At 52.7% G+C, this 44,276-nt stretch carries 34 protein-coding genes and 1 pseudogene; 14 read left to right on the top strand and 21 right to left on the bottom strand.

Annotated elements, in window-relative coordinates; genetic code table 11:
- Positions 1-126: 126 nt before the first annotated feature.
- Positions 127-336, top strand: a pseudogene (locus ACUHMQ_RS13135) (IS3 family transposase); the annotation flags it as partial.
- A 35-nt stretch (positions 337-371) separates the two neighbouring features.
- On the opposite strand, the gene ACUHMQ_RS13130 reads toward ACUHMQ_RS13135, so the two are convergent.
- The 11 genes from ACUHMQ_RS13130 to macA form a co-directional block, all read right to left on the bottom strand.
- The gene (locus ACUHMQ_RS13130; RefSeq protein ID WP_445295918.1) at positions 372-2,153 is read right to left on the bottom strand and encodes a S8 family serine peptidase; all 1,782 of its coding nucleotides are present in this window, start codon (positions 2,151-2,153) and stop codon (positions 372-374) included.
- A gap of 133 nt (positions 2,154-2,286) precedes the next feature.
- Positions 2,287-3,639 carry a dihydroorotase gene (locus ACUHMQ_RS13125; RefSeq protein ID WP_445295917.1) on the bottom strand — a complete coding sequence of 451 codons (1,353 nt, stop codon included), beginning with the start codon at positions 3,637-3,639 and terminating at the stop codon, positions 2,287-2,289.
- Positions 3,636-4,196 carry a gamma carbonic anhydrase family protein gene (locus ACUHMQ_RS13120; RefSeq protein WP_445295916.1) on the bottom strand — a complete coding sequence of 187 codons (561 nt, stop codon included), beginning with the start codon at positions 4,194-4,196 and terminating at the stop codon, positions 3,636-3,638. The genes ACUHMQ_RS13125 and ACUHMQ_RS13120 overlap by 4 nt, the downstream gene beginning before the upstream one ends.
- Positions 4,197-4,291: 95 nt before the next feature.
- Complete coding sequence (folE, locus tag ACUHMQ_RS13115) at positions 4,292-4,867, bottom strand: GTP cyclohydrolase I FolE (protein WP_445295915.1); 576 nt, start codon at positions 4,865-4,867, stop codon at positions 4,292-4,294.
- A 580-nt stretch (positions 4,868-5,447) separates the two neighbouring features.
- Positions 5,448-5,717 (bottom strand): helix-turn-helix domain-containing protein, encoded by a 270-nt coding sequence (locus tag ACUHMQ_RS13110; protein WP_445295914.1) that lies wholly within the window; start codon positions 5,715-5,717, stop codon positions 5,448-5,450.
- An 11-nt stretch (positions 5,718-5,728) separates the two neighbouring features.
- Positions 5,729-7,129, bottom strand: a complete 1,401-nt coding sequence (locus ACUHMQ_RS13105; RefSeq protein WP_445295913.1) for a type II toxin-antitoxin system HipA family toxin — start codon at positions 7,127-7,129, stop codon at positions 5,729-5,731.
- Between the two features lie 412 nt (positions 7,130-7,541).
- Positions 7,542-8,600: a M20/M25/M40 family metallo-hydrolase gene (locus ACUHMQ_RS13100; RefSeq protein WP_445295912.1), complete on the bottom strand. Its 1,059-nt coding sequence runs from the start codon at positions 8,598-8,600 to the stop codon at positions 7,542-7,544.
- A gap of 327 nt (positions 8,601-8,927) precedes the next feature.
- Entirely contained in the window at positions 8,928-9,116 is a 189-nt protein-coding gene (locus ACUHMQ_RS13095; protein ID WP_445295911.1) for a hypothetical protein, read from the bottom strand.
- The gene (locus ACUHMQ_RS13090) at positions 9,116-10,474 is read right to left on the bottom strand and encodes an efflux transporter outer membrane subunit (protein WP_445295910.1); all 1,359 of its coding nucleotides are present in this window, start codon (positions 10,472-10,474) and stop codon (positions 9,116-9,118) included. Before ACUHMQ_RS13090 ends, ACUHMQ_RS13095 begins: the two co-directional genes overlap by 1 nt.
- Complete coding sequence (locus tag ACUHMQ_RS13085) at positions 10,471-12,414, bottom strand: MacB family efflux pump subunit (RefSeq protein WP_445295909.1); 1,944 nt, start codon at positions 12,412-12,414, stop codon at positions 10,471-10,473. The genes ACUHMQ_RS13090 and ACUHMQ_RS13085 overlap by 4 nt, the downstream gene beginning before the upstream one ends.
- Entirely contained in the window at positions 12,414-13,553 is a 1,140-nt protein-coding gene (gene macA, locus ACUHMQ_RS13080) for a macrolide transporter subunit MacA (RefSeq protein ID WP_445295908.1), read from the bottom strand. The genes ACUHMQ_RS13085 and macA overlap by 1 nt, the downstream gene beginning before the upstream one ends.
- 583 nt (positions 13,554-14,136) lie before the next feature.
- On the opposite strand from macA, the gene ACUHMQ_RS13075 reads away from it, so the two are divergent.
- The 3 genes from ACUHMQ_RS13075 (at position 14,137) to ACUHMQ_RS13065 (ending at position 17,748) form a co-directional block, all read left to right on the top strand.
- Entirely contained in the window at positions 14,137-15,795 is a 1,659-nt protein-coding gene (locus ACUHMQ_RS13075; protein ID WP_445295907.1) for a M12 family metallopeptidase, read from the top strand.
- Positions 15,796-16,193: 398 nt separating this feature from the next.
- Complete coding sequence (locus tag ACUHMQ_RS13070) at positions 16,194-17,198, top strand: glycerophosphodiester phosphodiesterase family protein (protein WP_445295906.1); 1,005 nt, start codon at positions 16,194-16,196, stop codon at positions 17,196-17,198.
- A gap of 142 nt (positions 17,199-17,340) precedes the next feature.
- Complete coding sequence (locus tag ACUHMQ_RS13065; RefSeq protein WP_445295905.1) at positions 17,341-17,748, top strand: VirK family protein; 408 nt, start codon at positions 17,341-17,343, stop codon at positions 17,746-17,748.
- A 32-nt stretch (positions 17,749-17,780) separates the two neighbouring features.
- Here ACUHMQ_RS13065 and ACUHMQ_RS13060 read toward each other — a convergent pair whose 3' ends face one another.
- Positions 17,781-19,175 carry a cytochrome P450 gene (locus ACUHMQ_RS13060; RefSeq protein ID WP_445295904.1) on the bottom strand — a complete coding sequence of 465 codons (1,395 nt, stop codon included), beginning with the start codon at positions 19,173-19,175 and terminating at the stop codon, positions 17,781-17,783.
- A 244-nt stretch (positions 19,176-19,419) separates the two neighbouring features.
- A complete protein-coding gene (locus ACUHMQ_RS13055) occupies positions 19,420-21,162 on the bottom strand; it encodes a GMC oxidoreductase (RefSeq protein WP_445295903.1) in 1,743 nt (580 codons plus the stop codon).
- Between the two features lie 477 nt (positions 21,163-21,639).
- On the opposite strand from ACUHMQ_RS13055, the gene ACUHMQ_RS13050 reads away from it, so the two are divergent.
- Positions 21,640-22,230: a hypothetical protein gene (locus ACUHMQ_RS13050; RefSeq protein ID WP_445295902.1), complete on the top strand. Its 591-nt coding sequence runs from the start codon at positions 21,640-21,642 to the stop codon at positions 22,228-22,230.
- Between the two features lie 122 nt (positions 22,231-22,352).
- On the opposite strand, the gene ACUHMQ_RS13045 is transcribed toward ACUHMQ_RS13050, so the two are convergent.
- Both ACUHMQ_RS13045 and ACUHMQ_RS13040 read right to left on the bottom strand, forming a co-directional pair.
- Positions 22,353-22,580 (bottom strand): hypothetical protein, encoded by a 228-nt coding sequence (locus ACUHMQ_RS13045; protein ID WP_445295901.1) that lies wholly within the window; start codon positions 22,578-22,580, stop codon positions 22,353-22,355.
- Positions 22,581-22,601: 21 nt separating this feature from the next.
- Positions 22,602-23,564 (bottom strand): anthrax toxin-like adenylyl cyclase domain-containing protein, encoded by a 963-nt coding sequence (locus ACUHMQ_RS13040; RefSeq protein ID WP_445295900.1) that lies wholly within the window; start codon positions 23,562-23,564, stop codon positions 22,602-22,604.
- Positions 23,565-24,185: 621 nt separating this feature from the next.
- On the opposite strand from ACUHMQ_RS13040, the gene ACUHMQ_RS13035 reads away from it, so the two are divergent.
- From ACUHMQ_RS13035 to ACUHMQ_RS13010, 6 genes are all read left to right on the top strand, one after another.
- Entirely contained in the window at positions 24,186-25,415 is a 1,230-nt protein-coding gene (locus ACUHMQ_RS13035; protein ID WP_445295899.1) for a hypothetical protein, read from the top strand.
- Positions 25,412-26,122 (top strand): hypothetical protein, encoded by a 711-nt coding sequence (locus ACUHMQ_RS13030; RefSeq protein WP_445295898.1) that lies wholly within the window; start codon positions 25,412-25,414, stop codon positions 26,120-26,122. The genes ACUHMQ_RS13035 and ACUHMQ_RS13030 overlap by 4 nt, the downstream gene beginning before the upstream one ends.
- Before the next feature lie 304 nt (positions 26,123-26,426).
- Positions 26,427-27,269, top strand: a complete 843-nt coding sequence (gene bla, locus ACUHMQ_RS13025) for a subclass B1 metallo-beta-lactamase (RefSeq protein WP_445295897.1) — start codon at positions 26,427-26,429, stop codon at positions 27,267-27,269.
- A gap of 935 nt (positions 27,270-28,204) precedes the next feature.
- The gene (locus tag ACUHMQ_RS13020) at positions 28,205-30,310 is read left to right on the top strand and encodes a putative bifunctional diguanylate cyclase/phosphodiesterase (protein ID WP_445295896.1); all 2,106 of its coding nucleotides are present in this window, start codon (positions 28,205-28,207) and stop codon (positions 30,308-30,310) included.
- A gap of 549 nt (positions 30,311-30,859) precedes the next feature.
- Positions 30,860-31,318: an RICIN domain-containing protein gene (locus ACUHMQ_RS13015; RefSeq protein ID WP_445295895.1), complete on the top strand. Its 459-nt coding sequence runs from the start codon at positions 30,860-30,862 to the stop codon at positions 31,316-31,318.
- Between the two features lie 247 nt (positions 31,319-31,565).
- On the top strand, positions 31,566-32,582 hold the full coding sequence (locus ACUHMQ_RS13010; RefSeq protein ID WP_445295894.1) for a hypothetical protein: 1,017 nt from the start codon (positions 31,566-31,568) through the stop codon (positions 32,580-32,582).
- Positions 32,583-32,738: 156 nt separating this feature from the next.
- On the opposite strand, the gene ACUHMQ_RS13005 is transcribed toward ACUHMQ_RS13010, so the two are convergent.
- The 3 genes from ACUHMQ_RS13005 to ACUHMQ_RS12995 form a co-directional block, all read right to left on the bottom strand.
- Entirely contained in the window at positions 32,739-34,367 is a 1,629-nt protein-coding gene (locus tag ACUHMQ_RS13005) for a M12 family metallopeptidase (RefSeq protein ID WP_445295893.1), read from the bottom strand.
- Positions 34,368-34,518: 151 nt separating this feature from the next.
- On the bottom strand, positions 34,519-35,340 hold the full coding sequence (locus ACUHMQ_RS13000) for a CheR family methyltransferase (protein WP_445295892.1): 822 nt from the start codon (positions 35,338-35,340) through the stop codon (positions 34,519-34,521).
- A gap of 11 nt (positions 35,341-35,351) precedes the next feature.
- Complete coding sequence (locus ACUHMQ_RS12995) at positions 35,352-38,840, bottom strand: response regulator (RefSeq protein WP_445295891.1); 3,489 nt, start codon at positions 38,838-38,840, stop codon at positions 35,352-35,354.
- Between the two features lie 373 nt (positions 38,841-39,213).
- Between ACUHMQ_RS12995 and ACUHMQ_RS12990 the strand changes: the two genes are divergently transcribed.
- Positions 39,214-40,458 (top strand): nucleoside deaminase, encoded by a 1,245-nt coding sequence (locus ACUHMQ_RS12990; protein WP_445295890.1) that lies wholly within the window; start codon positions 39,214-39,216, stop codon positions 40,456-40,458.
- A gap of 134 nt (positions 40,459-40,592) precedes the next feature.
- Here the strand turns inward: ACUHMQ_RS12990 and ubiA are convergent, their stop codons facing one another.
- Together ubiA and ACUHMQ_RS12980 are read right to left on the bottom strand one after the other, a co-directional pair.
- Positions 40,593-41,474 carry a 4-hydroxybenzoate octaprenyltransferase gene (gene ubiA, locus ACUHMQ_RS12985; protein ID WP_445295889.1) on the bottom strand — a complete coding sequence of 294 codons (882 nt, stop codon included), beginning with the start codon at positions 41,472-41,474 and terminating at the stop codon, positions 40,593-40,595.
- 159 nt (positions 41,475-41,633) lie between these two features.
- Positions 41,634-42,290 (bottom strand): chorismate--pyruvate lyase family protein, encoded by a 657-nt coding sequence (locus ACUHMQ_RS12980; protein ID WP_445295888.1) that lies wholly within the window; start codon positions 42,288-42,290, stop codon positions 41,634-41,636.
- 170 nt (positions 42,291-42,460) lie between these two features.
- On the opposite strand from ACUHMQ_RS12980, the gene ACUHMQ_RS12975 reads away from it, so the two are divergent.
- Positions 42,461-43,174: an AzlC family ABC transporter permease gene (locus ACUHMQ_RS12975; RefSeq protein WP_445295887.1), complete on the top strand. Its 714-nt coding sequence runs from the start codon at positions 42,461-42,463 to the stop codon at positions 43,172-43,174.
- Positions 43,171-43,497 (top strand): branched-chain amino acid transport AzlD family protein, encoded by a 327-nt coding sequence (locus ACUHMQ_RS12970; protein ID WP_445295886.1) that lies wholly within the window; start codon positions 43,171-43,173, stop codon positions 43,495-43,497. Before ACUHMQ_RS12975 ends, ACUHMQ_RS12970 begins: the two co-directional genes overlap by 4 nt.
- A gap of 123 nt (positions 43,498-43,620) precedes the next feature.
- Here the strand turns inward: ACUHMQ_RS12970 and ACUHMQ_RS12965 are convergent, their stop codons facing one another.
- Positions 43,621-44,070 (bottom strand): acyl-CoA thioesterase, encoded by a 450-nt coding sequence (locus ACUHMQ_RS12965; RefSeq protein ID WP_445295885.1) that lies wholly within the window; start codon positions 44,068-44,070, stop codon positions 43,621-43,623.
- Between the last annotated feature and the right edge of the window lie 206 nt (positions 44,071-44,276).

Genomic DNA, 44,276 nt, shown 5'->3' with positions numbered 1-44,276 from the left:
GATTGGATCTGGTTCTACAATCACGAACGCCCTAACATGGCCTTGGGCGGTATTACCCCAATACAGCGGCTGGCCATGGTCGCATAGCGCTACTTCTGACTCCCCTTAAAAATGGGGGGATTACCCTATGACAATGCACCGATGGAGAGTTTCTGGGGCAGTTTGAAAAATGAACTGGTGCACCATCAGCGTTATAGGACCCGGACCGAAGCAGAAGCTTCGATCCGGGAGTACATCGAGATCTTTTACAACCGCCAACGACGCCACTCTCGTCTAGGCAATGTGGCGCCGGCGGTGTTTGCAGAGAAATTCAGCAGGCAATCGGCCTGCATTTGAAGAGGGTGTGTCTAGGTTGCCAGGACAGGTCACTATCAATGACCTAAAACACGAAGCTTCCAGGAAGTGATCGCTTGGGTCGATTCTGACGAGGGATCAACCATATCGACGATCTGAAGCTTCCACACACCCTTTGAACGTTCGTCCAGAAATGCATTGCTTGCGGTTAAGTCGATCGAGAATCCATCCGGCGTGGGGAGCAGCAAGGTAAGTGCAGGAAGGATAATGCTACGAGTACCTGACGGAGACACGAGCATGACACGCAGGTTGCCTGGATTCTTGCTTGTGGTATTAAGCTGCAATTGAACGGTTTCAATCGTGGCTTGTTCTTCGATTGTTATGTCTGATGTTCCTGCATCGTCACGTCGATATGCAATCGGCACTGGTGAACCCGTAGAGGACTGCCAGCCACCTTGATAAAGGGTGGGGAGTGTCACAAAGTTACGCGCCCGGTCAACTGCCTTTGTTGCATCTACCAAGCCAAAACCATACCAGTTACTGAACGTATGACCAGCCGCATTGGTCACCCATCCGCTGTCCAGCAACATGCCATTCCAACGAATACCGGATTGCTCTGCATCGACCTGCCTGGCCGTCGTCGCCAGAATGTACTTGATATCACGCCAGCTTAGCCTTGGATTGACTTGCAGCATCAACGCAATCACCCCTGTCACTGTCGGGGCGGCCGATGAGGTGCCATTTGCCATCGCGGTATAGCTGCATGTGGGGTCATACGAGTTGCTGCTGCCTGAATCAAGTTCGTTAAATGGCTTACCGCCTTTGTTTACGCCTTTGTCACATCCAGGCGTATTGGCGGTGACAAGTGCAGGTGCAAAGTAACGTTCCGGCTGTCTATCCGCTTTTTCGGCATCTGCATGAACAGGGTATTGTTTCAGAAGTTCCCTACGTTGCCATCCTTGTTCTCCCCCTAAGCCGGATACCCATAAAACCGAGCCTGTTTGGGAATAAGACGACTTTTTACCAGCAGCATTTACGGCACCGACGGCGATGGTATTTGGCCAATTACTCATCAAATCAGTGTTAGCAACGATGCAGCCTACCCCACTTCTCTGGGTAGCCTGTTCACATAGTGCTTCTGGGTTTGTGTCCATCCTTAAGAATGAATTCCCCGCCGCATGCACAATCAAGGTAGTCAAGGGATTGTACAAGTCTGCAATATTGTCGACGCCATAAGTCATGAATAGCGGTGGTTGGCCGCCCATACTGTTATTAGTGACTCTTGGCGTCGGTAGATCCCTGCTACCTGGAATGTTCATATCGAGAATCTTCGCATCTGGCGCTACGCCTCGTCCGCCCTGACTATTTCCTGCCACCCCAACCATGATGGCCGCTACAGCCGTTGCATGAAAATTGTCTTGCGAAGGATCATTTGCACCCTGAAGTACCATATTTGGCTTTAAATCAGGATGATCTGAATAGGCTTGCTTACTATCCATCAAGCCAATCACAACCCCCTTGCCGGTAATGCCTTCTGCATGCAGGGTTCCGATATTCAAATCAATGCCGGGTGTAGGACGGATATCGGCAAAGACGGCTTGCCCGGTATTCTTGAGATGCCATTGATACTGATAGAGTGGGTCCTGGCCAGTTGTATTGGCTACCGCACTTCCTGCCATGAAGGAAAAACCCCCTATAGCAATCACGAGATTCCTAGTGAGGATAAAAGACTGGCGGCAAGGTATTTTCGGAGTCATAGAAGGGGCAGTTGATAAGAGGTATGTTTGGGCTAGGTGGGAAACATTACGCCGAGCAGAATCACTGACTGGGTGACCGACTCTATGTAGCGCCAGTTCCATGGATTGGGGTAAGTCGCAACGGGGGGCGTAAGTCAGTACGTCATTCCGCACGTGGTTCAGATAAAGATCCACCGTAGTGAAGCTGAATAGGTAATGGACTAGTAATCTGCTTTGTAAGAACCTGTCTAAAGGCTTATCGCCGAAACGCTAGTTGTCTACCCAAGCAACCGGGTAGTAGCGCCCCTTCATGCCAGGCAAGTTGGCCTGAAACGACGGTGCTGCGTACGCGATAGTTGAAGGACTCAGCAGCAAATGGGGTCCAACCACATTTGTACAGTATCGGGTCCTGGGTGACTGGGCGCGCAATTGGCAAATATTCCAGCAGACATAGGTCGGCCCAGTAGCCCTCGCGCAGATAGCCGCGTTCCTCAATCTGGAACAGATCGGCAACCCGGTGGCTGGTTTTGGCTACAACTGTACCGATATCGAATACCGCGTCATTTACCAGCTGCATCAATGCGGGCATGGCATGTTGAACCAAGGGCAAACCGGCTGGTGCATCGAGGTAGGGCTTGTTCTTTTCTTCGAGCGTGTGGGGAGCATGATCGGTACCAATTACATCCAGCCTGCCGTCGCGCACGGCTTGTTGTAGCGCAAAGCGATCTGCCCGGGTTTTGATGGCGGGGTTGCACTTGAGCCGATTGCCCAGGTCTGCATAACGCGACTGGTCGAAATAGAGGTGATGGATGCAAGCCTCCGCCGTGATCTGCTTTCCATTGAGCGGCCCTGGTTCGAACAGCGACAACTCGCGCTGGGTACTGATATGCAGCACGTGTAGGCGGGTGCCGTGCTTGCGGGCCAACGAGACCGCGAGCTTGCTCGATAGATAGCATGCGTCGGCATGACGAATGGACGGGTGATCATCGGCATTCAGTGGATGGTGTCGTCGTTCAGCCCGTTCCCGGTATTCTGCTGTGCGTGCAAGAATGGTTGGTGTGTGTTCGCAGTGTGCGAACAGTATCACTGGAACGTTGGCAAACAGCTTGTCGAGCACCGCTGGGTCATCAACCAGCATATTGCCGGTGGAGGCGCCCATGAACACCTTCACCCCGGATACCGTGCGTGGGTCTAGCCGCGCTACTTCTTCCAGGTTGTCGCGGCTTACTCCAAAGTGGAAGGCGTAGTTGGCCACAGAGTCTTGCGCGGCAATGGCCAGCTTCTGCTGTAAGGCGGCTTGATTCAGTGTACCCGGCCTGCTGTTTGGCATGTCCATGAAGCTGGTGATGCCACCAGCAACGGCCGCTCGTGACTCGCTGGCAATGCTGCCCTTATGGGTCAGGCCTGGTTCCCGGAAGTGGACCTGGTCGTCAATCATGCCGGGTAGCAACCATTGCCCCTGGGCGTCGATTTCGTATTGAGCACGGATACCTGTGATACTGGCTGCGATCTTAGCGATCCGACCACTTTCTACCAGCAGGTCTGCTTCTTGGATTTGTCCTTCGTTGACTAAGCGTGCGTTACGAATCAACAGGGTTTCGGGATTCATAACTCGTTTTGGATAGCTTTGTAGCCGCGGACGAGTTCCACATTGGTACGTGCGACATCTTCGGAAAACTCGCTTGACTGGGCGCTGACGCGGATGATGCTGGCAAGGTCGGTCTGCGGTCCGATCCGCGCTGTGGAGGGAACGTAGAATCCTTCAGGCAGATAAGCGCCATCGACCACTGCGTTATGGCGCACTACACATCCGGTGGCGAGCACGCAGTTGAACAGTACACTGTTGAAGCCGATGAAAGCGTGATCACCAACTTCACAAGGGCCATGCACGATGGCGCGGTGCGCAATTGAAGTATGGCGGCCAATGTTTACTGCTGCGCCCGATTTGGAGTGAATAACCACCCCATCCTGGATATTGGAGTTGGCCCCGATCCGTATGGGTTGTATTCCGCCTTCCGCATCGACTTCATCGGCCCGAATCACGGCATAGGGTCCGACAAATACGTTTTCTTCGATGATTACTTTGCCGCAAATGATTGCCGTCGGATCAATGAAGGCATCGGGGTGGATCTGAGGTAGGTCGCCACTGGGGTTCTTGCGAATCATACCGGCAGCACCTGATGGGATTTGGTGCTTGGCTTTGTCAAAGTAGCCTGTTGGCTGGAGCAGGTGATAGCCAGGGGAGTTGTATGGTTCATCGTTCAGCTCCTGGTTTGCAACAGGGCTAATACTTCGCGACGGGAATCCGGATCATCCCGGAACTTGCCGCGCATGCAGCTGGTAACTGTCTGGGCTTCTGTCTTGCGTACGCCGCGTGTGGTCATGCACATGTGTGCTGCCTCGATTACTACAGCGACGCCACGCGTCTTCAAGTTTCGCTCGATGGCATCGGCAATCTGCAGAGTCAGCACTTCCTGGGTTTGCAAACGTTTGGCGAATAGATCAACCACCCGTGCCAGCTTGCTGATGCCAACCATCCGCTTACTAGGCAGATAGGCCACATGTGCTAAGCCGATGATGGGCACCATATGGTGCTCGCAGTGTGATTCGAGCCGGATATTCTTGACCAGAACAATCTCGTCATAGCCCTGCACTTCATCAAAAGTGGTATTCAGCAGGTGTTCTGGGTTCTGGTCATAGCCGCTGAAGAATGATGAATAGGCGCGGATGACGCGTGCAGGTGTGTCACGCAATCCTTCGCGGTCAGGGTCGTCACCAGCCCAGGCGATCAGGGTACGTACTGCCTGTTCGGCAGTGTGTCGGTCAGGTCGGTTCATACAGTGTTGTCTTAGTAAGAAGAGATGGATACTGGGACTCAGGTAAACCCACTTGGATTCGATGGGGAGGCAAACTGCCGGCTTCCGACGAAAATTCGCTGCCACATTGATGGCTAAGACGGCATGGTGACCTGATGACTGAGTAAGTGGGTTGTGACTGAGTAGCTGTACGGTGACAATGCATCACACACATTTAAAATGTTATAACATTACATTTTATTCGGCAACTGCTTCAAACTGAGCCACTACGAGGAACCTTCGATCAGGAATTCGTTGATTTTGTGCAGAAGGGCTACGATGGGGATGCAGAAATGTGGCGGCGAGTGGCGCCAGCGGTGGTCAGGAGGGAAGCACTTGTCCCGAGTTTATCCCTCCTGGATGGCGTGGTTCGTAATCATCAAGTGGCGTGAATGCTGCCAAATCTAAAGTGAAGCCAGCCTTAGAACCTGCTCAAAGTCTTGCTAGCTAGAGCAAAACAAGGCGAAAACAGCCGAGGAAGCGGAGTTTACGATTGGTAAGTGAGCATGCCGAGGATGTTTTCAACGCCGTATGGCTGACGCGTAGAAGACTTTGAACAGGTTCACTTTCTGGGTGCCACGACAAAACCAGATTTCAATCTGAACGGCTTACCCAGCGTATCCATCATCTCGGCGGTTGGATTCATCCTACTCTGTTCAATACGGCGGATGGCTTCTTCTGATACACCCACCATCTTGGCATACTGTTTCTGGGTTACACCTAGCATGCCGCGCATGCTCCTGATCGTGTCGGGGATAGTGAGCCGTCCCGCTGCAACGGCTTCGTAAAATGCATCGCGGGATTCGAATTTGGGTAGTTTGGTTCTCGCCATGGCTGCACCCCTTACTTCAACTTGGCAATTTCATCGACTACCGTTCGATATTGGTTACAGGCTCGGCTGAGAACTAACTCTTCTACACCAGCGCTCTTTGCTTCTTCCGGTAAGTGCTCAAGGCGTGCTCCCAGATCCAGAATCCGTGCCTTTACCAGATTCAGAATACCGGCATCCCCATCTGTTACTTCGGCAACTTGTTCCAGCACATCAGTTAAGTCAGGGATCAGCCGTCCGGCAGAGCCTTCAAGTCCTTTCCATGTACTGGAACGGGTAATGACAGCTGGATCCAGCGACATAGGGGCAAAGTCGTACAACGGCGTCAGTTCCAGCCGACCATTGAGTCTCCTTACCGCGGTGTTCCTTCCGTGGTTGTCCCTGTTCCCAGTAGCTAGGTTCAGCAAATCTCGAACAATGTACTCGGCAACTTCCTCGGCCGGGTCCACTGCATGTTCAGCCAGTAGTTTCACCATCTGATGGTGATGGATATGTACGCCGACTTCAGCAATGCCAGCCAGGCTTAGCAGGGATTCCTGAGCGAAGCGGTGGACGACGGCACTGCCTTGTGTTGAGTCTGCTGTGGTGAATGGTTTTACCCGATTACCCCCCAGCCAGAATAATGGTGCTGCCTGTTTGGCGTTGAGCCCAAATGCGACTGCACGATCAAAGCGCGGAATGATCAGTGTATTGTTTTCCCAGATCAGGTCGTCGTTGGCGCGGATGCCCATGGCTTTGGCCAGCCGCATGTAGGCGGCTTCGTTACGGAGGATGGTGTAATCCATCTCTGCTTTGTTTCCGCGTGCGTATTTCACCAGTACATGCGCTCTCGCTCGATGATCTGGTAATAGGCTGTCTGCGTGCCACCGTCCCAGCTCGTCCTGGGCCAACAGAATTTTGGGCGCTTCGCCTTGTGCGCCACTGGTTGCTTGCGCGGACAGACCATTCTCGTCGGCGTAAGTCATGAAGGCATCGCCGCGTTGAATTACCTCGTCCAGGTCAAAGCCTTCAGGAAAAACCCTAGGTTTTTCCTGCATGAGTTCCCAGGCTTCCTTTACCCGGACATTACCAATTGAATTGGCACCCCCAAGCACCAGCAGATCGAGGTGACTTGCATCACGGCCGGTGTCTTCCTTATACGCTCTGGCAATACGGTTTCCGGCAAAACCAAGTGGGAGGATGTCGAGCAGGAAAGCCGGCCAGCGCGAAAGCTTGATCGGCTGCATGTCGACTTCATAACGTGCTGACAAAGCATGTTCATCTGTGGCACCAAAAAAGGCGACGACGAAGTCCCTTTCATACTCAACGATGCAAGGTTCAGTAAATGCCCCCATATCACCCAAGTGGGTGAACTTGGCTGCATCATGCCATTCGCCATTGATGTAGAGTTGCAAGGTGAGTGTTGTGGTTGCCATTGGTATAGCTTTGCCAACTAATTATTTATTATAATACGTCATTATCTAGCTGTACTACATCAGTATTGCTTATCTTAATACATCTTTAAAATGGCTGTGTCTTGTTATACCCATGCAGCATTTCAAAGCGAGTCATATAGTTGAGGGCTGGTTGGTAGCCAATGGTTGTCATAGCTTTGGGGGGCCACCAGTCGAACCAACGACAGCTGGCGGATGTACGAACTTGTCCAAGATCTGTCACGGATGACTGTCAGCAGGGGGCAGAACAGCGTAGGGGTTGTGATGAGTTTGAATACATGAGGCCGGAACTGCTTGGGGCGAAGCCCCCTAACAGTTTGGCAACCCCCTTGCGGGGGTTTTCGAGCAGCGCTTGAGTTTTGATCGGCTGCACAGTTAGATGGTGAACAGTGCCTTACTGCCCGGCGGAATTTTGGGTCGGTCCGTCGCTACCCAATTCCACCGCAAACGCAAGCCCTAGCCGGCTGAACTTGAGCGCATGCAGTGCTTGGTTGCCGGTGTTGGCATAAGTGTCGTTGGCGCTGTGTATGTGAGGATTGATCTTGTCCGCTGAAGCCTCGGAAGGCATGGAAGCCCAGTATCCCCGGTCATACCAGGCAACATGGTCTGAGCAGCGACCGCAACGGCCATAACCGACGGTCAATGTCGGCAGGTAGGTGTTGATCAGATTGGCGATGAAGGTGTTTTGCTGGCTATCGGTGTAGCCTTCAAAAATATATATATCTTTGGTCGCGCCTTTGTGATTGGTCATGTCAAGCTGCAACACGCCTACCACTTTGACATTGTCGGCTTTGAACTTGTCAGCAATATCCTGCGAACCAAGTAGACCGGCCTCTTCCGCAGCGTAAGCGATGAATTTGATGGTACGGCGTGGCCTGTAATTGGCGTTCAGCATGACACGCATCGCCTCAATCAGGCTGGCAATACCAGACGCATTGTCATCAGCCCCTGGTGCACGGTGATTTTCATCGGTGGCGCTAATTTCCGTGACTGTATCGATATGTCCACCCAACACCACAACCTCGTCAGCATTGTCGGTACCGTTTATGGTGAGAATCACCGACTTTTGTGGAAAGGCACGATGATTGAACTGTTCCACTGTGACGTCAGAGCGTCCCGCAGCCATCCATTGCCAGCGTCGCATCAACCAATTGGAAGCCCGCACGCCATGGGGACTGGTGTAGTAGCGATTGGGATGTGAACTCAAGTCAGCGATCATGCTGGCAATATTGCTGTCTTGCATCTGCGCCAACAGCGGATTCACGATGGCTTGGTTGTCGATCGTGTAGCTTGGGTGACGGATCCCAACCAGGGTAGGAGGGCCTTGCAATACAGCCACTGCGGCTTCTCGACTGCTGTGCAGCGTATAACCGTGACTGCTATTCGATTCATCGTTGTAGATCGATTTGCTTAGTCGGGGCAGTATGGATTTCTCGACTTCAACTATGTGCATAGGCTCTGGAGTGAGCTTCGGCGTCGATCTGGTGTCTTCAGGGATCGCCGATGCCGATGAGCTGCTCCCAGCATTGCCAACAGAGATTTGGCTTTGAGCGGCGACAAGCTCCGGAACCAGCTTTTGTAGCTGGGTATAGGCTGCACTGTCTAAGGTAACCCATACTTTCTCTGAACTCGCTTTCGCCGGAGTGAGAATGCATGCGCCAGCTACCAGCGGAATTAAAAGCTTAGGCCGTAGACTGCTCATTCTGGCCATCGCCAGTGCTTGGCGTTTTATTTCGACCTGGACTTTACTGCCGGCTTGCTGGTATAGCTGGATGGCAGCTTAGACGTTACTGGCGATAAGCATGGGTAAGCGATAAACCTTCACCGCATTGCTGAAAAACGGATACATGTACTGCCCTTTAATGCAAAAGAAGCTTTCGATGTTGATCTGGTTATAAAGCTTGAAACGACTCCCTGGCGGGTCGGACAGCGCGTCTTTCAGCAGGTTCTTCCCCATTGCGTTAGCCATCACCCTTGTGGTGCTCCTCCCACAGCCTTGAATAGTTCCGCCAGATTCTTCAGTTGGTCCCGGCGTTGCGTCAGTAGCATCTGCTCGGCTTGTCTACGCTTGGCTTGCGCTTCCAATACGGTTTTCAATTCTACCTCCCCGGTTCGGTAGCGGCTGAACGTCAATGTTTCGTCAAGGCGGGCTAGTTTCAAAGTCTGCTCTTCTGTATCGGCATCTTTCTGCAGCTGTTGTCTGCTTTGCAGGTTGTCGTCTACTTCGACCAAAGCCTGATAAAGCTGACTGCGGAAATTCACTTCAGCTAAACGATAGGCGGCACGTTGTCTGGCCACTTCAAGCTTTCGTTTATGAAATTCCAGGAATGGCAGGCTTAGCGATGCACCCAGTGCCGCAGTGGGGTTTTGAAATAGGCTGGAGAGCGATCTACTTCTCGTTCCCAGCTCCCCAGTGAGTGACAAGGTCGGGTAGAAACTGGAACGCGCCACATCGATGCCTGCAAGCTCCACCTGTAAACGTACTTCTGCGGCCATAACGTCGGGACGGCGTGACAATAGTTCCGCTGGTAGACCTGCGCTGATAGCGGGAAGCACAGACTGCAGTGAAAGGGGAGGGACCCTCAGTTCGGGCGAACCGAATGGCCTGTCCAACAGTATCGCCAGCTTATTACGCTGGGAAGCGATCTTCGTGGCTGTTTGCCTTAACGCTTTTTCTGCACTTAATAGTGCCCGCTCAGCCTGAATCACATCACTACGGCTGGCCGCGCCATGTTGCAGGCGGCTTTCGGCCAGCTTCAGCAGCTGGCGTTGCTCGTCCAGCGCCTGCTCATTCATTGAATGCTCTGTAAGCAGCGTTGCCAGCGTCCAGTAATGCGAAGCCGCATCAGCCTCCAGCTTCAGTCGGGCGGCCTGCTCGTCGTAACGGGTTGCTTGCCAGCTGAGGCGGGATTTGCGCAGGGTGGCATCCACCTTGCCCCACAAGTCGACCTCATAGCTTAGCTCAAGCTTACTGGTGGCCGATTTTGACCCGACGCCCTGGTTGTTCAAGGCATAGGTTCTATTGCCAGACAGGCTGGCGGAAACAGCGGGGCCTGCTTTGTTTTCCTCCATTCCCGCATCTAGTTCTGCCTGCCGTAGTTTGATTGCAGCCTTGATCACATCTGGGTTACGCAAGCGGGCCTGGGTGATCAGATCAAACAAAACAGGGTCATCAAAGCTTTTCCACCAATCATCCGCACTTTTGGGTAACGACGCATTTGATGTCACCGACCATTGTTCTGGCAGCACAAGTGGCGGACGTTGATAAGGGGTGTTCATGCAACCGGTAAGCAGGCCGGCACATAGCAATACATAAAACGGTTTCATTCTCTTGCCAATGCCTCGATAGGGTTGAGCCTTGCGGCATTGCGCGCTGGTAGATAGCCAAACAGCACACCAATCAAAGTCGAACAGCCAAATGCAAGCAGTACGGCTTCCGGCGACAGGCTCAACTTCAAGCTGCTGAAGAACAGTGAAAACAGGGCGCAGACAGCCCCTGCCAGCAATACCCCTACTGCACCGCCTACCAGACAAACCAATACGGCTTCAGTCAGGAACTGTTGCATCACATCGCTTTGCCGTGCGCCTACCGCCATGCGGATACCAATCTCGCGCGTGCGCTCCGTCACCGAAACAAGCATGATGTTCATCACGCCGATCCCTCCCACGAGTAGCGAGATGACCGCTATCAGTGTCAGCAGCATGGCCAACATGCGGCTTGTGCGCTCCATCGATTTCAACATCTTGTCCATATTGAATGTGAAGAAATCCTTGGTGCCATGGCGTTGTGTCAGCAGCTCGATAATGGCCTGTTCCGCCAACTTTGATGGCTGCCCTTCCTTGATCCGGATGGTCATGCCGTCAAAATGGGTACGGCCCAGCAAACGACTGCCGACTGCCGTATAGGGTGCATACGCCGCCAAATTGTTGCTTGGGCCCATATTGTTGCCCACCTCAGTCACACCAATGACATAGGCCGGCATGGTATCGACCAATACGATACGGCCTAGTGGGTCGGTATCCCCAAACAGTTTGCGCCGCGTATTGTCGTCGATTACCAGTACCGGCCGCCGCTCGCGAATATCCTCGGCATCGAACCCCCTACCTCGTTCCAACTTGATGCCACGCACCTGGAAAAATTGTTCACCTACCGCAAGCAAATTAGCTCGCACGTCTGCGTTACTAGCCCGTAAACGCAAATTGAGCGCAGAAACTGGCGTAACGCTATCTACGTAGGGTTCTGCTACCAACGCAGCCAAATCCCCCTGGCTCAGGCTGCGGACGCCCTCAGCCTTGTCATCACCAAAGTCACGGCCGGGGTAGATATCGATGGTGCTGGTACCGATAGCGCGGAAATTATCCAGCACATAGTTGCGCGCCCCTTCCCCAATCGCAACGATAGACACCACTGAGGCAATGCCAATAACAATACCCAGCATGGTCAATGCACTTCGCAGGCGGTTAGCCAGCATGGCACGCAATGCCATCACGAATGCTTCGCTGAAGCGCCCCCACCAGGCAGAGGCCGGACGTGTTACTGGCGCGAGGCGTTGCTCAGTAATTTTGGGTGCGTTTGTTTCTGCTTGCCGCACATCACGGAGAATCCGCCCGTCCTGAATTTCCACCGTGCGCGGTACCTGGGCAGCAACACCTGGATCGTGCGTGACGATGATGATGGTGTGCCCGGCAGCGTTCAATTCCTTGAGAATCGACATCACCTCACGGCCGCTATGACTATCCAGCGCACCGGTGGGCTCATCTGCCAGGATCACTTCTCCGCCGTTCATCAATGCCCGCGCTATCGATACGCGCTGTTGCTGCCCACCGGAAAGCTGACTTGGCCGGTATGCATGCTTGTTGCCCAGCCCCAATCGTTCGAGCAAAGCGTCGGCACGCCGCGTACGCTCTTCCTTTTTGTCCCCGGCATAGACTGCGGGCATGACCACGTTGCCTTGCGCAGTCAGATGCGGCAACAGGTGATAGCGTTGGAAGATAAAACCAAAATGTTCGCGCCGGAGCTTGGCCAACGCATCGCTGTCCAGCGTACCGATATCCTGGCCCGCAACCTGGTATTGCCCTGATGTTGGTGTATCCAGGCATCCCAGGATATTCATCAGGGTGGACTTACCCGAACCGGAAACCCCCATGATGGCGAGCATCTCGCCATGCTCTATGGTCAGATTGATGTCATCCAGCACCGTCACTTCACTGTCGCCTGAGGGGAAACGGCGGTAGACATGGGATAACTGTAAAAGTGGTGTAGTCATCAGAAACCTATCGAGACGGAACTATCCTCGCTCGGCTTATGGCTGACGCGCGTCACCACCAGCTCTCCAAGCTTCAGCCCCTCCAGCACCTCGGCACGTGTTGCTGTCTTTAAACCAATACGTACCTGCCGAGGGTCAAGCTTCCCATCTGCTTTCTTGACGTCTACCGGATACCGCCCATCCTTTGCCGCAGGGCCAAGTGCGGATAGCGGAACTACCAATGCCTGCCGAACCTCCCGTTCCAGGATACCGACCTGCGCGGTCATGTCCACCCGCAAATGTCGGTCTGGATTGGGTACATCGAACAGCGTGTTATAAAACATGGCGTTGTTGATTTTTTCTGGCTTGGGCTCAATGCTACGTACCTGTCCCTTGATACGCTTCTCGGAGTCCCCCAGCAGCGTGAAATAGGCGTCCATACCCGACTTCACGCGAATGATATCGGCTTCGGACACCTGGGCACGCACCCTGATGGTGGAAAGATCCGCCAGCTTGAGGATGACCGGCACCTGTTGCGCGGCAATGATGGTCTGCCCTTCCTGGGTTTCGATGCTGATTACCTCGCCATCCATGGGCGCCAAGATACGGGTAAAGCTCAAATCAATTTTTGCTTTATCTCGTTCGGATTGTGCCTTGCGGATCTGCGCTTCCTGGCCAAGCAGCGTCGCTTGCTGTTTCTTGACCTCTGCCAAGGCAGCCTCAAGCGATTTTTGCGTTGTGGATTCATCGCGCATCATGGCCTGCTGACGAGTCAGCTCCTGCTTGGCCTGCTGCAGGCTTGCCAGTGTAGCGTCACGCTGCGCCAATTGATGATCCAGATTCGCCTGCGTGCCTTTGAGCCCGTTCTGTGCCTGCTCCGGGTCGATCTCCGCAAGCAGTTGGCCCTTCTTAACGGTGCTGCCGGCTTCGACATACAGTTTTTTCAGTTGGCCGCTTACCTGTGCACCGACGTCTACCTGCTTGACGGCTTTCAGGATGCCGCTGGCCAATACTTCTTGCTTCAGGTCTTCCCTTGCAACGGGTGTTGTCAGATGTTGCGGGGGGTCAGGCGCATCAAAAAAGGCTTTCCAGCCCCCAATTCCCAGTAACACCACGGTAAGTAGATAAACAAGTACACGCTTTCGACGGAAAAGTTTCATTAAGAAGAAAGTTCTAATCAAATTATCTTTTGTCGTACGTAAAGCCAAATAGTTGCAATGCAAGCTTATTGTTCGCTATCTGTAGGATCGATCGCTATCAGTGGGATATCTGCCGGGGCTTGTAACGAAGAACTTGTTCAAAGCCATGCAGCATTTCAAGTGATTGCTGGTTCTAATTATCTTTGCCTACCTAAACATCCACAGTCCTTCTGCGGTGATATTCCTCGACTAGGTACGGCTACCAGAATCGCGTGGTATTCGCCCAAGTCCCAAGATTTGATCAGGGAGTTCATACAAGCGCCGAAAAGAACCTGTTCATGACCTTACTGCGCAGCAGTGATCAGAGCCCTATACGCCCTGCTGGCAGCTGCTCGTGATAGGTTTTGAACAGGTTCTGAGAGCGTTATCTAATCTGTCTTAGAAGCTGTTCAAAGTCTCGCGAGTTAAAGCGAGGCAAGGTGGAAACAGCCGAGGAAGCGGCGTTTACGCATGGTAAATGAGCATGCCGAAAGTGTTTTCAACACCGTATTGCCGATGCGGAGCAGACCTTGAACAGGTTCTTTGAGCGTAAAGGATGTGCAATATGCCCTTGTTTAACGGCGAAGTGACGATGTTTTCCAAGCCGATTTTCCTGTCTCTTCTTACGGCCGTAACGGTTCAGTCTGCTGAGTTATCCCCCTCGGCAATAGCCCCCTCGGTGAACCGTGATGTACCGGAAGCCTCATTAAAACGAGAGAAGCGGGCGATGACTGCCAATGTGGATCGTCGATGGCCCACGCGTACGATTCCCTATGTATTGACGAATGCATCGCCAAAAGCACGGCAGGTGTTTCTTGCAGCCGCCAGACACATTGCCGAGAACAGTGCGGTACGCTTTGTGGAGCGGACAGATGAAAAGGACTATGTCTACCTGGCCGATGTCGCTGCCGATCCTTCGGGTGAGTACTCCCCTGGTACCAACGGACTAATCCGTGATTGCCATACCACCTTGGGCATGCGTGGTGGGCCACAGGAACTCATATTGAGTCCAGGCTGCCAGGAAGTGGGTATTGCCTTGCATGAGTTGATGCATACGGTCGGGTTTGGGCATGAGCATCAACGCTTGGATCGCGACGAGCATGTGAAGGTGAAGGCGCCACCTCGCATCGCCAATCCCTTGGGTTACAGCAAGGGTGGTGATATTTGTGCGCCCGACATTCCTTCGATGAATTTCAAGAACCTGCAACCTGCTGGGTATGCCTTACATATAGGCCCGTATGACGTCGATTCCGTCATGCAGTATGGACCTGAGCAGGGGGTTACCCTTCGTGATCGTACTGCCAAGGTACGGTCCTGGCCCCGTCCTACCCTCTCTAGTGGTGACATTGCCGCGCTCGCTGTGCTGTATGGGAGCAGCTCAGATACGCCCTCTGTACCAACGGACAATGGATTAAGTGCGGCGCTCAGCAAGTATGAATTGATACTGGCGGATGGTATGACAGGGGAAGTCGAGCTGCAGATTTCACCTGATGCCAAGCTTGTTGGGAAACCCAGGGTTGAGAGCCTGAATCCACACATTGTGGTGACAGCCCTGCAACGGGTAAGGAATCAATTTACGCTAAAGGTCCATGTACAACCGGATGCATCAGCTGATTTGAACCCGGTGATCTGGGACGACAACAGGGTGTTTGTCCACTTTGGTACTGCTGAGGGTAAAACCGGCGTGGCTGTATTCACTGTTACGCCTGTGCATCCAGTCTGTCTGTCACGGTCGTTCCGGCAATTGGTCTCACGCTATAAGCCTGCAGGTAGTACACAGCAATATTGCTTGGAAGCAAAGCGGCTTGCTTCAAACATCCAGCGCGCATCGGCTGATACCGATAGGGTTGCCTCGGTTGCATCGAAAGATGAGGAGATGGGGGTAAGAGTCGCGCCGTGTGATAGTAGGAATCCGCTGCAGTTGTGGGCAAAGGAGGGCGAAAACGAGCAAGCCAATGGCCGCCTGTTCAATATGGCGGCGTCTCATTGTCTCGCTGTATCAGGCCCCTTTGCCAATCGGCAGGACTACGCCAACCTCAATACAGCCACAGCATGTACTACGCAAGAACCAATTCGGGCCATCGCTGAATGGCGTTTTGAAAACAGTAGGTTGATCAATGCGGCATACCCGCGGTCTGCTTTGACCTATACGGCTGATGGGGCGCCGGCATTGTTCCCGGCGGAAAGCTGGGTGGTGCCGTGGCAGCAATGGGAGTGGTATTGAATAATCTGTAGATCCTGGGCTAAACCTACAGTCTGGATGGGATGGCCAATCAATTGTTACTTGCCCTCTAAACACCTGTTCACAATCTGACGCGAGCGGTTGTCAGCAGGGCGCAGCGCAGCACATAAGTCCTGATCACGGCTGCGCAGCAAGGTTGTGGATTGGTACTCAGTGGAATTCTCCAATTAAGGCCGCAGCTTCATCGCGGCCTGCTTTTTTTGGAGGGGAATACTAGATCGTCGAACCATTACAAGCCTGGGGAGAAGCAAGGCAACGTGATTAGGGGTAAATGCGCATTCTGACGGTACTTCCACCCCTGTATCGTTGTTAAGAGCTGCTAAGTCGTGCCCGTTCTCTGTGAACAGGTTCTTATTCCTCCTTATTTACTGCGCTTATCTATGCCTATTCTGTGCCCACCGGATATTTATCGAATCTTGAAGTCGTCGCTTGGTCTGGCTGCTGTGGTGGTAGGGGTAAGTGCTTGTAGTACGCCCCCGATGAATCAGGCCGGCAGGTCGTTGGCTCATAACAATAAGTCATTACCGCTAGTTATCGCGCATCGGGCTGGTGCAGACGATTGCCCGGAAAATACGCTGACAGCTATCGATGGTGCGCTGCGTAATGGTGCCGACGCAATATGGTTGACCGTACAACTCAGCAGCGATGGTGTGCCGGTGCTTTACCGGCCTGCCGATTTGGCGGCCAATACAGAAGGTGCTGGGCCTGTCACCAAAAAAACTTTCAACGAGCTGCAACAGCTAAATGCTGGGTGGCACTTTGCCCGCATTGATCCTGATGGATCGAAGAATTATCCATACCGCGCGCAACCCCTGCCCATTCCTTCTTTGGAGCAGGCATTAAAGGCGGTGCCGGCATCGGTACCGCTTGTTCTCGACATGAAGGCGTTGCCAGCTGGTCCGCAAGCAGAAGCTGTCGCACAGGTACTGGATACAGCCCAGGCTTGGCGCCGTGTGTTGATCTATTCCACCGATGCTTCGTATCAGGCAGCGTTCGCGAAGTTCCCACAGGCAACGCTTTTTGAATCGCGCGACCAGACCCGTGGCCGACTCGCTGGCTTTGCGCTTGCGCAAGAATGCGTGGCGCCGCCCAAAACCGGCAGCTGGGTGGCGTTTGAATACCGTCGCAAGGTTCAGCTTGTGGAGTCCTTTACATTGGGTGAAGGGCGCTCGCCTGTAAATGCACGGTTATGGACGCCAGCCGCTGTAGATTGCTTTAACACTACTGGGAAGGTGAATATCCTGGCAATTGGCATTAACAGTGCAGAAGACTATCAAGCAGCTGCCTGCCTTGGGATAGATGCGGTATTGGCGGACTCTCCGCAGAAAATGCAAGCCATCAAGAAGCGTTTATCTTCTGCCATGGATTGTTCAGCCAAGCAATGAAGCTTTCCCCGGAAAGGGACTTGTATGGCCCTGGTACTGTGGATGGGCATGGTACATTCACCCTTCAGCTGTTTTTCGCTTCAAATGTAAACGCAATGGACTTGAACCTATGAAACAAACTATTTGCAGTTTATTTATTTCCATGTCGTTAATCAGTGCTGCCAACGCTTGTGACGATGCAAGCGCACTGGCGCATTATGCCGATGTGAAAGCGACGTTACTGGCAGGCAAGCAGGTCACTGTCTTATTGGATTTGGCGCAATGTACCGTGGAGGCAAGTAAGGATCAGTCAGGGCCCAAGGTGCAGAGCGGGTACCGTATCAACAGTTTCATGATACCGGGCGATACCTATATCGCATTTTCTGATGTGCACGAGACCCTGAGCCCCGATGAAAAGCTTAAGACGGAGCACATTCGCTACCGTCTTACCCCAGACGATAAACTCACTGTTCGTACATCCATCGTTAAAGACGGTGTGGTTACTCCGCGCGCAAGCTTTACTTGCTCCTTAAACGCCGGCGCGCGGTTTGTAACGGGTTCAGGAGCCTGAGTTACCCTGCTGTCAGCAGGATGCAGCCACAGCTAGCGCCTGACAAGTGTCATCAGCATCCCGTAACGTGGCCGCATGGTAACGGCCACTTCTTTCTTGATGGTTTGACCGGGCTGTAGCTGTAAGTCGTAATGTTGGGCAATCTGGGCCAGCAGCAGTTGACCCTCCATCATGGCGAAGTGGTTACCGATGCATACGCGTGGACCTGCGCCAAATGGCAGGTAGGCACAGCGGTGGTGCTGTAACTGCGCCGCGCCGGGCATGAAGCGTTCTGGGTCAAAGCGGTCGGGTTCGCGCCAGAAAGCGGGGTGCTTATGCAGCAGATCGCAGTCCACCATGAGAAAGTCGCCGCGCTGTAAGCCAAAGCCCGCCACAGCTGTATCTTGCCGTACTGCCCGGGGTAGTAAGGGAGCCGGTGGAAATAGCCGCAATGCTTCCTCGAACACAGCCTTGGTGAAGACCAATTGGGGCAGATCGGCATAACTTGGTGTTCTACCTCCCAGTACGGTATCGAGCTCATCGTGCAGCTTGCTGCGTACCTCCGGATGGTTCGACAGCAGATACCAGGTCCAGGTCAGTCCGTTGGCTGTGGTCTCGTGCCCCGCGCCGAATATGGTGGCGATTTCATCGCGTAGCTGTTGGACAGACATGCTTTCTTCATTGTCCGGGTCGCGTGCGGCAAGCAGCATGTCGAGCAGGTCGCCACGTGGTGTACCACCTTCCAGGCGCTTGTTGATGAGCTCGTATAGCAGGCTATCGAGTTCGCGCATGGATTGTTTGAATGCCAGGTTACGCGGTGTTGGCCATTTGCGCGGCAACATAAAGGGGTTGTTCAGGCTGTCGAAGGCATAGCGCAGGAGTAAGGGAAAGCGCGCGCCGACGAAATCGGCTTTGTCGAACAGGTCTGCACCAAACATGGTCTGGCCCACGACATCAACAGTGACACGCATCATCTCTTGCGAGATGTCCACTGCCTGCCCAGGTTGAAAGACCTGCTGCCAGCGGGTAAGCAAGCGGTTACCGGCATCGGTCATTGCCTCGGCCATTGTGGCGATCTGCGCCTTGTGGAATATGGGCTGGATCATCTGCCGTTGGCGTCGCCAGGATTCCCCGTAGTTGGTCACCAGACCTTTGCCCAGAACCAGCCCTAAGCCGATCTCGTGCTTTCCCCCTAGTTCTGACAGTTTGCCGAAATGCTCTCTTTCCTTGATCAGTACCTGCTCAGCCATGTCGGGATGGCCAAGAATATGGATGCTGCGTGTCGCCAGGCGAATGCGAAAGATATCGCCAAGTTCTGCGCGGCTATGGGACAGAAAGCCCAGCATATCGGCCCGGTAGGGTTTCAGATGACCCAGCAGAAAATTTCCGGCAGGTGTAGGGGCGCGCAATAAGGGGGCACCACCGGGTAGTGCGGTGGACGATGACATGGACTGCTCCTCTCATGGAATTGGACGTTGCCAGCCTAGGCTGGCTGCTGCCGGTGGTTGCTTCCCACCCCGGCTCTTCTACCTTAGTTGCCGCTGGAGGCAATGGACAGCGCCAGTGAGCTTATTACAAAGGATATTTGCATGACATCCAGCCTGCAGTCCCGGGTATCCCTACTGAAGTTATAGGGATACCAGGCGATAGAGGCTTTCGCTGTTTCATTCGATATGGTGTCTCCTTGCGCTTTTATGGCTTTTTACTAGGCCTCGGTTGGTTGGTAAGCTTATCTGCCAAGTCTTGTGTCAGTGCCACCATGGTCATGGTCGGGTTCCAGGAACCACCTTGCGGCCAGAGTGCTCCTCCTGTGATGTAGACGTTTGTGGCGGCTTTCAGGCGGTAGTCCAAGTCGACTGGTGCGTCGGCATCTTCCCCGATGTGTAGTGTCGAGCTTTCATGTACTAGCGCATCAACACGACGTTGCGACGCCGATGGCCGTTCGACGCTCCATTCGCCCTGATCCGGTGAGCCATGCCAGTACTGGATCCTGCCGGTAGAGAGTACTTTTTCCAGTATGCCAAATGTGCCTTCATCCATGGCATTCCAGGTTTCCTGGTCACTCTTGTTTTCGATAATCTGCAGCAGTGAATTGGTTGTCGGATTGTTATCCTGGCTGTTTCCGCGGAACCAATTCTGCTCGTTCTTGTAGTCGAGCTCACCCAGCACGGCACACACAAACACCACATAGCCTTCGGATGACTGTAGTTGCGCCATTGAGGCGGTTGCGACGACATCGGGCATATAGCGCAAAGCGATACCGGCATTTTTTATCGGGTACTTGTCCCACAGTACCGACAGCTGAATGTGATACTGCTGGGCATATCCTTTTGGTCCCGTCCCGGCGATGTAGCATGCGCCGAGCTCAAGGTCACCGAATTGGCTACCTGGGTCCAGGTCCTCCTTGGGAACGCGGGCAACGACTGAAGTGATAAAGTGTGCAGAGAATCGCTCGCCAATATTTGGCGCGTCGGGAAACGAATTGCGGATTAGGGTGGTAGGTGGCAACGTTCCCATGGCGAGGATCAGCTTTGCGTTACCAAGTGGCAGTACACCACGCGAGGTTTGTAACGCTGTTGCTGTACCCCCCTGCTGTACTACCCTCTCGACGGTACATTGACTCACGATGTCTAACCGACCGTGGTTGGTGGTGGCGTTATGTAGGCTGGCAATCGAGAGCAGATCCCCAGGCGTGGAGAATTTCTGAAAGTCGACGCCGTTGATATCTTCGGATGCACAGGCCAACGGTGCAGCTTCCGTACGATAGACACCGGGAACGTTCGAGTAGCCATCCTTCAACAGCGTTTGTACCCGCTGCTGTAGTTGCCCATAGACAGGCCGTTTCATGGAAACGAGCCGTAGCTCAGCGTCACTCTTTCCCTTGTCGATCTGGTCTGCCGGCTTTACCCGCAGCAAGGTCTCGGCTGTGATGAAGTTTTCTTCGGCTGCACGCATCGTTGAGGCAGGCCACCCCTCCATCTCCCGTTCATTCGGGCGGGGGCACCACGCACTCCACAATGTGGAGCGACCGCCGAAGAATGGCACCATGCCGTGTTGCCATCGGATATAACCGCCTTCTTTCCCTTGTGCTGTCACAGAGGAAAGTGTCCATGGGAATGTTTCGGACATTCCCCCGAGGGTATTTTTAAATGGCAGTGGCAGATTCTGAAAATGTTCCGGTAGGAAAAACGACCCACGTTCAACAATCAAAATACGGCTTAGTGGGTTATTTTTAAGGGCTCTTTCAGCAAATGCGAGCGCGCAGAAACCAGAGCCTACGATGACATAGTCGTAGGTATTTTCTTCGCGGGCTTGTTTCCAACCGGCGTTGGACAAGAAGAACACATGGTCCATCACCTTTTGACCAGATGGGTCCTGTGGACCGGGTGTAGGGAAGCCATACTGAAGTTTGTCGGACGATGATGCATTACTCATGTCTATATCCTCCTGATCAAATGTCGGCCTGTGCCGGAGGCAGTAGGAAACGCGATCCTGTCACACCTACTGGTCAAGTAGGCAAACGATGATCGACAAAGCCCGGTCAAAGGTGAGCGATTCAAGTGGTTGCAGCGGTCAGTTGTACTGAATCGCAGTCGCTGTTCGCCTGTGACAGGCATAGCACATGCGCCTGATGCAGCCCTCATCCATATGAAGGAGAGCATCTGTGCTTGTGTACGGCATTGCTAATTGGGCAGGCACTTTCAATCTGAATACTTGACGGACTGGGTTTCTTGAATGAATAGAGTAGCGTCCGAAAGCTGATGCTAAATGCGTCCTTAGCTTTGCCTGGAAATAGCGGCAAGAAAGAACTTCATACCGTTCCTCGTTTTGTGGTGGTGTGATGTGCCAGACAAGTTATCTTGTTAATTACGCGAGCCTGGTTACATCTACTTTTAATTTGGCGTCACCCACTTGTCGACTTCGCTCTACCTGACGTTTGAGAAACGCATTGATGATGCTGTCGAGCAGCTTGTCAGAGAGCAGGTTACGCCTTGGATTTTTATGAAGTCCGGCGCGCCATTCCGTGTAAAAAGGTTCAACGGACAGGAAATCAATTATCAAGATCTCGATTTCCAGGGCACCCCACGTGCTGTCTTCTGGTCGCGTTATATCGACCCATTTCTGGAAGCATTGGCAACTCAGGAAATCAAAGACGCTGTTTCCTTGGCTAAGGAACGCGGTGTGGATACAAATTTGCTGCTTACCGAAATACAGGGCTTACTGGTTAAGGCTTCTACCAAGATATTTGCTCAAATGGCGGAAGTAGACCGTGGCTTGCGAGGTGGTGGTGACGCAAAAAGTGTGACACTTCGCTCTGTCGAGACGGAAGTTCAGCGGATGTCAGCCTTTATTGAAAAGCATATCCGTAGTGAGATGTCGGTTTGGATGCCACCGCCAAAGCAGGAAAAGCTGTTCGAAGACAGCAAGTGGATCAGATGGGTGATTGATCGGTCCTCTCCCGGGTTTTCCGCATTCGTCAGTTTTATCGCGAAGCATTTCTAACCTGTTCACGATCTATCGCGAATAACGGTGTCGTGAACAGGCTTTAAGACAGACACGTTGGAATAGATGATAAGCGTGCCATCCATATGTTACCGATCGTAGCTGCACTACGCCAACTGACTTTAGGCTCTTGAAGGAGTGGGCCGAGGTAAGATGCCATCTAGCTTCAGGGTTTGTTGTAAGTGGTTTTTTGCATCCACAAATTCGGTTCGCCGCCCATTTTTTACTTCCTCCTCCCACAGTGGATTCAGCTGCATATGGTAGCCATGGTCTTTAGTCTGTTGCACTAGTTGGGCGAACTCTTCCTTATTGTTGATGATGCAGACTTCATCAAAAGGTCCAATTTTCATTGGTAATGCGAAAGTGGCCGGCTAATTTGCTTTGATATCGGTTGCGGGACTGCCTGAGTCGGTACTGTGGTGGACAACAGCCTCTCCAACACCTACGAGAGCCTGATTGATGACAGGAATCATATTCCGGACCCGCATTGATGCATTGCCGAGATCAGCATCTTCCTTTGCATGAAAACTCTTTGCATTCAAGTAATCATTCAGCAGATAGACATTTGAGGGTATGCCTCGATATTGGTTGATCTTTGAACGGAATACGTTGTGGGAGACATCAGGCACCAATAGATTATCTTGAGATCCGACATCGCTTATATGTGGGGAAATGACCAATAAGTCATAATCTGCAGTAAATGCTTTGGCATCAGCTTTGGGTGCCAGCACGGTAATGGGTTCACCGTTACTGGTAATTACAAAGTCCTGTCCTTTACGTGTCCCTTCAAACTGATATATCTGGCCACTGGGTGCTTTTGCACTAAACGTTATTACCCCCTGGGTATTTTCACGTGATCGTTCACCAATCAGGCCGGCTTCCTGCAATGCATGGAGTCGATTTGCAGATATAACTAATGGGACGGCGACAGCATAGCCATCTTTTATACATTGTTGAGTCTGGTAATTGAATTTTTCAATCTGATCAGGCGTATTTTCTAATTTACTGTAGCGTTGATCTACACAAATCAAACCCGCTTGTGGTCCCCAGGATGCACTCTTGCCTTTTATATGAAACCCTTTGGTTGGATGACTTTCCTCAATTAACCCCGTTGCCATTTTATCGACAGGTCGAATGCCAATAATACAGTTGTGGTCGTGTGCGACCTGTTGAAGCGATATAAGGTGCTGGGTAACCACGCCGGTGTTTTCTTTTAGGTTTTCGGCTAATGTAGCAATGTTAGGGCGATTTTGTCTTGCGCTTTTGGCAATATCCTGCTCCATCATGCTGAGGTTATTTGGGGTAATAAGGGTTTTTTGAAATTGAATAGGCATGGCAGATTCCTTGTTTGAGCAAATAGCATGGCTAAATGCAAACTACGCCAGAAATTTGGCAGGAAATTTCATCAATCAATCCATTTCTATGAAGGAAAATATAAAAAAAGCAGAATGGGGGTCTTTCGTTTATCTGCTGCACTTTTATGAAAAGTACAAGCTCATCCTATAGGCATTGCTGACAGAGCCGGAGCGGCTGGAAGCATGCCATCATACTTATGAACGGTGAGGTTTGCGACACATGTGTTGCGTGGAAACCATCGTGAATGCAGAACAAATGTGCGCCGTAGTCTTGTTGCTTTATGTACAAGCGATGCGGGTACATCTTCTGTACCAAGCTATATCGGCATAGGGAAGAGAGGGAAGAAATCTATCTGCTGCATGGCTATATCCCATTTCCAGACGTTACTGCTTTCTACATAGCTATGCTTTTCTTATCCTTTATATATTTGAGCCCATGGTATTTAAATAGTGATTGATACTTTATTAATGTACTGATGAAATCCGGATTTTACTTAGGAATTCCAGGTTTTCTTATATCATCTTGAACTGCCTGATTAAAAGAATAGAGAGTACTGCAGTTACACTCAAACCTTGTTTCATAATAACTGGGAGGTTGTAATGAGGATTTTGCTAGGCAAATTTCTGATGCAGATGGTGCTGCTTGTAATTGGTATGACGACTATTGCCGGTGTTGCAACCATACAATCAATTTCACGTATTGCAGTAGGGCCAGACAATATTCTATTTGTCGCCGACTGGAAGGCGGCAAAACTACATGCGCTTGATGTACCTACCAGCGCTAATGCTAAAGCTGGCCCATTCAATATTAATGATTTGAGCGGCTTGGTTGGTCAGGCGCTAAAGATTCACGCTCCCATCACGATTGAAGACATGGTGATGCGTAGAGGTGCTGCCGAGGCGTTTGTTGCGGCAAGTGTTGGGAAAAATAAAGCCCCGCTACTGGTGTCGGTAACGGCGGATCAGAAAGTACGCCGCATCGATTTAAAGAAAGTAGCTTCGAGTCTGGATATTGCCAACCCACCAGACCCAAAAGCAACCTTTTGGCATGATATCCCCCAACGTAGCCTGACCGTTACGGATATGAAATGGCATGATGGAGAGCTATTTGTTGCCGGTCTCTCCAATCAGTCTTTTGCCTCGACACTACGTCGGGTGAGATACCCATTTAGTGGTATGAGCATATCGACAGTGGAGATGTATCACACTATCCACAACCAAATGGAAACCCGTGCACCTATAGAGGTGATGGAATTTGCACAATCGGGCGACAAACCGTATCTGATTGCCGCCTATACCTGTACGCCGCTCGTGGTATTTGCACTGGATGATCTGAAAGATGGTGCACACGTCAAAGGCAAGACCATTGCTGAACTGGGCTATGGCAACGAGCCTGCATCGATGATGATGACCCGTGTTCAGGGGCAGGATGGGCAAAGCGCGGATTACTTGGTCATTACAAATTACCAGCGTGGCGCAAATGTGATTCCAATGTCGGAAATCGAGGCCGCTTACGCCAAACCTGGCCTGGATGCCCCAGTACCTATCGGCCAGACCGCAGGAGTTACTTCGAACTCCGCACCATTGGTAGGGGTGGTCCGCACGGCCGAATTGAATGACTCCATGTTGCTCGCACTACGTCACCACTTGCAGCGCAATACGACGCAACTGGTCAGCTTTGTTAAGGGGGCTAATTTCCGTTTAAGTGACTTTATCTCTGACTTTGTCTTTGCCGATTACAAGTACGGAGAATGGACGCGCAAGAACCTGAAGCCATTTCAAGACATGTTGATGCAGGGAGAGGGCTTTAGCGATTTGATCAAGCCATGAGATTCCTGCTGCTTCTTCTGTGCTTGTCGCTGAATGTACGGGCCCAGTCGGTAATGCCGACGTCTGGGCCGGTGCCGGCGAATCTATTGCGTTTTTATATCCGGTTCACGCAACCCCAAAGTGAACGGGTTCTGCCACGCCTCAGCTTACGCAGTGCAGATGGCCGTCTGCTTGAACACCCGTTTCTCGAGCGGGAACTATGGTCGCCCAACCAACAGGTTCTGACGGTCTTGTTACATCCTGGGCGTGTGAAAACCGGTCTGGTGGCGCGTCAACAACTGGGGCCGATATTAAACACGGGTGACGAGGTCGACTTGCTGCTTGATGGCGAGGTTTTGGCGCATTGGCACGTAGAAATGGAGGATAGGTTGGGGCCAGAACCTGCAGATTGGCGTATTTCTACGCCCAAGGCTGGGACAAAAGCGCCGCTGTTTGTACGCCTCGATGCGCCAATCGATGCCAGCGCCAATGTTTTGATTGCAGTGGCCGATGCTACTGGGCACCGTGTTGAAGGGCGGGCGCAACTGCTTGAGGACGAGAATATCTGGTCTTTCACGCCTAAGCGTACATGGCAGCAAGCCCGTTACCGGTTGATGTTGCATCCGGAACTGGAGGATGCAACTGGCAATCGTGTAGGTGGTAGTTTTGAAAGCCATGGGCAGATTCAGGATCGACCTGCCCCTAAGTTGGAGTTTGATATTTCCTGATTAATCCAACTGATGTTTATTTTGACGCTTATTTAATTTGCCAGCTAATTAGTAGCTGGCAAATTTTTTACATGGGTTCCCCCTCTTCTGGTTACAAGCGATACGGTAAAACCAATTGGCTTTATTCCTGTCTTTGTTAATGTACTGACCTGTGCAGCGCTTATGAAAAGCGGGCTTTAATGATGCCGGGTAATTACTTTACTTAGCATTGCACCGATATTCGATTGGTCACTCATCGAGTGGCAAAGTACTGTTTGATCAGGAGAGTTCTATGGTTGGGAATGTGTGGCGGGTTGTATTCAGCATGGCAGGAAAGTCTATTGTCTTTCGTTCAGATACGCCTGCGAATAGAGTAGAAATTAAATCAGAAGGCCAGCTAGTGCAGCCAGGAAAAGCTGGGGCTTATTTCCGGCGTTTATGGGTTGGTTTGATGGGGCTATGCTTGCTGGCGCCTGCTTATGCCCATGATGATCATGGACCGACGACCATCAATTCAGACATACGCATCGTTCCGCTTGCCAAAAATGTATGGCGTCACGTTACCGATGAAGTTATGCCAGACGGTAAACGTGTTCCAGCCAATGGCTTGATTGTGAAAACAAAGAATGGCGTTATTCTCGTTGATACCGGTTGGTCAAATGAACAAACCAAGGTGTTATTGGATTGGATTGCCCGCAATATAAAGTTACCCGTCACTGCTGCAGTGGTTACACATTCGCATAATGACCGCATGGGCGGTATCAGTGTTTTATTGGACAAGAAAATCCCTGTCCATGGTGTGAATTTAACGGCCCAGCTGGCCCAGCAGAATGGCAAACCACAGCCTGATAGAACTTTCGAAGAACTGGAGAAATTGGGCAACGACATGGAGCTATTTTATCCAGGTAAGGGTCACGCGCCGGATAACATCGTTGTCTGGCTTCCTGAATCCAAAATCATATTCGGTGGTTGTTTGATCAAGTCGGCAGATCAGACTTCACTGGTGCCTGTTAAAGATTCAGATATGGCTGCTTGGCCGAGAAGTGTTTCCCGTGTGAAAACGGCCTACCCCAAGTCCAGGATTGTAGTGCCTGGGCATGGCGAACCCGGTGACGCTGCCTTGTTGGATCATACGATCCGCTTGGGAGGGGCGACTCAGGCAAAGTAAGTACTCAGTTTGCAGCTTAGTTTATGGCAGTGTTTCAGGCCCGGCAGATCAGCCGGGTCTTTTGCATTTGATGACAGATCGAGCTTGTATGTAAGAACTGCTGATGAGATCTGTCATGAGCAGCTGTCAGCAGGGCGCAGAGCTGAGCAGAAACCGGAATGTACTTGGGTACATGAGGGCTGCGAACTTCTTGGTGTGGAGCACCTTAGCAGTTCGGCGTCCCCCTTGCGGGGGGCTTTCGAGCAGCACATAAGCCCTGATCACGGCTGCGCAGCAAGATCGTAAACAGGTTCTAAGCCAGCATAACCAGCGTGACATATACCCATCAACCCACCGCTAGTCGGCTGTAGCGATGCTTCAGGTTTGACGCCCCACGTTCTTCCTGTTTGATAGCTGGAATCAATATATAAATGAACTATTGCCCCACAAGCGTGGTTTTCTAATCAGTAGGAACCGGGGAAGCTGCTTAATATTCTTGTTGAGCCGTTGTGGGAGAGGGGACCGAGGCTACAATGCCCCGCCCGCAGGGAAGGAAGGGGGTTTGTTCCGGTGCACCTTCCTAATAGAGTCTGTTCACGAACTGTGGTCAGTAGGATGAAACGCAACGCAGAAACCGGCATGTACTGAGGTACATGAGGATTTTGAGCAGCACACAAACCCTGATTACAGCTGCGTAGCAAGACTGTGAACAGGTTCTAAGAAAAAGCAAAGACTCACAAGGGCCACTTTACGATCGTTGTAGTGCTAGCAGGATCGTGTACAGGCTCCGGGAAGTTAACAGCGCAACCAAAAAGGCATCGGGGAGAGTGCCGGGTTGCGTATTCAGGAGGTGGTATGACAGTGCGGTTTCATTCGTGGGCAGCGTTGAGCGAGATATTAATAGGCAATGAAATGAGTTCATGGCGGGGCTGCCGGCGTTAGTCGGGAGCGTTGGTATGAGCGATTTTGTGCCTGTCCAGCCCACCCTGTTGCTGGTCGACGACTTGTCCGCCAACCTGCTTAGTCTAAGAGCATTGCTGGACGATGGGACGCGCCGCCTGCTTTCGGCTAGCAGTGGGGAAGCAGCGCTGGATATCCTGCTGAAAGAAACCGTTGCCCTCGTGCTGCTGGATGTACAGATGCCGGGCATGGATGGTTTTGAAGTGCTGCGCCTGATGCGGAGCAATCGCCGTACCCGAGATATCCCGGTATTGCTGTTGACTGCGCATATGGATACCGATGTCGCAATGATGGCAGGGTACGAAGCCGGCGCGATTGATTACCTCACGAAACCGCTCCGTAGCGAAATCCTCCTGGCCAAGGTAGCCAGCCTGCTGGAATTGCAGAATGCACGTATGCAATTGCAGCGCATAAATGAAGAGATCAATCAGGCGCGGGAGTTCTACTCGTCGATTCTGGATACGACGGGGGAGGGCATACTGGTAGTCGGTGCTGATCTTGAAATCAGCTATGCCAACCCAGCGGCGCGCCGCCTGCTCGGTAGTCCGCCGGCCGACAGCCTGGCCCTGCCATTTGCTGTCTATACCACGTGTGAAGGTGGTAGCGCGGCGTCACCGCATACTGCGACATCCCGTACCAACAGTTATTTCACCCATTTGGCCATGTTGCGTACTGCACAGGGGGGGGAGTTGTCGGTTCAGCTTTCCTGTGCCCTGCTACCCGGCTCCGAAGGCAGTTGGGTCTTGGCATTCCAGGATGTCGGGCCGATAACACGGCTAGAGCAGGAGCTACGCCATCAGGCGGTAACCGACCCGCTGACCGGCCTGCGTAACCGCAAAGGTTTCTTCCAGACGATGAACAATGTGTTGTCGCGCGCCGTACGGCAGTCAGAAATGGTGGGGCTGCTTTATCTCGATCTGGATGATTTCAAGCTGGTGAACGACAGCCTTGGCCATGCGGTAGGGGACCAGTTGCTGAAGGTCTTCAGTGAACGCTTGAGCCAACATCTGAGACGATATGACGGTGTATGCCGGTTGGGTGGGGACGAGTTCACTATTGTGCTTGAGGCAATGCAGGACGAAGCCCAAATATCAGGTGTGGCCGAGAAAATCATTCAAGCCCAGCAGCAGTCGTATGAGATTGCAGGCCATAACTTGAGCATGAGCGTCAGCATCGGCATCGCAACCTATCCCGATTGCGGTACCACGGCTGAAGAGCTGTTGCAGTCGGCAGATACCGCGATGTATCAGGCCAAGCGGGAAGGGCGGAATAATTTCCGGCACTTCTCGCAGGAGATGAACAGCCGGGTACGGGTACGGGCGCTGCTGCTTGATAGTTTGCGCCGCGCCATGATCGAAGAGCAGTTCTTTCTGGTCTATCAACCCCAGATACGGGTAAGTGATGGACGCATGACCGGTATGGAAGCGTTGCTGCGTTGGCAACATCCGGAGGCTGGTTTGATCAGCCCGGCGACCTTCATTCCACTGCTGGAAGAGTCGGGGCTTATCGTGCAGGTAAGCCGCTGGATCTTGCGCGAAGCGTGCCAGCAGCGTTGCGTCTGGATGGGCCAATTGGGTGAGGACGTAACCGTTTCGGTGAATTTGTCCGCCAAGCAGTTTGCCGATGAGCACCTGCTGGAAGATATTGCCGCCTTGCTGGAAGAAACTCAGTTGCCGCCATCGTGTCTGGAACTGGAAGTGACAGAAGGGGCGGTGATAGGCGATATGCAGAGCAGCCAGCGTTTGATTGGCGAGCTGCGCAAATTAGGAGTGCGTATCTCGATGGATGATTTCGGTACCGGTTATTCGTCGCTCGCTTACCTGAAGCAGTTGACCCTGGATGTGCTGAAGATAGACAGGCTGTTTGTCTCTAACCTGCCAAACGATCCCCGCGACCAGACCATCGCCCGTGTGATTATCCAGCTGGCGCACGACCTGGACCTGGAAGTGATCGCAGAAGGTGTGGAGACGGCCGAGCAGCTTGCCCTACTTGCCGATATGGGCTGCGAGACAATCCAGGGGTTTTATTTCTCGAAGCCTTTGCCGGCAGCTGAGATACCGAAGTTACCCGCGCATTTCAATACGCACCGAAACACAGCCTGAGAACCTGTTTGAAGTCTTCTGCACGTCAGCCATACGGCGTTGAACACACCCTCGGCATGCTTATTTACCACGCGTAAACGCCGCGTTCTCGGCTGCTATGTTGCGGAAAACGCTCGGTAAACCGGCACCTTATGCCAAAATGCATCGCCTCATACCGCAGAAGTTGACTCTTCGAAGATAGGCACTAAGGTACTTATGGGCGGCGATCCTCAACCCAGTCCAGCAGTTCATAAATACGAGAACCTGTTCACAAGTCATTGTGTGCAGTCATCAGCAGGGTGAAGCACAGCAAAACCCCAAAATGTACATGAGGCATGTATTGCCGGGTCAATCATATCCTGGCGGTTTGCTCTCCCTCTTGCGGGTTGTCCAATAGTGCATCAATCCTGGCCCTGGCTACGCAACAAGCGCGTGAGTGGTCTACGAGACCGGTCGATTTAATGAATGCCTGCTGGGAGTGCTTGATTTGCCGCTCCCATGTTGTATCGCCGCGCTTTCGAGTGGATGACGTTCGAAGGCGCTAACCTCATCAACACAGGAGATATAAAAATGCGAACAAGCAGGAGGACTATTTTATTCAGCACCGTGGTGGCAGCAGCTATCCAGGTGTTGATACCCGCAACAGCCCAGGCAGCAAGTGAGTTCAAGAATGTTGCCACGCTGCGTTGTTTGGACAGCAATTCGTCCGGCTCTGTCTACACGCTGGGATGCAACGGTGGCAACTATCAACGTTGGAATCTTGCATCCAACTCCTATGGCATCGAAATGAAGAATGTGGCGACTAATCGGTGCCTGGACAGCAACACATCGGGTAATGCTTACACATTGGGATGTAATGGCGGTAACTACCAGCGGTGGCGCCATACATACGTCAGCAATGGTGGCGGTTCGTGGCGTATCACGAATGTTTCGACGCTGAGATGTTTGGACAGCAATGCAAACGGTGGTGTTTATACGCTGGGATGCAATGGCGGTAATTTCCAACACTGGTATAAGCGCGTGCTGTAAGAACCTATTCAAGATCTGTCGCGAGCAGCTGTCAGCAGGGTGCAGAGCAGCACATGTGCCCTGATCACAGCTGCACAGCAAGATATTGAAAAGGTTCTAAGCCCTTCCCGCCCCTTGGGTACCCTGTTTCTGTGCCTGATCGGGCGGGTTTATTGAAAGTGTTACCAGATGAAAAGATCAGTTTCGCAGGCGATGGGGTACGGCTATATGCCATGCATTAACGTGTGCGATCGGGGGAAATAATTCAATGCGTACTTATTCGATGCCCTATGTCGCAGGTTTCGCTGCGCTTGCTGCGAGCGTTGGTTTTGGCACGGCCTGGGCAATCAAAGATGTGACACCTGTTCCAACGTTTATGGAAAGCAAGGCGGTACCGCCGTTTCTGCCAGAAGCACCTATGGCGCAACCTTTTACACAGCGTATACAACATGCAATGGTACGCGCTACGCGTGGGGCGCCAACCTCTTTTGACGACGCGCTCAATCGTGCCTTGGCGGCCCATCGTGATGACCCGGACCCCGAAGCCTGGCACATGCTGATGCAGACATTGCAGACTGATGCCACGGCACGTACGCAGGTGATGCGTCGCTTCCTGCAAGAACAGGACGCTGGCATCCGTGACAGATTGCAAACGCTCTTGAATGGAAATGCGGCCCCAGATGTGCAGGCGTTCGCCGTACGTCTCGCCAGCGGTAATGATGTGGCGCAGCGCCGTGAAGGTTTCGGCCTCATGGCATCGCTTCCCCGTACCGCAGAAAGCTATCGTCTGGTCGCACATGCATTGGAACAGGAGCAGGACCCGACTGTACTGTCGGGTGCGCTGCTCAACCTGATGCAGCCTGGCGTGATCGAACCGGCGGAGACTCGCGCCATGGTTGAACGCGTACGCAATCTTACCCAACACCCGGATCCGAACATACGTGCGACGAGTCTTTTAGCGCTTGTGCAATGGAACAAATCTGGCGAAACCCTGGAGCCCAGTGTCAGCCAGGGGTTGACCGATAGTGCGCCACAGGTCCGTCAGGCTGCGCTCGATATGATCATCAGCGGCAATATCCGTTCGGAAGGGTTCAAGACGCAGTTGTTCGATATCCTGCGCAATGTGAACGAGGACCCTTCAATACGCTCGGGCTCTTTGTATGCGCTGGGCTACTTTACGTTGAACAGCGCCGAATATGCGTCCTATGAGCAATTGCGGCCAGAAATCGAGCGGCTGGCGCAGGAGCAGAGGTTGGCAGACAAGACGGCGATGTTGCCCAACTAAACATGGAAGGTGGCAAAGAACCTGTTCAAAGTCTTGCGAGCTAAGGTGAGACAAGGCGAAAACAGCCGAGGAAGCGCAGTTTACGCGTGGTAAATGAGCATTCCGCGGGTGTTCTCAGCGCCGTATCGCTGACGCGCAGCAGACATTGAACAGGTTCTAATACCAAACCCACTGCTGCCACGTGACCGGCCTACTTTCCGTAGGAAACAACCCCACACCGTTGTTATTGGTCGCCGATAAAGCGGAGCGAGGGTAGGCGGTGTTGATCAGCTTACCGGCTTCGTAGCGCCATTCAGCAACGGCTGGTGGAATGTCTGTGCCACATTGCTGTGAGGTATGAACACTGGCGCGGCCTACATCTTTACCGGTAAAGAGGTCCTTCAGGGAGAGACAATGCGATGTCGCTGCGCTGGTTAGACGGCCATTGGCTTCCTGTCGCCACAACTGCAAGGGTTGACTCGCATCACAAGGGGCGAGCCCTACCGACATCGCTTCATCCCATGCTGAAACCTTGTGGGCTTCATCAATCGCCACGGGGTCATTCTGCTGTATGTTGCTGGTCAGCCGTTTTGCTTGCAGGCAGAACTTTTGTTCACTACCCGCAGGTTGCCATAACGACACCAATTGGCGGAAAGAGCGTGCCACACAGGCCGGCTTGACGACGCTGACGCGGAAGATTGCCACACCGGCTTTACCATCCGAAGTACGGAAATGGAAAAAGATCCGATTGGGTCTTTTCTCTGTCGTTGCGTTGTACGCGGTATTTGCGCCAGATAGTGCTTGAACCTGGATCGTGTAAGTATTGTCAGCCTTACGGACAGCGTTTGCCGTGATCAGCGGGTTTTCGCTTTCAACTCGCGGGGCATCGGTGAGTAGCACATCGGATAACACCTTCAGCTCAACTTCACCGGTGGTGTTCTCCGCCAGGACCAATTCGTATTTGCTCATTACCACGTGCAACTTGTTGTCGGTGGGAGCCGGACCTGTATTCTTGGGGGCTCCTCCATACAGCACTTCAAGCCCGGCAATATCGCCTGTAGAAAGGGTATTGCGCGGGAACGCACGCATGGGGCTGGCAGGATTGCGCAAACCTATGCCTTGCTCGGCTTCGTAATGCATTACGGAGTCCAGATCGTAAGGGCCGATATTCAGGCTAGCCTCTGAGTCGTTTCCAAGGTTCTGGGCAAGGCTGGAACTGACAGGGTCGCAAGTATCCTTGAATGGACTGTCCTCAACTTCGCGGGTAACGGTTACGTATTGGTCGCGGTCCGGGCGTTGATGCTCATGGCCAAAGCCCACGGCATGCATCAATTCATGCAAGACCGTATCCATGGACTGACAAGATGGAGTGAGAGTGATCTCCTGAGGGCCGCCTGCTTTACCTATGAATGAATGGCACATCGGTTCGCCGTAGTAGCCGGGTGGGTATTCGGCTTGCGCATCAGAAGGCCCGTCGAACACATAGAGATAGTCCGACTCATTGGTTCGCTCTACAAACCGTATCGCACTGTTCTCGGCAATATGTCTGGCTGCATCTAGGAACAGGCTACGGACTTTGGGTGATGCATTGGTCAATACATAAGGAATGGTGCGGTTGGGCCACCGATTGATCGTGGGCGATGTCACGGCACGCTTACCGCGCTTCAATGGGGTTCCGACTGCTTCGTTGCCGAATTGGGTACCGACACTTTGTAATGGTGCTTCGATGGCCTGAGCTGTGCCTGCCATCAACAGAGACAGAGAAACGTTAAGGGGTGTTACAACTTTTCGATAAAACGGGGACATTACTTATCCTATTTCGATAAAGAACAGCTTTTAACGTGCGTTGAGATGTCGCACGGGACACCTGGGTGAGCAGACCCCTGGCGTCATGCCCAGTTCCCTACATCGGCTGCCATATGAACATGGCTCTCGGTCTGCGGTTGGAAGTGACGCGCTAGTGTTTTCTGTACAACCGTTCGGTTTGGGGAATCAGGTCGAATTGATCGAGGTAAGGGGAGAACTGGATGCTCTCCTTGCTGCCCAGGCCGAGGAAACCTCGGTGGACCAGCGAGTCGTGAAACAAGCCAATGGCGCGTGCCTGCAGGTGATGATCGAAATAAATCAGCACATTGCGGCAGGAAACCAGCTGGGTTTCCACAAACACAGCATCGGTTGCCAGACTATGGTCGGAGAACACACAGTGCTGGCGTAAAGTCGGGTCAATAATCGCAGCGCCATAGGCGGCTAAGTAGTAATCGGAAAAAGCAGCTTTGCCACCGGCTTGCTGATAATTGCTGGTGTACCGAGCCAGATGTTTTATAGGGATTATGCCTTCTTCGGCGCGGGTGAGATTGCGTGGGTTGATATCGGTGGCGTAGATTTGGCTGCGTTCCAGCAGGCCTTCTTCATGCAGCAGAATCGCCAAGGAGTAGGCTTCTTCTCCGGTACTGCAACCAGCCACCCAGATGCGGATCCTGGGGTAGGTGGCGAGTATAGGCAGCACATCGCTACGCAGGCGCTGGAAGTAGACCGGATCGCGAAACATATCGCTGACCGGCACAGTGAGGTATTGCAGTAGGTCCTGAAAGCTGGCCGGGTTGTCGATCACCTGTTGATGTAGGCTGGCCATGCTGCGGTGATTCAAGCGGTTGATGGCGTGGGAAATACGCCGTTTCAGCGACGGTCGGGCGTAGTGTCGAAAGTCATATTGGTAGCGCATGAATATATCTTCCAGCAGGGCTGCCAGTTCCGGTTCGGTGTCGCTTGTCCTCTGCATTCCACCTCGCTTCAAGCGCGCATGGCTTGGGGAGACCAGACCCGGATCAACGAAAGCAGCTTGTCCAGTTGTATTGGCTTGGACAGGTAATCATTGGCACCAGCAGCCAAGCATTTGTCGTGGTCATCCTGCATCGCCCGTGCGGTGAGGGCCACGATGGGCAACGAAGCACAGTCGGGACGCTGGCGGATTTGCCGCATGGCTTCGTAACCATCCATGACAGGCATCATGATGTCCATCAGGACCAAGGAGATGTCATCCTCGTTGTCCAGTTTCTCCAAGGCTTCGACACCGTTGCGGGCAATAACGACCTGGGCATCCAACTCTTCCAAGGCGCTGCTCAACGCAAAGACGTTGCGGACATCATCATCCACCAACAGAAGCTTGCGTCCACCCAAGTCTTGTTCATCCTGACGCACTTGCTGCAAGAGCTGCTGGCGTTCGGGCGCCAATTTATTCTCCACCTGGTGCAAAAAGAGCGCGACTTCATCGAGCAATCGTTCCGGAGAGCGGGAACCCTTGATGACAATGGCGCGTGCGTACTGGCGTAGTTCGGCCTCTTGTGCGGCGGATAGATCCTGCGCGGTATAGACGATGACGGGTAGGAAAGAGCAGATATCTTCAGCGGCCATACGCTTGAGCAATTCGTGGCCCGCCATATCTGGCAAGCTCAGGTCCACGATCATGCAATCGAACAGGGTATCGCGCAGCAGTACCAGGGCTTCTTCTGCCAGCGCAGCTGTCTGGACCTCAACCGACTTGTCCTCGATCAACCTTCGGATACTGTCCGCCTGCAAGGGGTCATCTTCCACAACCAGCACGTGCTGGATGGTTTGTGATATGCGGCTTTCCAGGCGGCTGAATACACCGCGCAGGGTTTCAGCGTCGGCAGGTTTGCGAATATGCCCGATAGCACCGAGCTGCAAGGCAGCCTGGCTGCTGTCTGTACCGGAAATGACATGCACGGGGATATGCCGGGTGGCAGGGTCCTGCTTGATCTGTTCCAGCAGAATCAAACCGGAATGGTCGGGCAGTTTGACATCGAGCAAAATGGCTTGTGGCAGGTGGGCTTTGGCCAGCATGAAGCCATCATCTGCCGTATCGGCCAGCAGGCAAAGAAAGTCACGCTCGTGTGCAAGCTCGTAGAGGCTGCGGGCAAAATGAGGGTTGTCTTCCACGATCAATATCCGTCGGCGATCAGGCTTAAGTTCTGTACGGTCATCCTCGGGGCATCGGTGTGGTTGAACTGTTGGAGTACTGACCGCCTCAGGAACTGGCATGGGTGTTGTTGCTGACGAGGGTAGAGTTGGCCTGGGCGGGGTGACATTGTTGGTCTGTGCGCCAAGCGGAACGAGCGGTAAGGTCAGGGTAAAGGTACTGCCGACACCGAGTTGGCTGCGTAAGCCGATATTGCCACCGAGCATATGGGCAAGATCGCGCGAGATGGATAGGCCGAGACCGGTACCGCCATAGCGGCGCGTTGTCCCGGTATCTGCCTGCTGGAAGGCTTCGAAGATGGTCTGCTGGTGTTCCGAGGCAATGCCGATGCCATCATCACTGACAGAAAAGGCCAGCAAACCGTCCTCTGTCATGGCCACTTGCAGTTGTACGCTACCCTCCTCAGTAAATTTCAAGGCATTGGCCAGCAGGTTTTTCAGTATCTGCATCAGCCGGATTGGGTCGCTAAGAATGGTGGCAGGTGTGTTGGGAGCCCGCTGGAGGTTGAGTGTGAGCTGTCTGTCGGCAGCGATCGGTTGGAACAGCTGCTTGAGATCATCCAGCAGTTGAGCCAATGATACATTTGACCATTGAATTTCGAGCTTGCCGGCTTCTACCTTCGATAGATCAAGTATGTCGTTGATCAAGTGCAACAGGTCGTTGCCGGAGGTATAGATTGATTCGGCAAACTGGATTTGTTCAGGTGTCAGATTGCCCTTACGGTTTTCTGCCAGCAGCTTGGCCAGAATCAGCGTGCTGTTCAGCGGCGTGCGCAGCTCATGCGACATATTGGCCAGGAATTCGCTTTTATATCGGCTGGCGCGCTGAATTTCTTCTGCTCTTACCTCCAAGTGCATATGTGCTTTTTTGAGGGCTTCATTACGTTCATTCAGGGCTACTGCCTGCTCTTCCAACAAGTGGTTGCTATGCTCCAGCGCCTGTTGCTGAGTCCGAAGCTTGGACTGCGATTCAAGCAATGTGTTGGATTGCTCCTCCAATTCCTCATTAGAGGCACGTAACTCCTCCTGCTGTGTCTGCAGTTCTTCGTTAAGCCTTTGGGTTTCCAGCAGTGCCTCCTGCAATCGCAGGCGATATTGCAGAGTTTCGACGGCTTTGCCGATTTTAAAGGTGATTTGGTTAGCAAATTCCACAACCTGTTCAGGTAGTTCACTAAGAAATCCCAACTCAATGATTGCATTTACCCGTCTGCCATCGCTGGTAGGAATAATCAGCAGTTGACGTGGAGTGCTGCTGCCTAAAATAGAGCAGACAGGGAAATAGTCAGTCGGTAACTGATGTAACAACATAACTTGATTGATTGCAGCAGCTTGCCCAGCCAAGGTTTCGTGTAATTTAAAATCACTGAGCGGTCGTACTTTAGCTGGTGGATGAGCGTAATGGCTGATAGGGCGGAAACTTATACCATCGTCACTGATGTAGATGGCACCGACCGATGCGTTGAGATATGTGACAAGATTATTGAGTAACTTCTCACATAGCTCCGCAATCGATAGGCTTCCCATTAATATCGTAGCTAGGCGTGTTTTACCGGTTTCTAGCCAGGCTTCGCCAGCCAGTTTGGCGTTTTGGCTTTTCAGTTGTTCCAAGGTTGTGCCATAGACATGCGATAGCTTCAGCATTTGCCGCCTGCCAACCAGTGCAAGCACGATACCGGAAATGATGCCAATCGCCATGGTGACCGATATCAACCAGAAGATTGTCGTATTAGCGGTTTGGTTACGACTCGCACGCTGATTTTCCTCCAGCGCCCGCAGATTCCTGAGTGTCTGGCGCATCTCATCGACCATCTCCTTGCCTTGCCCATTTCGATCCAATAGTGCGACGGCGGCGAGACCATTCTCCTGTCGGCGCAGTTCGATGAGCTGCTGGGCATATTTCTGCCAATGACGGTAGATGATACGTAAATGTGCCAAGCGGGTTTGGTAGTCCAGATTGTCTGCACTGGAGGTCATCAACTCTTCCAATGCATGGGGAAAGTCGGCGTTCGAAGATCGGTAGGCTTCCAGAAAGGTCTCCAGCCCGGTCAGGCCGAAGCTGCGTAGGCCGGTATCCCCATCTACCAACAGCTTACCAACCTTGGTTATCCGGGCAATCACGTCATCCGACTGTTTGATTGAGGTGTTGATTGATTGCAAGTAGAGCACCAGCCCGACGAATACCACTGACGAGATAAGGGCTAGGACAAGGGGAATACTGATGTGGCGTACCAGCGAGCGCCGGAATGCATCCTGGGTCAGGTCGTAGGACAGTGTATCTTCCATGTTCCCCCCTCTACTCATCCCATCCTGCAGTTTCGCTACAGGGTTGGATCAGATTCTGAGTGTCCAGGCGGAATCATCTGCTTGTGACCCCTGCCTCTTCAGTTATATCTCATCAGAAGGCAAGGACGAAGCTATCCGCCGATTCAACGAAGGTATTGGATCGACGGCCAGACTTACGTTTTCAAGATTTGGGATGGAATTACAAAGTGGCTGGCGCTCAGAGTTAAATACAGTTCACTCCCAAAACCCTAGATGAAGAGTATTTAAGTGAAGTCAATTGATCTTGGTCTATGAGTTTCTATTCTTATTCCGGCAGGAAGGTTGTCCGTTTGACGCCATTTGGCGTGTGACCCCCAATGAATAGGAAATGTAAATGACAAGAGTCATCGATGATGTGAATACAGCCGCCGCCGCTGTGCTGGATCAGGCTACTGCAGCGGCAAATCAGACCACGTTTGCAGTGGGCGGTGTGATGGTCAACAACATGACCGGAGAGGTCATCTCCGCCATTCACAATAATGTGATCACCCCGCTGAGTAATAACGTTTCGTTTACTTTTGATCCAACCGCACATGGCGAACGCCAATTGGTGTACTGGTATTACGCCAATAAAGATGCACTGAAATTGCCCGAACCCAATCAAATCACGGTGGTGACTTCACTTGACCCCTGTGCGATGTGCACCGGTGCATTACTGACAGCAGGGTTTAACGTTGGTGTAGTGGCGATTGACACCTATGCGGGCATTAACTGTGCACAGAATTTCCAGTTTGCTACTTTGCCGCCTAATTTGCGTACCCAGGCACAAAAGAACTTTGGTTATTACGCTTCAGGACCAGCAAATTCAAAGCCGCTGACCCGACCTTATGTGGGCGGTGCTTCAGTTGCATTCAAAAATGGCGTGGTTACGCCTGCAAACCTTAGAGACTGCGGAACAGTATTTACCGAAAGTGTGGATACAGTCCGTAACACCAGCAATTCCACAGGATTACCGCCAAGCCAGATGAGCGACCCAGCCAAGTTGCCGTCTAATTCCCCGATTCTTCAAGCCTACCGTGAAATTTACAATAAAGCGTTTACGATCAAAGTCGACAATCCACGCTTGCCGGATGCGCAGATATTGGCTGAACTGAAAGCTGTGCTGGCCAGTGCGCCAAATGCACGTAATGCGGTGGCATTTATCGATCCCTTTGGCAATCTGGTTTTGTGCATGGCTGATGCATTCAATACCAGCCCTGTACATGCAGCATTCATGAATGTAACCCAGGGCTACGCAAAAACGCGTTGGGAACTAATGAACAAATATGTGCAGGCGCCAACGACTGAGAACCCGGCGCTGTATCTGACTCACCCCAAATACGGCACGTTTGTTTATCTTTATGCGCCTGATCCCGATGACTCTATCACCATCATGAGTTTGGGGGCATATGGCTCAACGATGGAGGGAGCAATTCCCAATATGTTCCCGAGTAATCTGCAGTTTTATTACCCACCCCGCAATGGCGCCCAGTTTTCTGAATTGGTACCCGTGGTGAATGAGCTGCCACCGTTTTATACCCAGAACGTGAATATATCGTTGATGCAGGTACCGGGCGTGACTCAGGCTCCGGCCAAGTAACAGCCTGACCTCGAAGTGCCAGCAACCGTTGCGTCATGCAGCGGTTGCTGGGAGTGAGGGGCAGTGTACCCTGGTGTTTCTTATGATGACTGATTCGACTGTGCAGTGAGATCTCGAGCCGGTTTAATCCGCTTCTAGAGGGGGATCGCCAGCCAGTAATCCAGCGCAATACCGGCAAAGACGGCGACACCGATCCAATTGTTATGAAGAAAGGCGCGGAAGCATTTTTCGCGGTCGCCACCTTTTATCCGGGGGTATTGCAGGCCAGCCAGAAGCGCTGCAATCAAAAGCCCGAGATACCACAGCATTCCACGCTGTAGCTGCCAGCCAATGGCTACCATGCCTGCAAGAAAAAGGGCATGGCATACCATTACCGCTTCGGCATCGAATCGCCTGAAGGTGATGGCGCTGGTCTTGATGCCTATCTTCAAGTCATCGGGTTTATCCACCATGGCGTATTCCGTGTCATAAGCGACAACCCAGAAAAGATTGGCCAGTACCAGATACCACGCTACGGCGGGGACGGACTCCTGAACTGCGGCGAAAGCCATGGGAATACCGAAGCTGAAGGCGACGCCCAGGTAGGCTTGTGGAATGGGCAGGAAGCGTTTGGTAAATGGGTAGCTGGCGGCGATCAGCACGGCAGGGATGGACAGCAGCATGGTCAACCGATTCAAGGGCAGCAGCAGGATGAATGCCATCAAGGCCAGTGCGCCCGCCAGTATCAATGCTTCCTTGGTTGAGACAGCACCTGTAGCCATCGGCCGGTCTTTGGTGCGTTCAACATGCCGGTCGAAATCGCTATCCGCGTAGTCGTTGATGACGCAGCCGGCTGACCGCATCAGCACGGTGCCTAGTACAAAAATCCAGGCAATCACCCAGTTTGGCCGCCCAGCGCTGGCTATCCATAAGCCCCATAGCGTAGGCCAGAGCAGCAGTAATATGCCGATAGGTTTATCCAGCCGCATTAACTTCTCGTAATGGTTCAAGCGGGCGGTGAGGGCTTGCGGCGTCATGAAGTGTGTTCCCTTAAGGCCGGTTTACTTATCCAGCTGTACGTAGGATTGGCTGTGACATGAAGCGTACCCTGGTAGGGTACGTAAGGCTTTCGAATAGTAGCTGTGCTTGGTATTGCCTGCGCGGTTTCAGATATGAACCTGGCGCTTTGAACCTAATTAAAATCCGTTGTGTATCAGCGATTCGGTATCAAAAGCGCTCTCGGCATGTTCATCTATGCCTTGTAATTCGACTTCCTCAGCCGTTCTCGCCTTGTCTGGTTCTGGCTCGTGAGACTTTGAACCGGTTCTCAAGGCTGGTAAGAAGACTTCGGTGATCAGAATGCGGGCATCACCAAGTTCAAAGCGGGACCGGCGTGCCCATAGGGTAAGGGGCAGATGGCCTATGGCGTTTTGGCTGGCATGGTACAGCGCATGGTGACGGTCAATACTGCGGAAGGCCAGCGGGCTGCGATGTATCTGCGGGTTGGCGAACAAGGTGGCGCCAAGGGGTTTGACTCCTTGCCGGCGTAAGCTGTGATACCCATGGAACAAGGACTGCCGTGGCATGACGGAATGGGCGAATACCAGTGGCGTTTCGCCGCTCATCAACAGCACTTCCCGCACCATGGCCATTTCATGGCGTGCTAAGCCCAGTGCATCGAGTTCGTCGCGATGCGGCAGCGCCCAATGCTGACGCAGGAGCCGTACGTGAAAGTCCGGGTAGTGGGCAATCAACCGGGCGGTAAGCGAACCCGGGTGTTTCAACCAATGCTGTAACTCACGCGGGGCGAGGCTGGCAGGTTGAACCCAGCGATGGCTGGAGATAGACGGCATTGCAGAATGGATGGCGGGAAAGGGTCCAATTATGCCAGAGGCGGACTTTGAACTGGTTCTAACAAGAATTGATATGAACAAAACACGGGTAACTGCCGATAGCAGCTAAATACAGGCCCAGACGATAATGCTTGCCCCTGACATGGTTAGGGGATACTGAGGTGCTTCATTTGTCTGTCCCATCTTTTCCTGATTACCGAACCGAACTTTGGCATGGTGCCCGTGATTCCTTGCCCATGTTATTGGGTGCTGCACCCTTTGGCTTGATTTTCGGCACACTGGCAGCCAGCAGTGGTCTATCGGTACCGGCTACCATGGCGATGTCGCTGTTTGTTTACGCCGGCTCGTCACAATTTATTGCTGTCAGTCTGTTGGCCGGTGGTGCTGGATTGGCGGTTATTATCCTTACCACGTTTGTGGTCAATCTTCGCCATGCGCTTTATTCCGCCACCTTTTTGCCCTACGTGGCCGGGCTGGCCCAGCGTTGGCGCATTCCGCTGGCTTTCTGGCTGACGGACGAGACCTTTGCTGTGGTCCAGCACCGCTACAGCGAAGAAGATGCATCTCCCAATAAGCATTGGTATTACCTTGGGTCGTGCCTAGCCATGTACAGCAACTGGTGTATCTGGAGCTTGGCAGGTGCACTGTTGGGCCACTCTGTACCGGGGCTTGATCAGCTTGGTTTGGAGTTTGCCATGGCTGCCACATTTACCGGCATTGTGGTGCCGATATTGAAGAATCGCCCCATGGTAGCTGCGGCATTGGCTGCGGCAGTGGTAGCGCTGGCTGCACGTGATCTGCCCTATAAACTTGGCCTCATGCTGGCGGCACTGGCAGGTGTGTTGGTAGGGCTCTGGCTGGAAAGCAGGGAGAAGACAAAATGAGCCGTGATGAGCTGTTGTTGATCATAGGCATGGGCGTTGTCACCTTCCTGATCCGCTATTCCTTTTTCGCCCTGGGTGACAAGGTGCATTTCCCGCCCATGGTGAAACGTGCACTACGTTATGTGCCGGTGGCGGTGCTGACGGCGATTACCGTGCCTATGGTGCTGTTGCCCGATGGCCAGCATTGGCAATTGGATTGGCGCAATGCATGGCTACTGGGCGCGTTGGTGAGCGGCCTTATCGCTTGGCGTTACCAACATCTGCTGGCGGCCATTGGCGGTGGCATGGCGGTGTTTTTTATCGCCCGTTACCTGTTGAACTGACGGCTCTTAGTCGGCAGTTAGAACCCGCCCCGTAGGTCATCTTTTCGTAGCTGATTATAAATTAGACCAGCACACTGTGGGACTAAACACCTAGCTCGCGAGACTTTGAATAGGTTCTTACGGTCAGGCCTGTTTTAGCGGAATTTCCGCAAAATCGTCAGTACGAGCCAATTCAGCGAAGATGGCTTGCAGGTTTGGTGGGGGAACCATCAATTTACGGGCGCGTAGGTCAAACCATGCCCCACTGATTTCGTGGCGGGCGGCCAGCCGGCCGTCTTCCTTCAGCATTTCATGCCGGATGGTGAAACGGCTGCCGTCTGTGGCCAAAGCGGCAGCCCGTACTTCCACCAATACCCGCTCGCTCATTTTCAGTTCTTTGAAGTACTCCGTGCTTTCCTTGAAGATCACAGGGCCAAAGCCGTTTTGCTGGAATTGCTCGAAGCCAAAGCCCGCGGCACGCAGCCATTCGATCCGTGCATGAGTGCAGAAGTCGGCATAGGCGCTGTGGCGGACATGCTGGTTGGCATCGCAATCGACCCAGCGTACTTCAATGGTTTGGCGAAAGACGGACATAGCGAATGACTCCTATCGAGAATGGTGCATGCTAGGCCATATCCCGTAATTCAAGCAAACGCTCGTTTCTTTAGAGTCGCTAAGAACCTGTTCAAAGTCTTTTCATCTAGCCCCAAACCGGCGATGCTTGCCCAATGAGAACCGCTTACCCCAGCGACGTCAGTCGCGAACAATTTGAAACCATTCGCCCACTGCTGGAAAGTGCC

The sequence above is a fragment of the Chitinimonas violaceus genome, assembly GCF_052601015.1.
The sequence above is the reverse complement of the archived record's forward strand: the minus strand, read 5'-3'. Positions and strand labels throughout refer to the sequence as shown.

What these genes read in the sequence shown, in the direction of transcription:
- ACUHMQ_RS13120 (WP_445295916.1), bottom strand. Translation starts at nt 4,196, where the DNA reads ATGATTCGCAAGAACCCCAGTGGCGACCTACCTCAGATCCACCCCGAT.
- ACUHMQ_RS12970 (WP_445295886.1), top strand. Translation starts at nt 43,171, where the DNA reads ATGAGCCGTGATGAGCTGTTGTTGATCATAGGCATGGGCGTTGTCACC.
- ACUHMQ_RS13035 (WP_445295899.1), top strand. Translation starts at nt 24,186, where the DNA reads ATGAGGATTTTGCTAGGCAAATTTCTGATGCAGATGGTGCTGCTTGTA.
- ACUHMQ_RS13130 (WP_445295918.1), bottom strand. Translation starts at nt 2,153, where the DNA reads ATGGAACTGGCGCTACATAGAGTCGGTCACCCAGTCAGTGATTCTGCT.
- ACUHMQ_RS13085 (WP_445295909.1), bottom strand. Translation starts at nt 12,414, where the DNA reads ATGACTACACCACTTTTACAGTTATCCCATGTCTACCGCCGTTTCCCC.
- ACUHMQ_RS13090 (WP_445295910.1), bottom strand. Translation starts at nt 10,474, where the DNA reads ATGAAACCGTTTTATGTATTGCTATGTGCCGGCCTGCTTACCGGTTGC.
- folE (WP_445295915.1), bottom strand. Translation starts at nt 4,867, where the DNA reads ATGAACCGACCTGACCGACACACTGCCGAACAGGCAGTACGTACCCTG.
- ACUHMQ_RS13105 (WP_445295913.1), bottom strand. Translation starts at nt 7,129, where the DNA reads ATGGCAACCACAACACTCACCTTGCAACTCTACATCAATGGCGAATGG.
- ACUHMQ_RS13095 (WP_445295911.1), bottom strand. Translation starts at nt 9,116, where the DNA reads ATGGCTAACGCAATGGGGAAGAACCTGCTGAAAGACGCGCTGTCCGAC.
- ACUHMQ_RS12980 (WP_445295888.1), bottom strand. Translation starts at nt 42,290, where the DNA reads ATGCCGTCTATCTCCAGCCATCGCTGGGTTCAACCTGCCAGCCTCGCC.
- ACUHMQ_RS13100 (WP_445295912.1), bottom strand. Translation starts at nt 8,600, where the DNA reads ATGCACATAGTTGAAGTCGAGAAATCCATACTGCCCCGACTAAGCAAA.
- ACUHMQ_RS13045 (WP_445295901.1), bottom strand. Translation starts at nt 22,580, where the DNA reads ATGAAAATTGGACCTTTTGATGAAGTCTGCATCATCAACAATAAGGAA.
- ACUHMQ_RS13040 (WP_445295900.1), bottom strand. Translation starts at nt 23,564, where the DNA reads ATGCCTATTCAATTTCAAAAAACCCTTATTACCCCAAATAACCTCAGC.
- ACUHMQ_RS13060 (WP_445295904.1), bottom strand. Translation starts at nt 19,175, where the DNA reads ATGTCATCGTCCACCGCACTACCCGGTGGTGCCCCCTTATTGCGCGCC.
- ACUHMQ_RS13055 (WP_445295903.1), bottom strand. Translation starts at nt 21,162, where the DNA reads ATGAGTAATGCATCATCGTCCGACAAACTTCAGTATGGCTTCCCTACA.
- ACUHMQ_RS13065 (WP_445295905.1), top strand. Translation starts at nt 17,341, where the DNA reads ATGTCGTTAATCAGTGCTGCCAACGCTTGTGACGATGCAAGCGCACTG.
- ACUHMQ_RS12995 (WP_445295891.1), bottom strand. Translation starts at nt 38,840, where the DNA reads ATGGAAGATACACTGTCCTACGACCTGACCCAGGATGCATTCCGGCGC.
- ACUHMQ_RS13070 (WP_445295906.1), top strand. Translation starts at nt 16,194, where the DNA reads ATGCCTATTCTGTGCCCACCGGATATTTATCGAATCTTGAAGTCGTCG.
- ACUHMQ_RS13005 (WP_445295893.1), bottom strand. Translation starts at nt 34,367, where the DNA reads ATGTCCCCGTTTTATCGAAAAGTTGTAACACCCCTTAACGTTTCTCTG.
- ACUHMQ_RS13010 (WP_445295894.1), top strand. Translation starts at nt 31,566, where the DNA reads ATGCGTACTTATTCGATGCCCTATGTCGCAGGTTTCGCTGCGCTTGCT.
- ACUHMQ_RS13015 (WP_445295895.1), top strand. Translation starts at nt 30,860, where the DNA reads ATGCGAACAAGCAGGAGGACTATTTTATTCAGCACCGTGGTGGCAGCA.
- ubiA (WP_445295889.1), bottom strand. Translation starts at nt 41,474, where the DNA reads ATGACGCCGCAAGCCCTCACCGCCCGCTTGAACCATTACGAGAAGTTA.
- ACUHMQ_RS12990 (WP_445295890.1), top strand. Translation starts at nt 39,214, where the DNA reads ATGACAAGAGTCATCGATGATGTGAATACAGCCGCCGCCGCTGTGCTG.
- macA (WP_445295908.1), bottom strand. Translation starts at nt 13,553, where the DNA reads ATGAAACTTTTCCGTCGAAAGCGTGTACTTGTTTATCTACTTACCGTG.
- ACUHMQ_RS13020 (WP_445295896.1), top strand. Translation starts at nt 28,205, where the DNA reads ATGAGCGATTTTGTGCCTGTCCAGCCCACCCTGTTGCTGGTCGACGAC.
- ACUHMQ_RS13110 (WP_445295914.1), bottom strand. Translation starts at nt 5,717, where the DNA reads ATGGCGAGAACCAAACTACCCAAATTCGAATCCCGCGATGCATTTTAC.
- ACUHMQ_RS12965 (WP_445295885.1), bottom strand. Translation starts at nt 44,070, where the DNA reads ATGTCCGTCTTTCGCCAAACCATTGAAGTACGCTGGGTCGATTGCGAT.
- ACUHMQ_RS13030 (WP_445295898.1), top strand. Translation starts at nt 25,412, where the DNA reads ATGAGATTCCTGCTGCTTCTTCTGTGCTTGTCGCTGAATGTACGGGCC.
- ACUHMQ_RS13000 (WP_445295892.1), bottom strand. Translation starts at nt 35,340, where the DNA reads ATGCAGAGGACAAGCGACACCGAACCGGAACTGGCAGCCCTGCTGGAA.
- ACUHMQ_RS13075 (WP_445295907.1), top strand. Translation starts at nt 14,137, where the DNA reads ATGCCCTTGTTTAACGGCGAAGTGACGATGTTTTCCAAGCCGATTTTC.
- ACUHMQ_RS13125 (WP_445295917.1), bottom strand. Translation starts at nt 3,639, where the DNA reads ATGAATCCCGAAACCCTGTTGATTCGTAACGCACGCTTAGTCAACGAA.
- bla (WP_445295897.1), top strand. Translation starts at nt 26,427, where the DNA reads ATGGCAGGAAAGTCTATTGTCTTTCGTTCAGATACGCCTGCGAATAGA.